This is a genomic window from Vibrio sp. SCSIO 43136, from assembly GCF_023716565.1.
GTDB lineage: Bacteria > Pseudomonadota > Gammaproteobacteria > Enterobacterales > Vibrionaceae > Vibrio.
Genome location: NZ_CP071848.1, coordinates 2,241,376 through 2,299,046, shown reverse-complemented (window position 1 = coordinate 2,299,046; position 57,671 = coordinate 2,241,376). Strand labels below are relative to the sequence as shown.

Sequence of the window (57,671 nt, the reverse complement as noted above, 5' to 3'; positions counted from 1 at the left end):
GGTCTTGATACCACAGTTTTTGCACCTGATACGTCGAGTCTGAACACGTAACTCAACAGGTACACCGAGTATCATTGCTTCCTTGAGAGTTCTCCACTGAGTGTCATGGACAGAGTCAGAAACTTGGCCACAGGAACAGTATGCGGCGGAGTCAGGAATTAAGGTAATAGAGATTAATGAGTCAGTTTTATTAGACTTTACGATCTGAAAGCCTTCCCAGAACGACGATAGGAAAGTATTATTCGGCATGAAAACGGTAGTTTGTGAAAGGTTGTGTTTGGCGATGTAACCTTACCACTAACTACCGTTTTTGTTTTCAGTTCCCGCTAATCTGCAATGAACCATAAAAAAACGCCACCATTTCTGGCAGCGTTTTGCTATTCGGTGAACTAAGTAAAATTACTTAGTTACACGAAGTACTGGAGTTTCGCCAACAGTTACCGCACCAGCAAGCTTGTTCAGCTCTTTGATTTCGTCCATGTTAGAGATAACAACAGGAGTTAGCGTAGATTTCGCTTTTTCTTCTAGAAGCGCTAGGTCGAACTCGATGATAGTGTCGCCAGCTTTCACTGTTTGACCTTCTTCAGCGATGCGCTTGAAGCCTTCACCTTTTAGTTCAACAGTATCGATACCGAAGTGAACGAATAGTTCAACACCGTCATCAGACTCGATAGAGAAAGCGTGGTTAGTTTCGAAGATCTTACCGATTGTACCGTTTACTGGAGCAACCATCTTGTCGCCCGCTGGTTTGATTGCGATACCGTCACCAACGATTTTCTCAGCGAAAACAACATCTGGCACATCTTCGATGTTTACGATTTCGCCAGATAGCGGTGCGATGATTTCGATTGCACCTGCATCAGCGCTGTCGTCCGATACTAGCTTCTTCAGTTTGTCAAACAGACCCATTGTGTCTTGCTCCTAAGGTTTATTTATTTTGTTGCCTTATAGTATACCAATCATTATCGATAGACGACGATTTTTTGCCGTCTATCATATTGGTTACTAATGCTAATTATGCTTTTGAAGCAATGAATTTCTCAACACACGCTTCGATCTCTGCCGCAGTAGCAAGAGAAAGAGCCTCTTCAGCCATTGCTTTTACTTCAGCGAAGTTAGAGTTACGAATTACTTTCTTCACTTTAGGGATAGAGATGCCGCTCATTGAGAACTCATCTAGGCCCATACCCAATAGTAGTAGAGTTGCACGCTCATCGCCTGCTAGCTCACCACACATACCAGTCCACTTGCCTTCAGCGTGTGATGCGTCGATCACTTGCTTGATTACAGTCAGTACCGCAGGTGAAAGCGGGTTGTATAGGTGAGAGATCATCTCGTTACCACGGTCAACGGCTAGGGTGTACTGAGTCAGGTCGTTGGTACCGATAGAGAAGAAAGAAACTTCTTTTGCTAGGTGGTGAGCAATTGCCGCTGCTGCTGGCGTTTCAACCATCACACCGATTTCGATGCTCTCGTCAAATGCATGGCCTTCAGCACGTAGCTCTGCTTTGTACTCTTCGATAGCTTTCTTCAGTTCACGGATCTCTTCAACAGAGATAATCATTGGGAACATGATGCGAAGCTTACCGTGTGCTGATGCACGCAAGATACCACGAAGCTGGTCACGCAGGATTTCACGACGGTCTAGGCTGATACGAACCGCACGCCAACCAAGGAATGGGTTCATCTCTTGAGGAAGATCCATGTATGGTAGATCTTTATCACCACCGATATCCATAGTACGGATAATCACAGACTCGCCGTTCATTGCTTCAGCAACTTCTTTGTACGCTTGGTACTGCTCGTCTTCAGTTGGTAGTGCGTCACGGTCCATGAAAAGGAACTCAGTGCGGTAAAGACCAACACCTTCACCACCGTTACGGATGATACCGTCACAGTCTTTAACGGTACCAATGTTGCCGCATACTTCTACGCGGTGGCCATCTTTAGTTTCAGCGTGAAGATCTTTTAGCTTAGCCAGCTCTTCTTTTTCCGCTTTGAATGCCGCTTTTACTGCTTTTGCTTCTTCAAGCTCAGCTTCTGATGGGTTAACAACAATTTTGTTGTTCATCGCATCAAGGATCAGCATGTCACCGTTGTGAACTTTCTTAGTGATATCGTTAGTACCAACGATCGCAGGAAGTTCTAGTGAGCGAGCCATGATAGAGGTGTGAGAAGTACGGCCACCGATGTCACAAGCAAAACCAAGCACATAGTCTAGGTTGATTTGCGCAGTTTCAGATGGTGTTAAGTCGTAAGCAACTAGGATAACTTCTTCATCGATGTCACTTAGTGAAACGATGTTAATGCCAAGCGCATTTTTCACGAAACGAGTACCGATATCACGGATATCAGTTGCGCGTTCTTTTAGGTATTCGTCATCTAGAGACTCAAGTGCAGTTGCTTGCTCTTCGATTACCGTGTGGATTGCGTTATCAGCAGAAAGCTTGTCACCTTTGATTAGTGCTAGGATCTCATCTTCTAGCTCTTCGTCTTCAAGAAGCATGATGTGACCTTCAAAGATCGCTTCTTTTTCTTCACCGAAAGTCTCAAGCGCCTTTTGCTTGATAGACTCTAGTTGCGCTGAAGATTTGTTACGTGCATCGTAGAAGCGCTGTACTTCCGCTTCAACCTGCTCGTCTGAAATAGTGTTAGTGTTTAGGACAATTTCATCTTCTTGAAGTAGTAGTGCTTTACCGATAGCAATACCTGGAGATGCTAGGATACCTGAAATCATAGCCTTACCTTAAATTGGTCAAAAAATAGAGTGTGTTACTTGATGCTAATTGCGTGCTAGCTTATATAGACCACTAAATCCAACAAAGCCATTTTGCTAGGCAAAATGGCTTTGATTGGAATACTTTATTAGTGTAGTTGATCCATAAGAGCAACTAGGTGGTCAACTGCTTGAGTCGCTTGAGGACCTTCCGCAGAAATAGTAACAACAGTACCTTTTACTAGACCAAGAGTTTGTAGTTTAAACAGGCTCTTTGCGCTTGCGCTTTTACCGTTAGAAGTAACAGTGATGTCAGCGTCGAAAGATTTCGCTTCTTTAACAAACTGAGCAGCTGGACGAGTGTGAAGACCGTTTTCAGCAGTGATTTCTACTTGCTTCTGATACATGTGATTATACCCCAATTGATTTATTTTTTAGTTGCCGTGTAATCGATAAGCTTAGTTACTTTCGTTAAGCATAGCTAGCGCCTGCTTAGGTAAGCAACTAGATGAGCTTGCTCAATCCCAGCGTTTTAGTATTACATACCAAATTTCAATGAAATTAAGTATGGGTGTCTCAGTGCTTAAGCACTTGCTTCTTTTTTTTGAAGCGGAAAATAAAACATTTGTGATATTACCAAAGCGGAAGGCGGGGTCAACAAAAAAGCCCCAAGAAGGGGCTTTTTTGATGTAAAAATTGATTTAAACACAGTTTTGTTACTAACTTATTGCGTGTTTTCTTTTTCTGTAAACAGACCAGCAAACAGCGCAGTACTTAGGTAACGCTCACCTGAACTTGGTAGTACAGTTACGATAGTTTTTCCTGCAAATTCAGGTAGTTCAGCGATTTTGTTTGCGGCAACAACGGCTGCACCTGAAGAGATACCAGCAAGGATACCTTCCTCTTCCATTAGGCGTCGTGCCATCTCAATCGCTTCTTCCGATGTTACAGTTTCGACGCGATCAATAAGTTCAACATCTAGGTTGCCTGGGATGAATCCAGCACCAATACCTTGGATTTTGTGAGGTGCTGGCTGAGGATCTTCACCATTAATTACTTGGGTAATGACCGGTGATTCCGCTGGCTCAACAGCAACAGTCGTGATTGCTTTACCTTTAGTGCCCTTAATGTAGCGGCTAGTACCTGTTAGCGTACCACCCGTACCTACGCCTGAGATAAATACGTCAACTTCACCATCGGTAGCATCCCAAATCTCAGGACCTGTAGTTTGCTCGTGAATAGCAGGGTTTGCTGGGTTGTTGAACTGCTGAAGCAATAGGTACTTGTCTGGGTTGCTCGCAACGATTTCTTCCGCTTTAGCGATTGCACCTTTCATACCTTTAGCCGCTTCCGTTAGCTCTAGGTTTGCACCTAGCGCTTTTAGCAACTTACGACGCTCAAGGCTCATAGACTCAGGCATGGTTAGCGTTAGCTTATAACCACGTGCAGCAGCAACAAATGCAAGTGCGATACCCGTGTTACCACTGGTTGGTTCAACTAGTTCTACACCAGGCTTTAGTGTGCCCGCTTTTTCAGCTTCCCAAACCATGTTGGCACCGATACGACACTTAACGCTGAAGCTTGGGTTACGTGCTTCAACTTTTGCCAGTACGTTACCTTTACTTACTCGGTTTAGACGAACTAGAGGGGTGTTGCCGATGGTTTGTGAATTATCTTCGTAGATCTTAGTCATTTTATGTTCCTTCATTCGATGTGCCGTAGCGCCGATTTCTTAGAAGCTAGCATAAAGTGATAAAAAAGAAGGGAAAAGGAACAAAAAGTTATAAGTTATGGGAGGGAGCGCAGATTATGTCCCCCTCCGTTTGCACAGATTAGACGTGCTTGTTTCGGTACTCTTCCACCCACATGGCGGTTGCACCACACACCGCGATTGGCATCACGACCAGATTGAGGAATGGAATGGTGGTAAATACCGCCACGAGAATACCAAAGCCATAACTTTTCGATTGTTGGCTCTTAAGATCCGTCTTCATATCTTGGAAAGAGACTTTGTGGTTATCAAATGGGTAGTCGCAGTATTGAATTGCCATCATCCATGCGGTAAATGCGAACCACAACACTGGACCTAGTGTTTGGCCAAGTGCCGGGATTAACAGCAAAATAAACAGCCCAAGTGCTTTCGGTAGGTAGTACATGAGTTTACGCCATTCACGAGCAAGAATTCTTGGGGTGTCTTTGACCAAGCTGATGGCGCTTTGGTCAGACAGTTTCTTGCCGGTCAATTTCGCTTCGACTTGTTCCGCCAAGATTCCATTGAAAGGTGCAGCGATGAAGTTTGCCAAGGTACTAAAGAAATAAGTAAATGTGGCTAGGATGGTGAGGACCAAAATTGGCCACAGAACATAAGATAGCCAAGAAAGCATGTCCGGCAGTTGACCCATCCAAGCATCAATCCAACCACCGAGTTGACTGAATAGGTAATAGAGGGCTCCGCCAATTAATACGATGTTGGTGATCAAAGGAAAAGCGACAAATCGTCTTAAACCTGGGGTAAACGCCAATTCGATGCCATAGAAAAAATAGCCAAAGCCACTGCGCTTTTTACGCTCTAAACTGTTTTGATGCATAACTTCAAATATCCATATGGGTTCTTGAGCTATTGTAACTAGTCACGCAAAGAAAGAAAGCGTGCTGAAAATCACGCCTTCTGACACTTTGATTGAATTTAAATCTTCAAAAAAGTCAGCAACTTTTGATACAGTAAAGGCAATATCTAATAAAATGTGATTGGTGGTGAAAAAATCATCAATTTGCTTTGAGAGTGAATAATGCAGGAATTGCGACTAGTACTCATCATCGTAGGCCTTTTGGCTATCGGTGCTTTACTGTTCCATGGTTTATGGACAAGCAAAAAAGAAGGTAAGGCCAAGTTCGGTAATAAGCCGATGGGCAAACTAGATGACTCCGATAGCGATGAGGACCTGAACCTTCGTGAAACCCGCGGGTTTGCGCCAGAAGATGATTACGAAATCATTCGCAAAGACCCTAAACCGAGTTCATTAAAAGAAAGTCGCGAAGCTGAGACCAGTTTTGATCCTCTGGTCGGTGATTTACCCGACGAGCACGATGATCCGATGCCTACGTTTAGTGCCATCGATGAAACTCCAGTCTCTGAGCCGCCATTTGCAAGCCAACAGGTACAAGAGTTAGAGACTGCAGAGCCAGAACCAAGCGTAGAGCTCGAAGAGGTGCCAGAGCCTGTCGCTGAAGCACCTCAAGAGCCAGAAATGGAAGTTATCGTATTGAATGTGCACTGCTCGGGCAGTGAGCCATTTGTTGGAACCAAGTTATTCGACAGTATGCAGCAAAATGGTCTTCTCTACGGTGAAATGGATATTTTCCACCGCCATGCCGACCTGTCAGGTACGGGTAAAGTGCTATTTAGTGTGGCGAACATGATGCAGCCAGGTACATTAAAGCACGATGACCCAGAGACCTTTACCACTAAAGGCATTTCATTCTTTATGACTTTGCCTTGCTTTGGTGAAGCGGAACAAAACTTTAAGCTAATGCTAAAAACGGCTCAGCAAATTGCTGATGACCTTGGCGGTCAGGTGATGGATGACAAACGAGTGTTTATCACCCCTGACAAAATCGATGCCTATAAAGAACAAGTAAGAAACTTTGTCCAGCGACAGAAGCAGAGCCAAGCCTCTGTGTAAAATTGGTCTATAGTTTTAACGCTCCCTGTTTCAACCTAGGGCTCCGTATTGGAGCCCTTTTGCTTATAAAGATTCCCTATGACACAAGAATTGAATTCCCACTACCAAGCACTTTGCCAGTCACTGCATTATCATGCTGCTCGATACTACGTTGATGATAGTCCGGAGATCCCGGATGCAGAATACGACCGCATGATGCGTGAACTTGAAGCCATAGAAGCTAAGCACCCTGAATGGATCAGTGTCGATTCCCCAAGTCAGCGGGTGGGTGGTGAGCCTTTAGATGGTTTTGAGCAAGTTCAGCATGAGATTGCGATGTTATCGCTGGATAACGCATTCAATGATGAAGAACTTGATGGTTTCTATCGCAGAGCACAAGAGCGAGCACCTCTGTCGTTTTCAAATGTTTTTAGCTGCGAGCCAAAGCTCGACGGTCTTGCCGTGAGTTTGATGTACGAAAACGGTGTATTAGTTAGGGCTGCAACCCGTGGTGATGGCACTACTGGTGAAAACATTACTGAAAACGTGCGCACGATTCGCTCGGTGCCTCTTAAGCTGCGTGGTGAAGGTTGGCCAGAGCGGTTAGAGGTTCGAGGCGAAGTATTCATGCTGAAAGCCGGTTTTGACAAGCTCAATGAACAGGCGCTTAAAAAAGGGTTAAAGCCATTTGCTAACCCGAGAAATGCGGCGGCAGGCAGTCTTCGTCAGCTGGATTCGAAAATTACAGCGACTCGTCCTTTGGCGTTTTATGCATACAGTGTTGGTGTCGTCGAAGGTTCAGAGCTTTCGAACAGTCATTATGATAGGTTCCTGCAGCTTAAAGCGTGGGGCTTACCTATGTGTCCTGAAACTAAGCAAGTTGAAGGGATTGAGCAGGTAAAAGCTTATTACGCTGACATCTTGCAAAAGCGTGATGAATTGCCGTATGAGATCGATGGGGTTGTATTCAAATTTGATGCGATTGAGCTGCAACAAGCACTAGGCTTTGTTGCTCGAGCTCCGCGTTGGGCGATTGCCTATAAATTTCCTGCTCAAGAGGAAATAACGGTATTGAACGATGTCGAGTTTCAAGTTGGACGTACTGGAGCTATAACTCCTGTAGCGAAACTGGAGCCAGTATTTGTGGGTGGTGTGACTGTGAGTAATGCCACATTACACAACGCCGATGAGATTGAGCGTCTCGGGGTTCGCATTGGTGACAGTGTTATTATCCGCCGCGCTGGCGATGTTATTCCGCAAGTGACCTCCGTAGTACTTGAGCGTCGTCCTGATGACGCCAAGGAAATTGTCTACCCAACCCAATGCCCAGTGTGTGACTCTGCTGTTGAGCGTGTTGAAGGTGAAGCGGTCAGCCGCTGCACTGGTGGACTTGTTTGCCAAGCGCAACGCAAAGAAGCCTTGAAGCATTTTGTATCGAGAAAAGCACTCGATGTGGATGGCCTTGGTGAGAAAGTGATTGAGCAGCTGGTTGACCGTGAAATGGTGGAAACACCTGCCGATTTATTCAAGCTCTCAGCTGGCGTTCTTACGGTGCTGGATAGAATGGGGCCAAAATCGGCACAAAATGTGGTTGCAGCGCTGGAGAAGTCAAAGCAAACGACCTTAGCTCGTTTCATATACTCTCTTGGGATCAGAGAAGTAGGGGAGGCAACAGCCGCAAACTTGGCATTGCACTTCAAAACATTACCGAATATCGCAGCAGCAACCAAAGAGCAATTATTGGAAGTGAGCGATGTCGGTGAGGTCGTGGCGAGCCACGTGATCGCTTTCTTCTCGCAACAAAGAAACACCGATATTGTGCAATCGTTACAAGATCTCGGTGTGCATTGGGTAGATGTAGAAGAGATTCCACAAGACCAGCCTCAGCCGCTTGCTGGCAAGGTGGTTGTGATCACGGGTAGCTTTTCTGAGCTTAACCGAAATGAAGCCAAAGCGGCGCTACAGGCGCTTGGTGCTAAGGTGACAGGAAGTGTGTCTAAGAAAACAGATATCTTGTTTGCTGGTGAAGCTGCAGGCTCTAAACTCACAAAAGCACAGGACCTTGGCGTAGAAGTTCAAGACGAACAGGCACTGAAAGCCATCTTAAGTCTGTAACGTAATTTAATGCTGACAAGCCGCTCGTATATCGAGCGGCTTTTTTTATGTGTGATAGTTTATTTCCTAAGAAAAATAAAAGAACTAAAAACTGGATTTATAGATTGAATGCTGCCTGCTTAGTTCCATTGTTCATTCAAATATTGCTGTGATTTAGATCTCCTATTTATTTTTGTTGATAAAATGTGAATTTTTTCTTCGGCACACTTCACAGACTTTGGTTTTGAATTTTTGTTAAGTCTTTGAATGAAAAGTGATTATAGGTTTTGTTGTTAAGTTTCGTTAATAACTTTGAGTTGCGTCACTAACTTGATGAAAATTTGCACTGACTCATATTTTTTTATACGAAAATTAAGTTCTGATTGATGTTTTTTGTTGCAAAGTTAGTCTTGGAGTTGTGGATACACACTGTGTATGCAGGAAAGAAATCGATTGCACCAAGAATAGATTTTTGCGGTGTTATCAAAAAATAGGAGAGTTATTCATCGCTTTCGGCGGCCAACTTTAGGTGGTGAATAAATAAAAACAGCTATATCCATTTTTAGGAGTTTTCCATGGACAAAATGTTTAAGGTGTCGGCGTTAACGGCAGCAATGATCGGTGCATTGACCTCTGGGTCGGTACTCGCATCAAGTGATGCTGTATCCCCTCAATATGTTGCTGATGTTTCAGAGTTCTTCTCTGAATCGACAATCAGCGGCAACGTAAACTACTTTATGCGTGCTCGTGACCGTGCTGGAAAAGATGCAAACGGTAATGATACGGATAAAGCGGCTAACCTAGATCATGGTTCGATCTTCGTTAACTTAGGCTTTAACTCTGGCTACATCAACGATGCGGTAGGTGCTGACGTCGTAATCTACTCAACTTGGGATATGTGGAATAACGCATCTTTCGAGCATGAGTTCAACTTCTTCGATTGTGATTCAGCATATCGTGCGGGTGATACTTGTAAGAGCTATGAAACTGATAACGGTGTTTCTTTTGCAAAAGCAGCAGCGAAGTTCAAGATTGGCGAAACTGCGAATGCGCAGATCGGTTACTTCCAGCCAACCGTTCCAAGTACTCTAGGTGTTAACTGGTCATTTGCTCCTGGTACTTACCGCGGTGCAGAAATTGGTGGAAAGGTAGCTGGTCTAGATTTAGGTTTCGTATTTGCTGACCAATACAAAGCTCCTTGGTTTAAAGAGACTTATAAGTTTGAGCAAGGTAAGTTCTGGGGTAGTGAAAGCAACAAAGAAGTTGGTTCAATCCTATCGGTAGGTGCTCGCTACGGTTTTGACAATGGTATGTCTTTAGACGTTGGTTACGGTGCTCTTACCGATGGTCCGCGTAAGAACTTCCACGTTAAGTTGAAAGATACTACGGCATCAGGTTTGTACTGGTCTCCACAACTTTACGTGGTTGACGATAGCTTCCAATTTGATTCTACGGCTTGGCAAGCAGCATTGTTAACAAGCTTTAGCTCTGGCCCATACTCATTCCGTATCGAAGGTACTTACACATCTGCAGATGCAGCGGATGATCGTAACTGGGGTGCGAAAGCCGTTGGTAACATGGCTTACCGCCTAACAGAGCAGTACGGTGGTTCAAACGGTGCATACGAAGTTTGGTGGAACAACCGCTCTGACTTCAACCATGATGGCGAATATGCTGGTTTCGTTTCTGCATCTCGTGACTTCAGTGATGTTGGTGCTCCTGGCTTTAGCGCTGGTCTTAGCGGTGCTATGGGTATGGGTGCAAAACACGAAGATTTCAAAGAGCTTAAAGAGTACGCATACAGCTTCTTCATGGGTTACGGTATCCAAGGCGGTCCTCTGAAAGGTGGCGCTGTTAGCTTCCACTACACTCAGTACTTCAACGACACAGATGCTGCTGATTGGGGTGCATACACTAACGCATTTAACGACGAAACTGACTTCAAATTGGCACTTACTCTGCCATTCAACGTTAAATAATCTAATCAGTTAATTTATCAAAGCCAAGGCGATTAGCCTTGGCTTTTCTTTTAGGGGGAAGCATGAAATCATATTCTATTTTGTTGGTAGTCCTATCGATTGCTTTGGTCGGTTGTACCGCTCAAGTTAAAAGTCCAGAGGAATTCTGGTTTGGGCAAGGCTATCGCTTTGGAAGTGCTGGCTATGACCAAGAAAACAGTTTTTTAGCAAACATCAAGGAGCGAGTACCTTTTGATCAGAAGTCTTATTTAGCGGGCTATAAAAAAGGGCTAAGTGAGTACTGCGATCCATTTGAAGCTTTCGCTAAAGGGCGACAAGGTACTTTGTATACTGGTCAATGCGATGGCCATGAGCAAGAGATCCAGATTAAAGCTGACTGGCAGCGGGGCTGGGATGCTTTTGTTGGGCAAGACTTCTTTCCATCTCGTTGAAGTTGAAACGAGCAAGATAAAATAACCTAGCTCGTTTCAAATTCGTCGAGCTTCTTAGCCTACAGTATTATTTTGCCGTTATACATTAGGCAGAGCTCTCTAGGAAGCTGTTCAATCTTGCCATTGAGCTCACAATTGATCCCAGCTCCAAATGCTTTTCCTGCATTGCCTTGGTAAGCATGGGAAACAGTGGTGAAAGATGCAAACGCAACCAAAATGCTTATGACTAGTACTTTCATCGTTAACTCCTCACTAGTATTGGATTAAGCCAAAGTGGCTTAATTTAGTTATGTTGTTATCAATAAAAAGATCAAAAATATTTTATACCATCAAATATTTTTTAGCTTTTATTTAGTGTTCAAAATATTCCACTAAGCTTTTGATCTTAACTTTTATCCTCTCTATATTTTGGGCTCTAAGCTCGACACAGGTGTAGATTGGTTTATATCGAACAAAAACTTAATCAACATAAGTTACTGTTAACGCAAACCTTGTTTTTTTGAAGGAGACACTAGCCGATGAATATTAGTGAAGTTTCGAAGCTAACCCAGCTATCGAATAAATCCATTCGGTTATACGAATCAAAAAGTCTTATTTCTGAGCCTGTTCGAGCCGAAAATGGGTATCGTCAATACACTTCACAACATGTTGAAGAGCTGCGGGTGATTGCAAGGGCTAGGCGAGTTGGGTTTACTTTGGATGAGTGCAGGTCACTGGTTCACTTATCGCAGGACCATGATCGAACCAGTGCTGAGGTAAAACGCAAAGCCGAGCAAAAACTTGTCGAAGTAAAAGCCAAAATCCAAGAGCTAGAGGTGATCAAGTCACAATTGGAGGAGTGGGTAAGTATGTGTCCGGGAAACAGTGACAGTGAATGCCCGATCATCGACAGCTTGTGTGGAAAATCGGGCAAGTCTTAGGTTGCAAAGTGACCTTGAGAGATCAACACCCTAATTGTTTTCTGCGGGTTCTATGGTAACTAGTATGCCATCGACGGCGGTTACTTTGACCAGTGTGCCAGCAGCAATCGCTTGGTCGGTTTGTGCTGACCAAGTGGTATCGCCTAAGCGAATTCGACAGCGGCCTACCTCAACGTCTTGCTCGAGACGAGTAGTTTGGCCGATCAGTTGCTTTTCTCGTTGATTCAAAGTCCCTTCTGACTCTGATTGGCGATCTTTTTTCGCTTGGTATCGCCACCAAAGCCAGGTGGTGAAAAGGGAGATGACGGCAAAGCTAATCCATTGCAACTCCCAACTAATGGGTAAGCCGAGTTTGACCAGACCAACCGTTATTGCTGATAAACCAATCCATAGCAAATAACCCGCAGCCCCGACTAGTTCGCCACCGAGCAATACTAAGCCCAAGGCAATCCAATGCCAGTGGTTCATTTGTTCCAATAGTTCAATCATTTATCACCTTGTTGATGCTTAAACATTTCAGCAATGCCCGCTACCGAGCCCATCAGGCCACTCGCTTCTAGTGGTAACATGATGATCTTACCGTTTTCTGCTTGGCCAATACTCTTTATCGCTTCAGTATAGCCTTGGGCGATGAAGTAATTTACCGCCTGCATATCGCCTTTCGAGATAGCATCAGATACCATTTGTGTTGCTTTCGCTTCGGCTTCTGCCGCACGTTCACGGGCTTCTGCGGCAAGTATGGCAGCCTGCTTTTCACCTTCCGCTTTCAAGATTTCGGATTGCTTTTGACCCTCAGCGCGTAAGATTTCCGCTTGGCGTACACCTTCGGCTTCAAGCACTTCGGCGCGTTTGTTACGCTCAGCTTTCATTTGTGCATTCATCGCAGCGGTTAGGTCGGCTGGTGGTTGCACGTCTTTGATTTCGATTCGAGTGACTTTAACACCCCAGGGGTTGGTTGCATCATCGACAATCGTCAGCAAGCGGGTATTGATTTGATCACGCTGGCTGAGCATCTCATCAAGCTCCATTGAGCCAAGCACTGTACGTATATTGGTTAAAGTTAAGTTGCGGATAGCGTGTTCAAGCGCATTGACTTCATACGCCGCTTTGGCCGCATCGATAACTTGAACAAAACACACCGCATCAATGGTGACATTGGCGTTGTCTTTAGAAATGACTTCTTGCGCCGGAATATCCAGCACACGTTCCATCATGTTCACCTTTTGACCGATGGTGTCGATAAAAGGCACGATGAGATTAAGGCCGGGCTTTAATGTGTGGGTGTAACGGCCAAATCGCTCGACCGTCCAGTTGTTACCTTGTGGCACTGTTTTGACGGCTGAAATGATGAATACGATGACAACGAGAAGAAAAATACCTATGACGATAAGTAGATCGAGTTCCATACTGACTATCCTATAAGATTTTGAATATTAGCTAAAAAAGCTGGATAAATTCGAGTCTAGCACAGCAATGCGAAGCAGAGGTTAAACGAAATTATGAAATGAGGTGAAAAGAACAAAAGTGCGACAGAACACTGCCGCACCCGAAAGAAGTAAGAGAGCTTGAATGGAATTAGTAGAGTAGCGAGTAGAGCTTTCTACGATATTGCCCCGCAAGCGCATTACCTTGGCCCAATGCAGACAAGATATCCATAAACGACTTTTTAATTTCCCCGTCCAGCGCATTAAGGTCTTTTGCTAGCAGCAACCAAAGCAACTCAAGCGCTTCTTCGTCTCTTGCAACTTGGTGGTATTGAAGTGCTAAGTCCTGAGCGATAGCAAGATCATTAGGGTTTTGCTGCCACTGTTGTTCCAACGCTTGAATTTCTGGGCTGTCAGCTGCTTGCTCGTGTAGTTCCAATTTGGCGACCAGACTTTTGTAGTAGTTATCTTGGTATTCTAGTGGTATTGCCGATAACTCTGCTTTCGCCGCTTCAAATTGGTTGGTCTCTAGCATGCAGTCCGCAAGCGCAAGCTTCACGTCTCCACGGTTCTTGAGCTCATCCGGAAGGCCAAGCAACTTAGCCAGTGCTATGTTGTGCTCACCTTGTTCCATTGCCGTAATCGCTTCTTTGAGATCTAGCTCCTCTTGGCTTGGCAAATGCTTGCCGAGCATCGCTTGGATAGCTTCGATCGTCTGTGGGCCACCCATACCATCGATAGCTTGACCGTTAGAAAACAGCGCAATCGTTGGTAGGGACTGCACGCCAAACTGCATGGCGATTTGCTGCTGAGCTTCACAATCGAGCAGGGCTAAGGTGAATGCACCTCGGTATTGTTCGGCCAAGGTTTTAAGCGAAGGGATCACTCCACTACTTTCTTGGATTGATGGAGCCCAGAAATGGATCAGTACTGGTTGAGTGGCTGAGCTCTCGATCACTTGTCGAAAGTTTTGCTCATTAATTTCTACAAATACTTCAGGTTGCATGGTGAAATCCAGTTGCGTTTATCTAACTGAATAAATAGGTATTCTAAACATAAAATTCAAGCCCAGAACGCAAAAACGCCCCAAAATAGGAGCGTTAATACGTGCAAGCAAAGGTGTCGATTAGACGAGTAGCAGTACAGTCAAGGTGACACCCAAGCTAATCCAATTAAGTTGGTTTAGCGTCATTGTTATCCTCAAATCCAAAGTTGGACGGGTTTAGTTGGGTGTGAGCTTGTTAATTTAATGGTTAATTATGACTCTTTGATGACAAGATCGAAGTTGATCGCAAAAAAATACAAAGATCATGTAACAAATTCAGGCGGCTTTGACTAAGATCTTGTCTAGCAATCGATGCGGTAAAATACGCTTCAGAACTGCAAAAACCTTGGTCGGCGTAGTGACTCGATAACGTAGCTTGGGCCGCTTAGACTCAATAGCATCAAGCAGTGGTGGCATGATTGCTGAGCTTGGTAAGGTAAATTGGTTACCTGAGGTTACTTTTTCTAAGCGGGTTATTTGTTGTACATAGTTGTCTTTATGCACGCTTCGCTCGGTATCTATCCATTGCATAAACTTTTTCAGCGCATTGGCGCGAAAATTGGATTCAATTGGCCCTGGTTGGATCAATACGACTTTGATTTTTGTGTCGAGTAACTCGAGTCGCAGTGTATCTGTCCAACCCTCTAAGGCGAATTTTGAGGCGTTATACGCACCTCGATATTTCATAGCAGCAAAACCCAGTACTGAGCTGTTTTGAATGATCCGACCATGCCCTTGAGCGCGCATGATAGGCAACACTTGTTTGACCAATTCATGCCAGCCAAAGAGGTTGGTTTCAAACTGCTCTCTTAATGCTTGAGTCGGAAGGTCTTCTAGAGCCCCTGCTTGACCATAGGCCCCGTTATTGAACAGTACATCAATTTTTCCGTGGCATAAGGCCAGGGTTTGTTCGACGGCATAGGTGATGCTTTGGCTATCGTTAAGGTCGAGTTGGATAGCACTGATACCAAGTGAGTCAAATTGTGCCAAATCCTCGTTCGAACGGCATGTCGCTATGACTTGATAACCAAGTTTGTGCAGTTCCACTGCGCAGGTGTAACCAATTCCCGTTGAGCAGCCGGTGATTAATACCGATCTAGCCATGAACACTCCCTAATAAATCTATAACCGTCAACCCATTAGGATAAGCGATTAATCTTTTGACTGTAATAGATTTTTCAGTGCAGGTTCGACACGAGAATAGTTAAAGGTAAACCCCAAGTCGGTGAGTCGCTTGGGCTTGGCTCGAATACTATCAAACAGTAGGCAAGCAGCTTCACCAAGCATAATAGAGATAACCCATTTAGGGGTCCAAAATAGATGGGGGCGTTTAAGGCTCTTGGCTAACGCCTGGCTGAATTCTTTGTTGGTGACTGGATGAGGGGCACAGAAGTTAAAATCGCCCTGTGCATGTTCAGTGTCGAGCAAAAACATGATGCCACGCACCATATCTTGCATATGAATCCAAGGCATATATTGCTTTCCGTCGCCAATTGGCCCACCAACACCTAGGCGGTATGGCGGGAGCATTTTGGCCAGTGCTCCTCCTGAAGGACCAAGTACCACTCCTGTTCTCAATATGCACACTCGAGTGGCCGATTGCGCTCGTTTGGCAATGGCTTCCCATTCGGCACACACATAGTGAGCAAAGTCGTCTTGATGGACGTGTAAACTCTCGTCAAAAGGGTGCTGCTGCTGATCGCCATAGTAGCCAACGGCAGATCCGCTGATAAAGATCGAGGGTGGTGTCGTGCTGGCATGGATTAAGGAAACCAGTTTTTCTGTTAACTTCCAGCGACTTTGGCAGATGATTTCTTTTTGGGAGTCGCTCCAGCGTTTGTCGGCGATAGGCTCGCCAGCGAGGTTAATGACCGCATCGATGTCATTGAGATCACCGAGTGAACTTAAATCGGAAATGTACTCGATATTGCCACAGTCAGCGTGGTTGAGTTGCTGCTTTGCCGCTTGTGTATCTCGCGACAATAAGACGATGTGGTTTCCCGCCAGATGTTTTACTAACTCTTTTCCTACAAAGCCCGTTCCACCGGTTAACAACACTCGCATTCGTATTCCCTTTTGACCTTAGATTAGTAGTTATACCTGTTCCATTCACGATCTGATCATTTATGCGTGGTATCAAAAATGGTCTCCTAGACGGTACTAGGTATAAGATTTTCTCCTTGCTACAGAAAATCTGTCCGACGCTTTGGTTGATCAATTAATCGGACTTTATCCCTAAATTATCTCGCCACTTGATAGCTAAGTTAAGAGCATATTTACGTTGCTCGCAAGTCTAAAATTGATATAAGTCAAAGAGTTGAAGTTCGTATTAAAAAGGTGTGACGAATCACGTCATTGCCTAGCGGCTTGTGCCATATTTAAGTAATCGCTAAATGAACTTTCTAAGTCATTGGGCAAAAATAAGAATTCGAATCAGATTCTTTTGCATACACAGGAGGTGCGATGCGGGCAGTGATAGCTTTGGTTCAAGCCATGCTAGGAAGTTTACGGGATCTATTACCAATCATTATTGTCATCGGCTTTTTTCAGTTGGTGGTGTTGCAGGAACCTTTACCCAATCTTTTTTCCATTTTAATCGGGTTGCTGCTGGTTGTATTAGGTCTCACATTTTTCATTTTTGGTTTAGAAATGGGCCTGTTTCCCATCGGTGAGTCGATGGCGCAAGATTTTGCTCGTAAGGGCAGTATTTTTTGGCTGATCGTATTTGCGTTCTGCTTAGGTTTTGGCACTACCATAGCTGAGCCAGCGTTGACGGCGGTGGCACAAGAAGCAGCGGAGGTAGCGGCAGAAGGTGGCGTGATTGAGCATCAAGAAGAGGCGATGGAAAGCTATGCTGATGGGCTGCGTTTGACGGTGGCGTTATCGGTGGGTTTTGCCATTGTAATTGGTGTGATCCGCATCCTTAAAGGGTGGCCTATCCACATAATGATCATTGGTGGATACATTGGCGTGGTGGTGTTAACAGGATTTGCCCCAGAGACCATTATCGGTATCGCTTATGACTCGGGAGGGGTCACAACCTCAACTATTACCGTTCCGTTAGTGACGGCGCTGGGGGTTGGTCTCGCATCCGCCATTAAAGGCAGAAACCCGATGTTGGACGGATTTGGACTCATTGCCTTTGCCTCTTTGCTTCCTATGATGTTTGTCATGGTGTACGGGATGGTGGTGTCATGATCAGTTTATCCATGTTTATAGACACCTTTTTGTCGACCATCCGTGACGTGATCCCTATTGCGTGCATCATTTTTGGTTTCCAGTTTGCTGTACTGCGCAAACCGATAGTGAACCTTGGCAAAGTGGTTTTAGGCTTCTTTTACGTGATACTTGGCTTGTCTTTATTCTTAATGGGGTTAGAGCTTGCTTTGTTCCCATTAGGGGAAACCATGGCCAGCCAACTAACTGAGCCAGATTTTATTGCTGAGTTTAAACTCAGTGTCGGAGAGAGTCTGAGCTGGATTGACTACTACTGGGTGTACATCTTTGCCTTTTTTATCGGCTTTAGTACCACAATTGCTGAACCTTCACTGATTGCTGTGGCGATCAAGGCCAATCAAGTCTCCGGCGGCAGTATCGGGGTCACTGGGCTACGGGTTGCGGTGGCACTGGGGGTTGCAGTTGGTATTTCTTTAGGTAGCTACCGTATCGTTGTGGGCGACCCTATTCACTATTACATCATCGTCGGCTATGTGCTGGTGGTCATTCAGACTTATTTTGCCCCTAAACTCATTATTCCACTGGCTTATGACTCTGGTGGCGTAACCACCTCTACAGTGACTGTACCTTTGGTTACGGCCCTTGGGTTGGGCCTTGCTTCTACGGTACCGGGTCGAAACCCAGTCATCGATGGTTTTGGTTTGATTGCCTTTGCCAGTCTTTTCCCGATTATTTCTGTTATGGGATACGCACAAATTACTCAGTGGCTGAGCCATCGCTCAGAATCTAAGGAGAACAAAAATGCGCTTTAAATTGATAATAGCCTTTGTCGAGGAGGCGAAAACCGAGCGAGTCCTCGATGCCGCGCGCTCTGCGGGAGCGACAGGGGCCACGGTGATTAACCACGCTCGAGGCGAAGGACTTAAGCAGAAACGGACTTTCCTAGGCTTAACTCTAGAAGTACAAAAGGATGTGTTGCTGTTTGTGGTTGAAGAGCATTTGGCGCGGCATATTTTGGAAACCATCTCTGACGTCGGGGAGTTTGATTCTGCTTCCGGCCAAGGGATAGCAGTACAAATTGATGTAGAAGATGCAGTGGGCGTTGCCCACCAAGTAGAAACCTTGACCAGCGTTGTAGAGGAAAAACTATGAGCATGCAGGACATTAAGCAAGTTCGAGATGTGATGGCAAATACTTATATTGTGATTGACGGACTCACCACAGTTCAAGAAGCGATTAACTTAGCGAAAAAACATGAAGTAAAAGCCTTACTGGTGGATAAGCGCTACGATGCTGACGAGTATGGCATCGTGTTAATGAATGATATTGCGAAGCAGGTGTTGGCGAAAAATCGCTCTCCAGAGCGTACCAATATTTATGAGATCATGACCAAGCCCGCCCTATGCGTCGCATCAGATATGAATGTGAAATATTGTGCGCGTTTGTTTGAGCGATTTGGTATTAGCCGGGCACCTGTGGTGGAACACGGCAAGGTGGTTGGCATGGTGAGTTACAACAACATCGTTATTAACGGTATGTCGACGGAGTATTAGCCCGATATTGGCTGGAACTTAAGGCGAAAAAAAGAGTAAACTTGGCACAAGTTTTAGATAGTGAGTAATGTTCGTGAAGCTTTTTTTCGCCTCAGATTTACATGGCTGCTTAGCAGCAACTGAAAAAGTGCTAGCGCTATTTGATGCCTCCGGCGCTGAGCATCTAATTTTATTGGGTGATGTTTTAAATCACGGCCCTCGTAATCCAGTACCAGAGCACTATAACCCGCCCGCAGTGGCGCAAGCGCTTAATGAGTATGCTCGTAAGATAATTGCAGTGCGCGGTAATTGCGACAGTGAAGTGGACCAGATGCTTCTGTCGTTTCCTATGATGATGGATTATTCGTGGGTACTGCTCGCCAATGGCCAGCGTATGTTTTTGACTCACGGCCATCTGTATAATAGTGACAAGCGCCCAGCGTTAAATGAGCGGGATATCATTGCTCATGGCCACAGCCACATCCCAGTCGCTGAGTTAGTGGGAGAGCAATTTATTTTCAATCCAGGTTCGGTGACGTTTCCTCGCAATGGTCACGCACCAAGCTACGGTTTACTTGATGATAAACAACTTCAAGTGATCACTCTTGATGGCGAAGTGATTTGCCAAACCTCTATCGATTAATGTCGATCTACGTGTCCAAGGTCTCTGTCTGGAAATAGAACATCCCGGACTCTCTGTTTGAGGATTTTTGCTTCTGGGAAGCCTTGGTCACGCTTTCGTTCCCAAATCAACTGCTTATCGCAATAGATTTCAAATCGTCCGCCCGTGTCTGGGTGTAAAGCAACGCTTTCCAAATCTTCACTAAAGGTATGCAGAAGTTCCTGGCTTAGCCAGCTTGCGCGTAGCATCCAGTTGCACTGTCGACAGTAGTAGATTTTGATGACACCTTTCGACATCTTATAGCGCTCCTATGATCAGTTTAAAACCTGAGGCAAACGTCAACACCTCAAAGGCGATTTTTATCCATGCGTTGGGCAATATACGAGTTAAATAAGCCCCGAGCCAACCTCCAGCAAAAGAGGCGATAAGCAAGATAGGTACCCACTGCCAATGGGGCTGTACCCCGGCTTCTATAATGGCAATTGCCCCCACACCGTTCCAAAACAGCCCAACACAAATCAGAGTCAAGGCCACTGCTTGTTTATAGCTAAAGCCAAACCAGCGAACTAAAAACAGTGTCACTACCAAACCAGAGCCTGCGGTTAATGAGCCATTAAATACGCCAAGTAGCGCTAGAACCATGCCACCAATTAGCCAGCCCGTAGGATCGCGGTGAATCGCACACTCTTCTTGGCCTAGGCTGGATTTAAAACGAGAATACAAGCCTAACAGTATGATCAAAGCGCCAAGGCTTAGCTCGCCCATTTTACCGGGCACGAGAACCACTAAATTCGCACCAATTACCACGCCTAGTGAGCCACAAATGACGAGGTAGCTACAAAGCTTAAAAGATAAAGTGCCAGCGCGCAGATGAGAAATAGCGGCGCCTAGCCCCATGGCAACGGTCGCTATCTTGTGGGTAGCTAACGCAATTGAAAATGGGAGGCCAAGGAAAATCAGTAGCGGAAATTGTAACAGGCCCGCGCCACCACCGGCGATGGAAGATAGGGTACTGGCGATAAGCGAACCGGCCAGTAAGAGAAATGAGTCAATCCAATCCATAGATAATAGTAAGGGAGCGTGATGCTCCCTTAAGTGATTCCGTTAGTGCGAGTACAAGACGTTTGAGCCATGGTCAAGGCTAGTCATGAGTAGAGTTTTTTCATTGATGATATCCACTCGTCGGCTTTGCTGCGCATCCATCTTAAAGATCTGAGTGATCACTTTAAGCTGCTTTTCAGAAAAGTCTTGTCTCTGGCTTGCTGAGATGTCTTTAAACTCACTTGGCTCAATCAACAAGTAGTTGTCACTTAGCTCCCAAGAGCCGTTCTCAGACACATTGATGATCGAAGAAACTTCCGATGATTCAGAATAAAGACTGATACGAGAAACACGCAGATAGTTGCCATTTGGCAAGTATTTTACGTTGGAATCAATTGTCGCTTTACGCAGTGGGCCGACTTCAATTTCAGCAGCAACATCCGCATTTGGCTCAGTGTAGATACGAGTGACCAACTTACTTTGCCACTCACGAGATGTCAGAATACGCTCGGTTTTTGCATCGTTGCCTAGGTAAATCCAACCACAAATCAAGATCGAAGCAGCAACAATCAGTAGTGGTAGTCGTTGGCTCAAATTATGGTTCATTGTTTACACACTCGGTTAAAGTCAGGTTGAATCGCAAGGAGTTTCATCGTGACATTTTCAGCCACTGAGTCAGGTGCGTGAATATAGTTAAGAACGATCTGTCCGTTTTGACCACCAGTGGCAATCACTTCGACAGGTGCACCGCCATCATCGTTGTTTTCTAGGTAAGCCTCAACACACTGAGTAATCGTCGGCAGCCACATGGTCATATCTGGGTGACTGATCGGTGTTTTAACCACCGTGGTCTCTACCGTAGTTATTGTATTGAACTGGGATTGAGACGGCTTGGTCACAAAGTAAGTCAAGGTAAACATCAACGCAGAGACAACAATAGCGACCGCCATGCCCATTTTTGAAAGCTTTGGAGACGCTTTTGGTTGCACAGCGATACGCTCTTCGATGGCAGGCTGTGGCGATGGAGCCTCTAGAGAAGCCGTCGCCATAGTGTCTGAGTTCGGAACGATAACGTCAGACTCTAGCTCTTCGTTTGGCTCTTCTGTGTCGCTGTTTGGCAATGAGCGCTCAACACTACTGATCAGTTGGTAGCCACGTTTTGGCACAGTTTTGACAAACTGTGGCGACTTGGTCGAGTCTTTAAGCATTTTACGTAACGTCGAGATCGCTTGAGTCAGGCTAGAGTCGTCGACTTGAAAGCCTTGATCACGCCATACGTATTCATGCAGCTGCTGGCGGGTGACAACTTCATTAGGGCGCTCTGCCAACATAAACAGAATGCGGCTTTCATTGCTGCCTAAGCGAATGATTTCATTCTCACTGTGCTGATCGACAAGAGAATTGCTGTTCGGATCAAAGATAAATCTCTGAGCAAGAATGAATTTGGTACCAATATTACTCATTATTGAATTGCGTCTTAACGGTTAAAGAGTCGAAATTCATACCAAAAAGGCTTACCTCTAATAAGGCTTTTAGCTTCTTTGATATTTTAGGGGCTATTAGGATAATCAAAAAATTGTCAAAAAACAGCGTTTTTATGCTTTTTGACCTTGAATTTACACTAATCGTCCATATTTAACTCTCATCTAAAGCATTGATCATTCATCTGGCAAGCTGCCAGATTGGATACTATCTGTTTGTAATTAAACCATTTGTTTTGATATTGGAGTCAAAATGAGCGATACCGTGACCACTAACAAAGAAACTCGTGGCTTTCAGTCAGAAGTAAAACAACTTCTTCACCTAATGATTCACTCTTTGTATTCAAACAAAGAGATTTTCCTACGAGAGCTTATCTCTAACGCCTCGGATGCGGCGGACAAACTACGTTTTCAAGCACTGTCTAACGCAGACCTATACCAAGGCGATGCGGATCTTGGTGTGAAGCTGTCTTTCAACGTAGATCAAAACACTTTAACCATTTCAGATAACGGCATCGGCATGAGCCGTGATGACGTGATTGAACACCTAGGCACCATTGCCAAATCAGGTACTGCGGACTTTTTCTCTAAGCTTTCAGACGATCAAAGCAAAGATTCGCAACTAATCGGTCAATTCGGTGTTGGCTTCTACTCTGCATTTATCGTGGCAGATGCGGTGACGGTTCGCACTCGTGCTGCGGGTGCAAATGCCGAGGATGCAGTGCAGTGGCATTCTCAAGGCGAAGGTGAGTACACCATCGAAAACATCACCAAAGAGAGCCGTGGTACTGACATCATCTTGCACATGCGTGAAGAAGGTAAAGAGTTCCTAAACGATTACCGCCTGCGTGATGTGATTGGCAAATATTCTGATCATATCGGTATCCCAGTTTCTATCTGGGCAATTGAGAAAGATGAAGAAGGTAACGACAAAGAAGGCAAGTGGGAGCAGATTAACAAGGCTCAAGCACTTTGGACTCGTAACAAGTCGGATATTACCAAAGAAGAGTACCAAGAGTTCTATAAACACGTATCCCACGATTTTGCAGACCCAATGACTTGGTCGCACAACCGTGTTGAAGGTAAGAACGACTACACCAGCTTGCTATACATTCCATCAAAAGCACCTTGGGATATGATGAACCGCGATCACCGTGCTGGGCTTAAGCTTTACGTACAGCGCGTGTTTATCATGGATGATGCTGAGCAGTTTATGCCAAGCTACCTGCGTTTCGTGCGTGGCCTGATAGATTCAAACGATCTGCCGCTAAACGTATCTCGCGAAATCTTGCAAGACAATAAAGTGACTCAGTCACTGCGCAGTGCTTGTACTAAGCGCGTGCTTGGCATGCTTGAGAAGACAGCGAAGAACGACCATGACAAGTACCTAGAGTTCTGGAAAGAGTTCGGTATGGTGCTAAAAGAAGGCCCTGCTGAAGATTTCGCAAATAAAGAAAAAGTTGCTGGTCTACTGCGTTTTGCTTCATCAGAAGTGGAAGGCAGCGAGCAGACAGTCTCTCTTGCCGATTACGTCTCTCGCATGAAGGAAGATCAAGACAAGATTTACTTCCTAACTGCAGACAGCTACGCCGCTGCGAAGAACAGCCCACACCTTGAGCAATTCAAAGCTAAAGGCATTGAAGTGGTACTGATGTATGACCGCATCGATGAGTGGTTAATGAACTACCTTACTGAGTTTGATGGTAAGCAATTCCAGTCAATCACTAAAGCTGGCCTTGATCTAAGTAAGTTTGAAGACGAAGCGGAAAAAGAGAAGCACAAAGAAACTGAGGAAGAGTTCAAATCAGTGGTTGAGCGCACTAAAACTTACCTTGGTGAGCGTGTTAAAGAAGTTCGCACCACGTTTAAGCTTGCAACAACACCTGCGGTAGTTGTAACTGACGACTTTGAAATGGGTACGCAGATGGCGAAACTGCTAGAAGCAGCAGGCCAAGCGGCACCTGAAGTGAAGTACATCTTCGAGATAAACCCAGAGCACGACCTTGTGAAGCGCATGGCAGATGAGCCAGACGAAGAGCAGTTTGGTCGTTGGGTAGAACTGCTTCTAGGCCAAGCCATGTTGGCGGAACGCGGCTCTTTAGAAGACCCAAGTCAATTTCTTGGTGCGGTAAATACACTTTTGACTAAAGCCTAATAGTGTTTATCAAACCCTTATAAGATGATTAAGCCAGCTTGGAGCACACTTCAAGCTGGCTTCTTTGCTCTGTTTCTTCCAAAAATGCCGCATATAGCACGGTAACGAATGGGATTTACACCAAAGGTCATCAATTTGTGACTGACTGTGGTATAGTCAGCGCCCTAAAAAGAAGCTATACCGACAACTACCCAATAGATGAAGGCATGATGCCTGAATCGGTAACGGTATAAATCAAGATACAAAGAGGATTTAACATGCGCATCATTCTTCTAGGTGCTCCTGGTGCAGGTAAAGGCACTCAAGCACAATTCATCATGGAAAAATATGGTATTCCACAGATTTCTACTGGTGATATGCTTCGTGCAGCAATCAAGGCAGGCACTGAGCTTGGTAAGCAAGCGAAAGCAGTAATCGATGCAGGTCAGCTGGTTTCTGATGACATTATTCTTGGTCTTATCAAAGAGCGTATCGCTCAAGACGATTGTGAGAAAGGTTTCCTACTAGATGGTTTCCCTCGCACTATCCCTCAAGCTGAAGGCCTAAAAGAGATGAACGTAGACGTAGACTACGTAATCGAATTTGATGTGGCTGACGATGTTATCGTTGAGCGTATGGCAGGCCGCCGCGCTCACCTAGCATCTGGTCGTACTTACCACGTAGTGTACAACCCGCCTAAAGTAGAAGGCAAAGATGACGTAACCGGTGAAGACCTAGTTGTTCGTGATGACGACAAAGAAGAGACAGTACGTGCTCGTCTAGGCGTTTACCACGATCAAACTGCGCCTCTAATTGAGTTCTACGGCAAAGCAGCTGAAGCGGGTCAAACTAAATACCTAAAATTTGACGGCACTAAGCAAGTTGCTGAAGTAAGTGCAGATATCGAGAAAGCTCTATCTTAATCTTTCCGATTGTTTGATATATTAAAAAGCGACCCTAGGGTCGTTTTTTTTATGCCTACGCCAAGGATTCTGCATGGATAACAATAAAAAAGGCGTGCTATTAGTCAATCTCGGCACTCCATCAGCGCCAACAGCAACTGCTGTTAAGGCTTTTCTTGCTCAATTTCTTCATGACAAGCGGGTGGTAGATACCACACGCTGGATTTGGTGCCCAGTGTTACACGGGATCATCTTGCCGATTCGTTCTCCAAAAGTGGCGAAATTATATCAATCGGTTTGGATGGAAGACGGCTCACCATTGATGGTCTACTCTCAGCGACAAGCCGCAGCGTTAAAAACTCAGTTGGGCATTCCGGTAGAACTGGGTATGACTTACGGCGAGCCATCGCTACACAATGGTGTTGAAGCGCTTCGTGCTCAGGGCTGTGAGGAGATCATTGTCCTGCCACTTTACCCACAATATTCCGGCACGACGACTGCGGCTGTGGCCGATGGGCTGAACAAGGTAATCAAGTCACTTAAAGTTGTGCCTAATTTAGTTTTCATCCGCGACTATCACGATCATACAGGTTATATCTCGGCGCTTGCGAACAGTGTTCGAGAGCACTGGCAACAGCACGGTCAAAGTGATTACTTGCTCTGCTCTTATCACGGGATCCCACAGCGCTACGCTGACGAAGGGGATATCTACCCGAAACATTGCGAGCAAACCACAAAGCTGCTTGCTCAAGAACTCGGGTTAGATGAGTCGAAAATAGGTATGGCTTATCAATCCCGATTTGGTCGCGAAGAGTGGTTGAAACCTTATACCGATAAAACTTTGCAAGGGTTGCCTGCCCGTGGCACTAAGTCGATTGATATTATCACTCCAGCGTTTTCTGCTGACTGTTTAGAGACATTAGAAGAGATCGCAGAAGAGAATAAAGAAGAGTTTTTGAATGCGGGTGGAGAGAGTTATCGCTATATCCCTTGTTTGAATGATCGTGAAGATCATATCGGGATGATGGCGGAGCTGGTTAAAGGGTACTTGTAAGCTAAGTCTTAGTCTTAACCTCTTCTCAAAAGCTTGATACAAAAAGAGCTGCCAATGGGCAGCTCTTCGTATATGTAGCTAAAAAATTGACTAAGCGGTTTGCTCTGTCAGTTCTTCAACTTTCTCATCTTCACCCACAATACGTTTGTCTTCCGCACCGTGCATCCACTCAATCAGTTTGTTTGAGCAAAGCAGCAAGATCACACCAGAAATTGTGGCGGTAATGGCAATGCCACCAAAGATCGCCATAGCGCCGAAATCTCCTACGTGTGAGCCAATGTAGCCCGCAACATAGTTAGCGATAGCATTGAAGCCAAACCAAGCACCCATCATCAAAGAGGCAAGGCGTAGCGGAGCAAGTTTGGTGATCATCGATAGGCCAATAGGTGAAAGACATAGTTCACCTAAAGTGTGGAAGAAGAACGCACCGACCAGCCAAAGCATGGAAGTTTTCACTGTGGTGTCGCCGCCTTGTTCCAATACAGCGCCGACCATACATAGGAAGCCAAGCGCTAGGAAGAACAGTGCCATGGCAAACTTCACCGGTGAGTTTGGTTCACGTTGACCCATCTTAACCCATAGCGCCGCTAGTAGCGGAGCAAGTGTAATAATAAAGAACGGGTTGAGTGACTGGAACCAAGCCGCAGGAACTTCAAAATCACCAATCATACGGTTGGTGTACTCTTGGGAATAGATGTTCATCAGGCCGCCAGCTTGTTCAAAGCCTGCCCAAAACACCACCACAAATAGCCCCATCACTAAGATAACCTTTAGGCGGTCTTTCTCTTCTTTAGTCAGTGGCGCTTTGGTTTTGTTTCCTTCCATTGCACGTTTGGCCGAGGGTTCAATACCGATGTTACCAAGTAGTGGTTTTGCGAGTAGCATTTGCAGCACAAGGCTAATCACCATACCGATACCCGCCAACAAAAAGCCTGCTTTCCAGCCGTAAACTGCAGCAACAGAGCCAGAGGCGATCCCTGACATCAGAGCGCCCAGGTTGATACCCATATAGAAAATGGTGAATGCACCATCACGGCGATTGTCGCCATTAGGGTATAGGTCACCCACCATGGTTGAGATATTTGGCTTAAACAGGCCATTACCTGTAATGAGGAAAGCAAGGCCTACGTAAAGCATCGAGATTTCGCTCAGCGGCATCATGCTATCAGGTACGGCAAGAATGAATTGGCCGATGGCCATCAGGAAACCGCCCACAAGCAAGGAGCGGCGTTGCCCCCAAAAATTGTCTGCGATCCAGCCACCAATCAGTGGCGTGATGTAAACCAAACCGGTGTAAATGCCATAAAGCTGAAGTGCATCTTGAGTTGTCCAGCCAAGACCACCATTAATGGTGGTATCGGTGAGGAAAAGTACCAAGATGGCACGCATAGCGTAATAAGAGAATCGCTCCCAAAGTTCTGTGCTGAACAGCAAGAACAGTCCTTTAGGGTGACCTAAAAAGTCAGTGTTAGAGTTTGTCATAGTATGATTTTTAATCTTGATTTGTTTTATCGTAAATCATGACATTACGGACAATTCAACTTCATGTTGAACTGTAAGGTGAGAGATACCTTGAGGTATGACCTAACCAAGTCTCTAGCCGAGGACGGCTTACTTCCTGAGTGACACTTGGTAAGCAATGTTTGATGTCGTGCAGTGTTTGCAACTGCACACTATACTCCTGAGAAAAGCCCATGAGCAAGTGGAATCACAGGTTGCATTATTGCATTTTCACCTTTTGATGAAAATGCTAGGATGTGGGAAAAAACAAGGTAGTTTATAACCATGAAAAGTTGGTATTTGTTGTACTGCAAACGAGGTGAACAGGCTAGGGCTAAGGCACATTTGGAGAACCAAGGTGTCGAGTGTTTTTACCCCGAAATCGAAGTTGAAAAAATCTTGCGTAAAAAGAAACAGTTGGTGAGAGAACCTCTGTTTCCAAGTTACATATTTGTTCGTTTTGACTATGAAGTGGGTCCGACATTCACGACGATTCGTTCAACACGAGGTGTCGTCGATTTTGTTCGTCTTGGTGCTCACCCTAAAGAAGTGGAAGGGGATTTGATTTATTCTCTACGCCAATTGGAGCAAAGCGAGCAAGAAGTGGTGCATTCAGAAACACCTAGGTCAGGTGAGAAAATTGAAGTACTCGAAGGTCAATTTGCGGGCATCACCGCTATTTACCAAGAGCCAGATGGTGACAAGCGCTCATTCCTACTGATTGAGCTGCTCAACAAACCCGTTAAAGTCAGTGTAGATAATTCAGATATACAGTTTTAACGAGTCTAAAGGTTACATTCCTTAGTATTCCAGATAGCAAAAGGGACACATAAAGTGTCCCTTTTCATTTTGAGGTAGGCGCTTAGTAAGCGTCGTTGTGAACCGCTTGAACGGCGCGACCTGATGGGTCAACACAGTTTTGGAATGACTCATCCCACTCAATAGCTTTTGCTGACGAACAAGCCACTGAAGGACCACCTGGGACACATTCTGCCGCAGACTCTAGTGGGAACAGCTCTTCAAAGATCTCACGGTAAGCGTAACCTTCTTTAGTTGTCGGCGTGTTGTAAGGGAAACGGAATTTCGCCGTCTCTAGCTGCTGATCAGTAACTTTTGCTTCTGCAACTTCTTTTAGCGTGTCAATCCAGCTGTAGCCAACACCATCTGAGAATTGTTCTTTCTGACGCCAAGCAATAGATTCAGGTAAGTAGTGCTCAAAACATTCGCGTAGGATGTGTTTTTCCATCTTACCGTTGCCACACATCTTATCTTCAGGGTTTAGACGCATTGCAACGTCGATGAACTCTTTATCAAGGAATGGAACTCGGCCTTCAACACCCCAAGCCGCAAGAGATTTGTTTGCACGAGCACAGTCAAACATGTTGAGTGCAAGCAGCTTACGAACTGTTTCTTCGTGGAACTCTTTTGCGTTAGGTGCTTTGTGGAAGTACAGGTAGCCGCCGAAGATTTCATCAGCACCCTCACCAGAAAGTACCATCTTGATGCCCATTGCTTTGATCTTACGACCCATTAGGTACATCGGGGTAGAAGCACGAATTGTCGTTACGTCATAGGTCTCGATGTGGTAGATAACATCACGAATTGCATCTAGACCTTCCTGAATGGTGTAAGTCATCTCGTGGTGAACAGTACCAATTTGATCCGCTACTTCACGAGCAGCCTTAAGATCTGGAGCTCCTTCTAGACCCACAGCGAACGAGTGAAGTTGTGGCCACCAAGCTTCGGTTTGGCTGTCGTCTTCAACACGCATTGCAGCAAAACGTTTAGCCACAGCTGACGTGATGGATGAATCTAGACCGCCAGAAAGTAGTACACCGTAAGGTACGTCAGTCATCAGCTGGCGTTTTACTGCGTCTTCTAGTGCTTGGGTTAGCTCTTCTTTGCTGGTGGTGTTGCCTTGTACTGCTGCATACTCGTTCCAGTCACGAACGTAATAGCGTTGTGGTTCTTCATCAGCACTGCCGTAAGAGCAACCAGGAGGGAACTCACTCACGGTGCGACACACAGGCACAAGTGCTTTCATTTCAGAGGCAACAAAGTAGTTACCGTGTTCATCGTAGCCTTGGTAAAGAGGGATGATGCCAATGTGGTCACGACCGACTAGGTACTCATCTTTCTCTTCATCGTATAGAACAAAGGCAAAGATACCGTTTAGCTCTTCAAGAAGGTCTGCGCCCATGTCTTGGTATAGCGCTAGAATAACTTCACAATCAGAGTCTGTTTGGAATTCGTATTTGCCTTCGTAACGAGCACGGATCTCTTTGTGGTTGTAGATCTCGCCGTTTACCGCCAGGATGAGCTTGCGGTCAGGGCTGTATAGTGGTTGTGCTCCGCTATTGAGGCCAACGATAGCCAAACGCTCGTGAGCAAGAATTGCTTTGTCAGACGCATAGATACCAGACCAGTCCGGGCCACGATGGCGCAGCTTTTTGGACATTTCTAATGCCACTGGTCGCAGCGCTGCTGCGTCACTTTTTATATCCAAAATGCCAAATACGGAACACATACACTACCTCTCGATTAAATCCATTTTTATTTTGATGTACTCAATCTGCCATTTTGATTAAAAAATGCAACAGCTAAGAATGAAATGAATAGCAAAAATAACGATTGAATAGAAAATATTTAATCAAATAGCTAAACTGATGAATAAAATCTAGGTTCGGGTAAAAATTAGACGCTTTTTTGTAGGGGAAAGGAAGATTTGTAAAAAATGGCCAGCAAAAAAGCTGGCCATAATAAGCGATTATCGGCTTTGGAAATTGGGATTAAGCTGCTCAACAACATGCCGAGCAAAACCACTTCCAGCCTCGTTGTAGATGTTAAACGCAGCATCAATACCCAGTTGGTTCAACTCGTCTAACTGATCGTTATACTCTGCAATGGCTGCGACTTGCCCCTTGAACTGCTTCTTTTGTAACTGTTCAAGTGCCAATTGATTCCCTAAATGGTGAGGCATCGCTAGGAGCACGAGCTTTACATTGGCCGTATCGAGGATTCGTTCCCAAAAGTCTGGGTCAGTTGCATCGCCTTCGATGACGTTACGCCCTTCACTCTGCTGACCTTTCGCCGCTTCTGCTTTGACTTCAACCCCGAGGCAGATTTTTCCATAGCGCATGACGAGCTCATCGTAAGCGCCAGTGCCGATACGGCCCATGCCCAATATCAACACTTGAGCGCTGCCAGGGTCAATCAACTGGTCTTTGCGGTTGAGCGATTCCGCTGCTGCTTCTTTGAGCCAACGTGACGTTCGACGGTAAATCGAGTGCGCCATGCGATTCAAAGGTGCAGCAACGATAAAGGAGATCGATACTGCAATGGCGATCGACACCAGAATATCTCCTTCAAGCCAGCCCATGGAGTAGGCAAGGCCACCGACAATGAGGCCAAATTCGCTGTAGTTAAATAGAGCCAACGAGGCGAGCAGTGAGGTACGAACGCGAAACTTAAATTGATGGATGATCAGGAAGTAAAGCAAGCCTTTAAGCGGCAGTAGTAGCATCAACAGCAGCGCCATCATAAAGCCAGACATCGAAGGTTGCTCAGCTAAGCCGATATTCAAGAAAAAGCAGACTAGGAATAACTCTTTTAGATTAAAAAGAGATTTCGATAGCTCCGATGCTTTTTTGTGGCCTGCGAGCAGCATACCGAGGATCAGAGCGCCTAGATCAGGTTTCATGCCCACTAATTCAAAAAGACCCGCACCGATGACCAGAGCAAAGAAAATGCCTGCTAGGACTAACATCTCGCCGTGGCCAACCATATCCAATAATTTGTAGAAAAGAGGGCGGATAAATGGCAAAGCAAATAGGGCAATGGCGTACCATTCTGGTAGCTTACCCGTTGAAGCTGTAAGGAAAATAACGGCGAAGATGTCCTGCATGACCAAGATACCAATGGCGAGTGTGCCATAGGTGGCGTTCATGTCGCCTTTCTCTTGTAAGCTCTTAACGGCAAATACTGTGCTTGAAAACGATAGGGCGAAGCCAAACAGCACCAGTTGTGACAATGCCATGTCAGCGAGCATACCAAGCCCAAGAGATTTTAGGCAGAACAGGGCTCCGGTAAAAATGGCTGTCGAAATAACGTTGTGAATGGTGGCGCCCGCCCAGATATCCTTAGACAGTAGAGTCTTGATATCAAGCTTCAAACCAATGGTGAATAGCAATAGGGTCACACCAAGGTCTGAGAGGGTGACTAAAGTGTCGTTGGACTCAAAGCCGTAAAAATTTAGGCCAAATCCTGCCAGCAAAAAGCCGACAAGTGGCGGGAGGTTGCATTTAAGTGCAACGAAGCCTGCCAAAAAGGCGACAGAGATCAGTATTAGTTCCATAAGTTGAGCTTGTTGTTTTTTGTATAATAAAAAGGGTCGCATATGCGACCCGTTTATTGAAGCGATTAAACTACTATTCTTCAAGTAATTTTTGTAACAGAACACCGTTAAGCATCGCACGTTTGATCATGGCGAATGCGCCCATGGCCGGTTGAGAGCCAAGCTCGGATGCCACAATCGGTAGCCCAGTATGGAAAGTAGTCAAAGACTGGCTTTCTACGTTGCGCTGTATAGCAGGAAATACGATTTCTTGCGCTGCGGTAATGTCGCCTGCAATCACGATTTTCTGCGGATTAAATAAGTTAATGGTAATCGCAATCGCTTTACCCAGCTGGTCGCCCACTTTAACTAAGCTTTGTTTTGCCAACTCATCACCATTTAACGCATGATGACACACATCTTGAATAGTGACATTTGACAAGCTAGCCAGGCTAGATTGGTGACCTTGCTTAAGACGAGAGTTAACTCGAGCCAAAATTGCAGGGTTTGATGCCACGGTTTCAAGACAGCCAAAGTTTCCACACTGACACTTATCTCCCAGCGGATCGATCTGGATATGACCGATCTCACCCACGTTACGGTTAAAGCCCAAAAAGACTTGCCCATTAACGATGATGCCTGAACCTGTACCGTTGTGAACGCTGACTAAGATTGAATCCTGGCAGTCTTGGCTAGCGCCAAAGTAGTGTTCAGCGAGCGCCATGCCTCGCACGTCGTTGCCAACAAAACACTCTACATTGAAAGCTTCACTGACCATTTCGCCTAATGCCAGCTTGTCGATGTCAGTATTTGGCATGTATTCCACCACGCCAGACTCTGGGTTCACAAGCCCTGGCAAAGAAACACCAATAGCGATCAGCTGGTCGATACTGTGTTTGCAGCTCTCGATGAATTTTTGCGTATGGATGATCAAACCATCAATGAGGTCATTTTGGTTAGTGTAGGTGAAATCCGTGTGTAAGTTGTGCAGTTCGCGGCCACCTAGATTGTAAAGGCTAAAGTAGAGACCGTGGCGCTCGATTCGAACGGCAACTGAGTGAAATGGATCAACTTCGGTGGTCAACGAGATAGCTCGACGACCACCGGTGGATGCTTGTTGAGCGACTTCTTTGATGAGGCCTCTCTCTAAAAGTTGGCGGGTAATTTTAGTCACACTGGCCGGAGCGAGTTGACTTACATCGGCGACCTGAATTCGGGAGATTGGTCCCTGCTGGTCGATTAAGCGGTATACCGCTGCACTGTTTAGTTGTTTGACTAAGTCTACGTTACCGATTTGTCCGCCATTCATGCTTAGTTTTGCTCGTATTTGCCGTTAACTACTGTCGCATGGACATTGAAGTCACGGTCAAATACAGCAAGGTTAGCCACCATGCCTTTTTTAACTAAGCCAAGCTTGTTGTCTACACCGATAGCACGGGCAGGGTACAAGGTAGCCATACGTAGAGCTTCGTCCAATGCGATACCAACGTGCTCAACTGTGTTCTGAACTGCTTCGATCATTGTCAGAGCTGAGCCGCCTAGTGTGCCGTTTTCATCAACACACTTTCCATCTCGGTAATATACTTTCTTGCCGACAAAAATAAAGTAATCCATCTCAGCACCTGCTGGAGCTGTGGCATCAGTCACTAAAACAAGCTTCTCACCCTTGATTTTATGGGCGATTCGGATGTTTGCGTAGTCAACATGGAAGCCGTCTGCAATCACACCTGCATAGACATCTGGCGTATCGTAAATTGCACCAACAACGCCTGGCTCACGACCCGCCATTGGCGTCATCGCATTAAATAGGTGTGTTGCAAAGCTAATACCTGCAGCAAAGCCTTTACGAGCTTCAGCATAAGTGGCGTTGGTGTGACCAATAGCGACTACGATGCCTGCATTTTTCAGCTTTTCGATATGTTCTGGGTTATTTTGCTCTGGAGCTAAAGTGACCTTAGTTACAACGTCGGCGTTGTCACAGATGAAATCGACCATGTCGCTGTCTGAGCGACGAATGTAATCAACGCTGTGAATACCTTTTTTCATTACGTTAAGGTATGGGCCTTCTAAATGCAGACCTAGTGATTGGTTACCCGTTTTCGATTGATACTCACGTGCCGCCACAATCGCATCACGCATATTTTCATCAGAAGAGGTGATAAGCGTTGGCAAGAAGCTGGTACAGCCAGACTTTAGGTTGGCTTGGTGCATAATCTCGATTGCATTTGGAGTAATGTCATCATTAAACATTACGCCGCCACAGCCATTCAGCTGTAGGTCAATAAAGCCTGGGCTGAGGTTTGCTCCTTGCAGATCCAGTTGCTCAATTGACGCATCAAGTTCTTCAATTGGGCAGACAGTATCGATGTGTTCACCGTTGATAACAACCGCATGATTAGTTAGCACGTCACTACCAGTGAAGACTTTACAGTTTGTTAGCGCATACATCGTTTTGTTCCTTACTCAAAAATCTTTGTTAGCTCCCGCAGCTTAGGTGCGAAAAATTAAAAATAGGGTCATAACACTCACTCCAGTTGTTTATTTTTTGCATAAACTTTAAGCAGGCTTTTTGCTTTCTTCGTCTACATTAATAATCACTAGTTTGGGCTATAAGCACTAGTTTTTATCGTTTCTTCTTTGGTGTCTGGAGTGAGCAAAAGTGCGATTGCTCCCTTGAATACCTTGAAAAAGCAGCTTTTAGTATCGTTTGGTGGCTATCACTGCTTTCAGCAAACGATAAATGACTGGTTTTACTTTCGATTAGAAATCGATCAGGTGTATGGGTTCACTTTATTGCTCAATTGCCATTTTTTCGAATTGTAAAATAAGTTTTATGATCTGGCTAGCAAAAACCCTGTTTTACCCCTAAATCTGGTGATTGTGATCACAAATGAAACGGTTTTAATTTGCGGGGCAAAATTAATGTCATAAACTGAACCTGACTAAATTGAATGACCGAATTAAGTGGTCAATTATAAGTCTAATATAAAATCCTATAGGGGGAACTAAAGGTGAACATTCTCGGATATGCACAGAAGCTAGGTAAAGCGCTTATGCTACCTATCGCAACGCTTCCAGTTGCGGCGCTTCTACTACGTTTAGGTCAAGGCGACCTGTTGGACATCCCTTTCATGGCGCAAGCTGGTGGGGCAATCTTCGGTAACCTGCCATTACTATTTGGTCTAGGTATCGCAATCGGTCTTGCAAAAGACGGTTCTGGTGCAGCAGGCCTAGCCGGTGCTGTGGCGTACTTTGTACTAACAGCAACAGCAACAACAATCGATGCTTCAGTTAACATGTCTTTCTTCGGCGGTATCTTCGCAGGTATCATCGCAGGTCACTGTTACAATGCATTCCATGCGACGCGTCTGCCTGAATGGCTAGCATTCTTCTCTGGTAAGCGACTTGTGCCTATCATGGCGGGTCTGTTTGCTCTTGTAGCAGGTGCGATCTCTGGTGTGGTTTGGCCTTCAATTCAAGGCGGCCTAGACGCACTAGCACACGCTGTATCAACATCTGGCGCAATCGGTCAATTTGTTTACGGTACTCTTAACCGTGCGCTTATCCCTGTTGGTCTGCACCACGTATTGAACTCTTACTTCTGGTTCGGTATGGGTACTTGTCAAGAGATCATCGTTGCTGGCGCAAGTGCCGCAGGTGAAGCTCTACCAGCAATCAAGCAACTTTGTGTTGACCCAGAACTAGCTAAAACTCTAGTCGCTGGTCAAGAGCACACGTTCAACTTTGCTAACTCTGTAACACCTGAAATCACTGCAACAGTTGAAAGCGTAACTGAAACTGTGAAATCTGGTGACCTACACCGCTTCTTCGGCGGCGATAAGAGCGCTGGTGTATTCATGAACGGCTTCTTCCCTGTAATGATGTTTGGTCTACCAGGTGCAGCGCTTGCAATGTACCTAGCAGCACCTGCTGAAAAACGTGGTCAAGTTGGTGGCGCTCTATTCTCAGTAGCATTCTGTTCATTCCTAACAGGTATCACTGAGCCGCTAGAATTCATGTTCGTATTCCTAGCTCCAGCACTATACGCTCTACACGCAGTGTTTACGGGTCTATCTCTAGTAGTAGCTAACATGTTTGGTACTCTGCACGGCTTCGGCTTCTCTGCAGGTCTAATCGACTTCCTACTAAACTTCGGTCTAGCAACTAAGCCAATGGTTCTACTACTGATTGGCCTAGCATTTGGTGCGCTATACTTCTTCACTTTCACATTCGCAATCCGCGCTTTCAACCTGAAGTCGCCAGGTCGTGAAGATGATGACGAAGAAACTACCGCTGCTGGCGATGAAGTTAAAGGTGACCTTGCTCGTCAATACCTAAAAGCACTAGGTGGCCATGACAACCTAACCACTATCGATGCTTGTATCACTCGTCTACGTCTAACACTGAAAGATCGCTCACTAGCTGATGAAGCAGTACTTAAGAAACTAGGTGCGAAAGGTGTGGTTAAACTAGGTGAGAACAACCTTCAAGTTATCCTTGGTCCACTAGCTGAAATCGTTGCAGGCGAAATGAAAGCTATCGGTCCAGGTGAAGACCTATCTGATGTGAAACTGCCTTAATCAAACTGATTAGTAGTTATCATTTGTAAATGCCTCCCTCTTGGGAGGCATTTTTCGTTGGTTTACACCTATATCGAGTAGAAAAACCTAAATAAGGGGCGATATTCAGTTGTGTCAGAGGGCAAATTTGTGGATCATTAGCCCTTATATATTCTGACAATACGAAACAATAGAGGTGTTTAGATGAGTGAAGCTGAAGCTCGTCCATCAAACTTTATTCGCCAAATCATTGATAAAGATTTGGCTGATGGCAAACATAGCAGCGTGCATACTCGATTCCCACCAGAGCCTAACGGCTACCTGCATATCGGTCACGCAAAATCCATCTGCTTAAACTTCGGTATTGCTCAGGACTATCAGGGTCAATGTAACTTACGTTTCGACGATACAAACCCTGAAAAAGAAGACATCGAATACGTTGAGTCAATTAAGAACGACGTGCAATGGCTAGGCTTCGAATGGAATGGTGAAGTGTGTTACTCATCTAACTACTTCGATAAGCTATACGGCTATGCAGTAGAACTAATTAACAAAGGCTTAGCGTACGTTGAAGAGCTAAGTCCTGAGCAGATCCGCGAATACCGTGGCACGCTAAATCAACCGGGCAAACATAGCCCATACCGTGACCGTTCGATTGAAGAGAACCTAGCATTATTTGAAAAGATGCGTGACGGTGGCTTTGAAGAAGGGACTGCGTGTCTGCGTGCGAAGATTGATATGTCTTCGTCGTTTATGGTACTGCGCGATCCTGTGCTTTACCGTGTGCGTTTTGCCACTCACCACCAGACTGGCGACAAGTGGTGCATTTATCCAATGTACGACTTCACGCACTGTATTTCGGATGCGCTAGAAGGCATTACACACTCGCTGTGTACACTTGAGTTCCAAGACAACCGTCGTCTATACGATTGGGTGCTAGATAACATCACTATTGACTGCCAACCTCGTCAGTACGAATTCAGCCGTCTAAACCTTGAATACACTGTGATGTCTAAGCGTAAGCTGAACCAACTTGTGACTGAAAATCTCGTCAATGGTTGGGATGATCCACGTATGCCAACCATCTCTGGCCTGCGTCGTCGTGGCTTTACTCCTGCCTCTATGCGTGAGTTCTGTAAGCGTATAGGTGTGACTAAGCAAGACAACATGATCGAGTTCGGTTCACTGGAGTCTTGCATTCGTGATGATCTCAACGAGAATGCACCACGTGCAATGGCGGTTCTTGACCCTGTGAAAGTGGTTATCGAGAACTTTGGTGATGAAGAGACCCTAACGGTGGCTAACCACCCGAACAAACCAGAAATGGGTACTCGTGAAATCCCGTTCACTCGTGAGCTTTACATTGAAGCGGAAGACTTCCGTGAAGAAGCCAATAAGAAGTACAAGCGTCTTGTACTAGGTAAAGAAGTACGTCTACGTGGTGCTTACGTGATCAAGGCTGAGCGCATCGAGAAAGATGAAGCTGGCAATGTAACTACCATCTACGCCACTTATGACGCTGACACGCTAGGTAAGAACCCAGCAGATGGTCGTAAAGTGAAAGGTGTTATCCACTGGGTATCTGCGGAGAAAGGTGTACCTGCGGAAGTTCGTTTATACGATCGTCTGTTCACTGTGCCAAACCCAGCGGCGGAAGATGACTTCAAAGCGGTGATTAACCCTGAGTCACTAACAGTGGCTAATGCGGTGGTTGAGCCATCACTAACAAAAGCCGTTGCTGAGCAAGGTTACCAGTTTGAGCGTACGGGTTACTTCTGTGCAGACAACAAAGACTCTTCAGCAGATAAGCTAGTGTTTAACCGCACAGTTGGTCTGCGTGATACTTGGGCGAAGATCGAAGCAAAGTAATCTTTAATACCAATCCAACTAATTATCTGAGCAGCCTAGCTAGTCCATATTTCCTCTAGCCGCGTCAGAAATCGTATCCCTAGTCCCAGCTAGGCATAAGATTTCTTCCTTGCTAGAGAAAATCTGTCCGTCGCTATGCAAGATCACATAATTAGTCGTATTGGTATAAGATTCTTAGTTAGATATGTACTCAAAAGGCTGCCAGAAGGCAGCCTTTTTTAATCTCTACTAGAGCCAATAAAAAAGGCTGGCCTTGGCCAACCTTTCAAATCACTATTAATCAGTGATTATTTTGCTTTATGAGCATCAGGGTTAGTTTTGCAATCACCCGTGGTGCATTTACCGTAAAGGTAAAGGCTGTGGTTAGTCAGCTCAATGTTGTATCTTGCCGCAATCTCTTTTTGACGCTCTTCAATGATGTCATCAGAGAACTCAATTACCGCACCACAGTCTAGGCAGACTAGGTGATCGTGGTGATGTTGGCTGGCCAGTTCAAATACCGACTTGCCACCTTCGAAATGGTGACGAGTGACAATGCCGGCATCATCAAATTGGTTAAGTACACGATAAACTGTCGCAAGGCCGATTTCTTCGCCAAGATCGATCAGTAGCTTGTACAGTTCTTCAGCACTGATGTGCTGGCAGTTGGGCTGTTGTAGAACTTCTAAAATTTTCAGGCGTGGTAGCGTGACTTTGAGTCCAGCATCTTTAAGTGCTTGGTTATTATCCGGCATATTGATTCCCGTGTGTTCTGCAAGCTAATACAGAAGTCGTAGTTGCTTTCCATTATAGGCGAGTCATTTCAAAGATTAAACCACGAAGTTCAAGAGGTTAATCAATCAGTACTTGTAAATTAGGTGTAAATCACGGATATTGTGGTCTTACCAGTTACAAAAATTTAACATTGGACGTTATGAACAGACAGCTTGCTAAAATTTACCAACCGAAATACGTTAGATTTGCCTTAAACTTATGGCCACCGTTTTGGGGGGCAGGCATTAAGATCTTGTCAATCAGCGAAGATTTTCGCCAGGTTAAGGTGCGTTTAAAGCTTAGGTGGTGGAACAAAAATGCCAACCGAACTCAGTTTGGCGGCAGCATGTTTTCAATGACAGATCCTATTTATGCATTGATGTTAATGGGGATCTTACGCGAACAGTATTTTGTGTGGGATAAACAGGCGAGCATCAACTTTATTGCACCGGGTGACACCGACTTATTCGCTGAGTTTGAAATCTCTCAAGGGCAGTTGGATGACATCTATCAACAAACGGAAGGTGGCGATAAGTGCTTTCCAGAGTTTATTACTCATGTGAAGAATGCACGCGGTGATGTTGTTGCAGAGCTTGAGCGTACTCTCTACGTACGTAAGAAGCCTAAGTACCGTGAAGTGCCAAGCGATAAGGCCGCATAAACGAAAAAGCCCTCAGTGAGTCACTGAGGGCTTTGAATTTACAACTAAATGAAATTTAGTCTTCTAGCTCTGCTAGGCACATCTCTTCATGGATTTGTTTTACCCAAGTATTTACGCGCTCTTCAGTAAGTTCAGGCTGGCGATCTTCATCGATACAAAGACCAACAAATTGAGAGTCGTCGCCTTCAACAAGCGCTTTAGACGCTTCAAACTCGTAGCCATCTGTTGAGGTGTAACCTAGGATAGTGCCGCCTTTTGCTTCAACGATGTCACGGATAGTGCCCATTGCATCACAGAAATACTCAGCGTAGTCTTCTTGGTCGCCACAACCGAAGATAGCAACTAGCTTAGTTGAGAAGTCGATCGCCTCAAGTTCAGGGAAGAAATCATCCCAATCACACTGTGCTTCACCGTAGTACCAAGTTGGGATACCTAGAAGTAGCAGGTCAAAGTTATCAACATCTTCTTTGCTGCTTTTTGCGATGTCTTGTACGTGAACTAGCTTTTTGCTTAGTTGCTTTTGAATCATCTTTGCAACGGCTTCAGTATTGCCTGTGTCGCTACCAAAGAAGAGTCCTACACTTGCCATAGAATAGATACCTATAAATAGAACAGGTTAAGTAGACCAAACCACCTAACCATAGAGTTGAACCAAATTGCTTAATCGGGCGTGATCAGTTTAAGCCACTGCCTTCCCAACTGAGTTGGATTAAGCCTTTTGCGATAAATCCTGCACAACCTAGAAACAGAACCAACCATACTATACGACGCCCAAATGGCGGCACATTCCCCTGCTTGAGCACGTCTTTGATTGCCATACCAATTAGGAAGAAAATCGAGGCAAAGAGTAAGTCTAAACCGATAGACTCGAGCAGTTGCATGTAGTCGTAAAGCATGACGTTCCTTGTTGTCAATTTTTGCTTGCGCGCACTATACCATTGTTAGCCAGTCCGAGCCAATTGCCAAAATAACACAATGGTAACTAGAACTTGTTATTGAACAAAACGACGGATCACACGCAGCACTTCTTGAGGCTTTTCTGCATGTAACCAATGGCCGGTGTTGGCGATAACATGAGCTTTGACTTGGGTAAATTGTTCAACGACGGCCTTTTGATGGGCGTCGGTCAGATAGTCAGAGTTTGCCCCTTTGATAAACAGGGTAGGGCAGGTCACTGGCTCAATTGGTTCCCAGCCTAGAATATTCCAATAGTTGGCTTTGAGACTCTCAACGTTAAAGCGCCACGCAAGATGGTTGTCATCTTTATATAGCGATTTGCCTAAGAACTGGCGTACACCGTCCATTTCGATGTGTTGAGCCATTAGCTTCATCGCATCGCTACGAGAGGTTGGTTTGCCTGCGATGACGGCCTCTAGCCCTGCAATAACGTTGTCATGGCGAGCCTGGGTGTAAGCCACTGGGGCCATGTCGAGTACCACTAGCTTGTGCACGTTATCGCCCATCAACGAGGCAAGTTTCATAGCTACCTTGCCACCCATAGAATGGCCGACCAGAGTAATGTTCTCTAGGCGTAAGTGCTGGATAAGTGCGAGCACATCGTTAGCCATCAATTCATAGTCATGTTGCTCAGATTGGAATGAAAGGCCGTGATTACGAAGGTCGACACTCAACACTTGATGATCTTGGCTAAGATCGCGAGCAAGGATCCCAAGGTTATCTAAGCTACCAAAGAGTCCGTGGAGCATGACTAGGGGTGTGCCCTCGCCTTGAAGCTTGTAATTAAGAAATGCTGACATTTTAAACGTTTATTAAGCAAAATTTTTCATTAGCGTAACATGAAAACGCCAGTTTCGATCTTTTGCAACGATCTATTGGACATAAGAGGTAAAACAAGGCAATTTAAGCGAAGAAAAATGAGTGACCCAATGGTCATCCGTTTTAAAGTTAGTATAATTCCATAAAGTTTAAAAACAGAGATTGTGAAAAAGCGAATGAAGACAATTGAGGTTGATGAGGATCTATACCGTTACATTGCCGGTCAAACCCAACATATTGGTGAGAGTGCGTCAGACATTTTAAGACGTTTACTTAACGTCAATGGTGACAACGCTGCACCGGTAGCCGCTGCAGTAGCTCCGGTGGTAGAAAAACCAGCTCAACAAGGCATTGTAGTAAGTAAGGATGCTGACAGCTCACAACCTGTCGATAGCGTAAAAGTGATGCGTTCACTACTTATCTCTGATGAAATGGCTGCCAAAGATAAAGCCATCGATCGTTTCCTACTGGTCCTTAGCACTCTGTACAGTGTCAATAAGACAAGCTTTGCAGAAGCCACTCAAGTTAAAGGCCGCACACGCGTTTACTTTGCAGAAGACCAAGAAACTCTGCTTGCGAGTGGGAAAACGACTAAGCCTCGTCAAATTCCAACCACACCATTTTGGGTAATCACGAACAATAACACCAACCGCAAACGTCAAATGGTGGACCAGTTGATGGAGCGGATGGGTTTCCAAAGTGAATTAATCGAAAAGGTGTGTAATTCGATTTAAACTTCACTCAATTCAAGCCTCATAATGACATTTTTGACAGTTATTATGAGGTTTTGTTTTTTGTGACCCATAAAAAATAAGGACATAAAATGGCGATTCATCCTAGAGCAGGGCAAAAAGCTCAGCAAGATGACCTACACAACATCCCAGCGTTAGTGGCTAACTACTTCCTTCTTCAGCCTCAAGCGGCAAACCCTGAACACAAAGTCCAGTTTGGTACTTCAGGTCACCGCGGTACGGCAGACAAAGTTTCTTTCAATGAACACCATATCTTAGCGATCGCACAAGCGGTAGCTGAAGTTCGAGCAGAAAAGGGTACGACAGGCCCGCTATTCGTGGGTAAAGACACTCACGCACTTTCTGAACCTGCATTTACCAGTGTTATTGAAGTTTTGATTGCCAATGGCGTAGAAGTGATTGTTCAAGAGAACAACGGTTTTACACCAACGCCAGGTATCTCTCATGCGATTTTGACTCATAACCTTGTCAATGATGCGAAAGCGGATGGCATTGTGATCACACCTTCGCATAACCCACCACAAGATGGCGGTATCAAGTACAACCCGACTCACGGTGGCCCAGCGGAAGGTGAGTTGACCCAAGCGATTGAAGATCGTGCCAATCAACTGATTGCTGAGGGCTTACAAGGGGTGAAGCGCATGCCTCTTGCGGATGCGAAAGCCTCTCCACTGCTTAAGCAAGTTGACCTAGTCAAGCCTTACATTGATGACCTTGTGAACGTTATCGACATCGAAGCGATCCAAAAAGCGGGTCTTAAGCTTGGTGTTGATCCACTCGGTGGCTCAGGTATTGATTACTGGCGTCAAATCCGTGATGCTTACGGCCTTGACCTTACCCTAGTGAGTGAAGCGGTTGACCCATCATTCCAATTCATGTCATTGGATAAAGATGGTGTGGTTCGCATGGACTGTTCTTCACCATACGCAATGGCAGGTTTGCTGGCGCTTAAAGACGACTATGATCTAGCGTTTGGTAATGACCCTGATTATGACCGCCACGGCATTGTGACACCAAAAGGTTTGATGAACCCAAACCATTTCCTAGCCGTTTGTATTGATTACTTATACCGCCACCGTGAAGGTTGGGGCCTCGACGTTGCCGTGGGTAAAACCTTGGTATCGAGTGCGCTGATCGACCGCGTTGTGGCTGATCTTGGTCGTGAGCTTTGCGAAGTGCCTGTTGGCTTCAAATGGTTTGTTGATGGCCTATACAATGGTCAGTTTGGTTTTGGCGGTGAAGAGAGTGCGGGAGCCTCTTTCCTTCGTAAAGATGGAACGCCTTGGTCAACGGACAAAGATGGCATCATCCTTTGTCTTCTTGCGGCAGAAATCACTGCGGTAACAGGTAAGAACCCACAAGAGTACTATGAAGCGCTAGCGGCAAAACACGGCGAATCTAAGTACAACCGTATCCAAGCGGTTGCAAATACTGAGCAGAAAAATGTGCTTAAGAAGCTATCTCCAGAAATGGTTTCGGCTGAGACACTAGCAGGTGACGCTATCACAGCTCGCTTGACTCACGCTCCAGGTAACGGCGCAGCCATCGGTGGTCTGAAAGTGACAACGGCAAACGGCTGGTTCGCAGCGCGTCCATCAGGGACTGAAGACATCTACAAAATCTACTGTGAAAGCTTTAAAGGTGAAGAGCACCTAAAAGCAATCGAAGAAGAAGCACAGCAGATTGTAAATCAAGTATTTGCGGAAGCTGGCTTGTAATTGTGCGATGTTAGAAAAGAAAAAGCGGCGTAATGCCGCTTTTTTTGATCTTTACGACAAGTGATTCGGCCAAGTGTCTGGCACTACAAACCAAAACTCACCATTTTCCGTCTGACAGTGGGTCACTCTTTGCTGTAGCTGGTACCTTTTGCCAAGCGGAATCGCCCCCATCGGCCACTCTACCTTTTCCATTGTATATAGAGTTTTCTCAACTTGTTCCAGTTGGTGATGAAAACACCAATACCCATCGATAGTCGCAGGATTGAGTCTGTGCTGAAGGCAGTGAGTAGGAACACTCTGACCTAGAAATGGATTGATATAGAGGCGACCTTGCATCAACAAATGACGACTAGCCACATCGAATTGAGCGTACTGCTGCTTAAATATCTCAGAGCCTGACATCATTAACTGGTGATTAATCATTTTGTCGAGCTTCAAATCGAGGCGGTCATTTGCGTTTGGTCCAAACCAGAGATCATCATGCAAAAGATAGAACTTAATTGCGACTTCCCAGTGTTCTATTTTCGCTTTATCTTGATTGCGTAAGATAAAGTCTATCGCCCCAAGGGTGCAGTTTCCCGAGAAAATCTGAAACTCATCGGCTAACAGTTGATAGCTAGGGTGACTCACAAATAGCTGGCGGCACATCTCCTGATAGATGAAACCAAAGCGCTGGTAGAGCGTTTCGTTGGTCTGTGAAAGCATAGTCATCGGTGAAAATGGTGCTTGGGGCTCAATAATAACGCCGTTGTCGGCCTGCGCTGCGTCAAAAAGACACGGCCGTTCAATAATCCAATCACTAAGTCGTTTTAAGGTTTCCACGTTAGCCTCTGAGTTTATATACTAGCTTCATCGATACGCCCCTAATGATGGACGACAGAATGAACAACTTACAGCTGGAAGCGCTGCTTAATCAAGAACTAAAACCCAACCTAATTAAAGACTACTGCCCAAATGGCCTTCAAGTCGAAGGTCGAAGTGAAGTAAAGAAAATCATCACTGGGGTAACGGCGTCTCAAGCGCTCATTGATACGGCGATTGAACACAAAGCAGATGCAATTTTGGTTCACCATGGCTACTTTTGGAAAGGTGAGTCAGAGCCAATCAAAGGCATGAAAGGGCGTCGTATTCGAGCGTTAATCCAAAATGACATTAACCTCTATGCCTACCACTTACCACTCGATATTCACCCGAAGATGGGCAATAACGCTCAGCTTGCTAAGCGTTTAGGTATCACAGTTGAAGGTGGGTTAGAAGGTCACGAACAGTCTGTTGCCCTGTTTGGTCGCTTAGAAAACCCATTAACTGCCGAAGAGCTTTGCTTGCGTATTGATGAACAATATCAGCGCACGCCGCTACATATTGCCAGTGAGTCAAATCAGAAGATCGAGACACTAGGTTGGTGTACAGGGGGCGGGCAAGACTTTATCGAGCTGGCGGCATCCCACGGGCTTGATGCGTTTATTTCCGGGGAGATCTCTGAGCGAACCACTTACACGGCACGTGAACAAGATATTCATTACTTCTCGGCAGGGCATCACGCAACTGAACGTGATGGGGTGAGAGTGTTAGGTGAGTGGCTCAAATTAGAGCATGGGTTCGATGTGGAATTTATCGACATTAACAACCCAGTTTAATCTGAACGAGCAATAAAAAAACGGCGCTGGATGCGCCGTTTTTTGTATCTAGTGCTTGAGATTATTCACGCACATGAAGTGGTTTAAAGTCACGCATAGCTGCACCAGTGTATAGCTGGCGTGGACGGCCGATACGGTTGAACGGATCACTGTGCATCTCGTTCCAGTGAGCGATCCAGCCAACAGTACGAGACATCGCAAAGATAACTGTAAACATTGATACTGGAATACCAATCGCTTTCAGGATGATACCTGAGTAGAAGTCTACGTTCGGGTAAAGTTTCTTCTCAACGAAGTATTCATCCGAGAGTGCGATGCGCTCAAGCTCCATTGCAACGTCAAGCAGTGGATCTTTGATGTTTAACTCAGTTAGAACTTCGTGGCAAGCTTCACGCATTACCGTTGCACGTGGGTCGTAGTTCTTATAAACGCGGTGACCAAAGCCCATTAGACGGAAAGGATCATCTTTGTCTTTCGCTTTCGCAACATACTCTTCGATGTTATCTACTGAACCGATCTCTTCTAGCATGCGCAGACAGGCTTCGTTAGCACCACCGTGTGCAGGGCCCCATAGAGACGCTATACCAGCTGCGATACATGCGAACGGGTTCGCACCTGAAGAACCAGCAAGGCGCACGGTAGAGGTAGATGCGTTCTGTTCGTGGTCTGCGTGAAGGGTAAAGATCTTATCCATCGCACGCGCTACTACAGGGTTAACTGTGTACTCTTCACATGGGTTAGCAAACATCATGTGCAAGAAGTTTTCAGCGTAGCTTAGATCGTTGCGTGGGTAGATAAATGGCTGGCCGATAGAGTATTTGTAACACATCGCCGCCAGAGTTGGCATTTTCGACAGTAGACGATACGCCGCGATATCACGGTGCGTTTCGTTGTTGATATCTAGTGAATCGTGGTAGAAGGCTGCAAGTGCGCCAACCACACCACACATGATCGCCATAGGGTGTGCGTCACGACGGAAGCCGTGGAAGAAACTAGCGATCTGCTCGTGAACCATAGTGTGTTTGGTCACGATTTCCTTGAATTTTTGGTACTCTTCGCGATTTGGGGCTTCGCCATTCAAAAGAATGTAACATACTTCCAGGTAATCAGCGTTGTTGGCTAGTTGGTCAATCGGGAAACCACGATGTAGCAACACGCCTTTAGCGCCGTCAATGTAAGTGATTTGGGATTCACAAGATGCAGTGGCAAGAAAACCAGGGTCAAAAGTGAAGTAACCATTTCCACCTAGTTTACGAACATCGATTACGTCAGGACCAACGGTACCTTGCATAATCGGCAGCTCGATCGGCGCTAGACCTTCAACATGAAGGGTCGCTTTCTTATCTGCCATAACACTCTCCTTTGTTTATTATTTATCCATCCAGGATATTTTTGTGTGTCATTTTTGTACTGGCTTACATAGCTAAAGTCAATTTTTCTGGCCTTTTGTGTGCACTTGTTTGAATTTTTAGTGCCTAAAAAGTTAAAAATCTGTTCTATGTAGCATAATTTGTTACCTTTATTGTATTAATATGTTACCGCCCGTATAGTGGCGCAGAAAATCCCGCTCAAACCCATTTAAATTCAAGGCTTGAACAAAAGAGGAGTATCAAACTTAACAATAGGGCTTTAACAAATCATTTACATTTGTAGCCCGAATATTGCCCAGGTTTGGTTAAATTAATGTTAAGTTTTGATGGGTTGGAAGTAGGATTGGTTTATAACAATAAATGCTCAAAGGAGCTGAGTGAGCAAGCCCGTGAAAGAAAGAAAGTCAAGACCAGTAAATTTAGATTTACAGACCATTCGCTTTCCTATCACTGCTATAGCGTCGATCCTGCACCGAGTTGCAGGTGTGATTACTTTTGTAGCAATAGGAATCCTGTTATGGCTATTGTCATTATCCCTATCTTCCCCAATAGGTTTTAAACAAGCAGCAGACATTGTCGACGGCTTCTTTGTAACCTTCATTCTGTGGGGGATTTTGACTGCGCTAGCCTACCATATCGTCGGTGGCCTTCGTCACTTAGCAATGGATATGGGGTATTTTGAAGAACTTGAGTCTGGTGCGCAAAGTGCGAAAGTATCATTTGCTATCACCGCAGTTCTATCACTGTTGGCGGGGGTATTGGTATGGTAAAGCATGTTTCTTCATTTGGACGCAACGGCGTTCATGATTTTATCCTTATTCGCGCATCAGCGATCATCCTAACTCTCTACACCGTATATATCGTTGGCTTCTGTGCGTTCAACGACATTAGCTACCTATCTTGGACAGGCTTTTTCCAAAATACCTTTACTAAAGTGTTCACCATGGTGGCTTTGGTATCGATTTTGATTCACGCCTGGATTGGCCTATGGCAGGTACTGACCGACTACATTAAACCGACCATGCTGCGTGGTGCACTGCAATTGGCAGTGGTTGTCGTTCTTATCGGCTATTTCTTCTCTGGTCTATTTGTGTTGTGGGGTGCTTAAGTGACTATTCCTGTTCGTGAATTCGATGCCGTCGTAATCGGCGCTGGTGGCGCTGGTATGCGCGCTGCTCTTCAAATCTCAGAGCAAGGCTTAAGCTGTGCTCTGCTATCTAAAGTATTTCCAACTCGTTCGCACACGGTATCTGCTCAAGGCGGTATTACAGTGGCGCTCGGTAACTCGCATAAAGATAACTGGCAATGGCACATGTACGATACCGTAAAAGGGTCGGACTACATTGGCGATCAAAATGCAATCGAATACATGTGTAAAACTGGCCCTGAGTCGGTAATTGAACTTGAGAAAATGGGTCTTCCTTTCTCGCGCTTTGAAGATGGTTCAATCTACCAGCGTCCATTTGGTGGTCAGTCTAAAGAGTTTGGTGGCGAGCAGGCAGCTCGTACTGCGGCAGCGGCTGACCGTACGGGTCACGCACTGCTTCATACGCTTTACCAGCAGAACATCAAACACAAAACCATGATCTTCTCTGAGTGGTATGCACTGGACTTGGTGAAGAACCAAGACGGCGCAATCATGGGTTGTACTGCACTTTGCATGGAAACGGGTGAGATTTGTTACTTCAAATCTAAAGCAACCGTACTTGCAACTGGCGGTGCTGGCCGTATCTACGCATCGACGACCAATGCGCACATTAACACCGGTGACGGTGTTGGTATGGCTCTACGTGCTGGTGTACCAATGCAAGACATGGAAATGTGGCAGTTCCACCCAACAGGTATCGCAGGCGCAGGTGTGCTTGTGACTGAAGGTTGTCGTGGTGAAGGTGGTTACCTACTCAACAAGGATGGCGAACGCTTTATGGAGCGTTATGCACCAAACGCTAAAGACCTTGCAGGTCGTGACGTTGTTGCTCGCTCAATGATGATTGAAATCCGTGAAGGTCGTGGATGTGATGGACCTTGGGGCCCGCACATTAAGCTGAAACTTGACCACCTTGGTAAAGACGTACTTGAATCACGTCTACCAGGCATCTGTGAGCTTTCTCGCACCTTTGCCCACGTTGACCCAGTGAAAGAGCCAATCCCAGTTATCCCGACCTGTCACTACATGATGGGTGGTGTTCCAACTCAGGTTTCTGGTCAAGCACTGACGCAAACTGCCTCAGGCGAGGATGTTGAAGTTCAAGGCCTATTCGCTTGTGGTGAAATCGCATCAGTATCGGTACACGGTGCTAACCGCTTAGGCGGCAACTCGCTGCTTGACTTAGTGGTGTTTGGTCGTGCGACAGGTCTACATCTTGGTGAGACACTGGCGGCGCAAGCAGAAGCTCGCCCAGCAACTGAGTCAGACATCGAAGCGTCTCTAGCGCGTACAATGCGTTGGGAAAATAGTACTGGTGGTGAAGACCCAGTTCAGATCCGTAAAGACCTACAAACTTGTATGCAAAACAGCTTCTCGGTATTCCGTGAAGGTGAAGCAATGGCAACAGGGCTTGAAGAGCTTAAGGTTATTCGCGAGCGTCTGAAAGATGCGCACTTGGCGGATAAGTCTAGCGAGTTCAACACACAACGTGTTGAGTGTCTAGAGCTAGACAACCTGATGGAAACAGCATTTGCGACCGCAGTGGCTGCAAACTACCGTACTGAAAGCCGCGGTGCACACGCTCGCTTTGACTTCCCAGAGCGTGATGATGCGAACTGGCTATGCCACTCGATTTACAACCCGGAAACGGAAGCGATGACTAAGCGTGACGTCAACATGACACCTGTGCATCGTGAAGCGTTCCCACCGAAAATTCGTACTTACTAAGGGAGGAATAGACAATGAACTTGAAATTCTCTCTGTATCGCTACAACCCAGATGTAGACAAAAAGCCTTACATGAAGGACTACACGCTGGAAGTAGAAGAAGGCTCGGACATGATGGTATTGGATGCCTTGATCTTGCTGAAAGAGCAAGATCCTAGCATCTCTTTCCGTCGCTCATGTCGTGAGGGCGTATGTGGCTCTGATGGTCTAAACATGAACGGTAAAAATGGCCTCGCCTGTATTACCTCTTTGTCTGACCTAATGACCCAAGACACCATTGTTATTCGGCCACTGCCAGGCCTTCCTGTTGTGCGTGATCTTATCGTAGACATGACTCAGTTCTACGATAACTACGCCAAAGTGAAGCCTTACCTGATCAGTGACGGTGACTTGCCTCCAGCGCGTGAGAACCTACAGATGCCAGAAGACCGTGCTCATTTGGACGGTTTGTACGAATGTATCATGTGTGCGTGTTGTACCACTTCATGCCCATCTTTCTGGTGGAACCCGGACAAATTTATTGGTCCTGCAGGCCTACTAGCAGCTTACCGATGGCTAATTGATAGCCGTGATAGTGCAACAGATGAACGTTTATCTGATCTTGACGATGCATTTAGCGTTTTTCGTTGCCATGGCATCATGAATTGTGTAAGTGTTTGTCCTAAAGGACTAAATCCGACCAAAGCGATTGGACACATCAAGTCGATGTTGATTAATCGCTCGGTATAAGTGCTCTAAGAATTGCTGGCCCACCCCGGCCAGCATAAACAATGCCCAGCGGATGACTGGGCGGTAATGATAAAAATAACTGGTTAAGGGAAAATATGCACAACGGCGTGATGAAGGCATGGCTCGAGTCTTCACACTTGGCTGGTGCCAATGCAACTTACGTAGAAGACCTCTACGAACTGTATCTTAGTGACCCCGATCAGGTAAGTGAGGAGTGGAAACGAGTATTTGATGGACTGCCGCGCTACGCAGAAGACGTAGTGGATCAGCCACACTCTCGTGTCCGTGATTACTTCCGTCGATTAGCGAAAGAGACAAAGCATTACAATGTCCAAGTTAGTGATCCTGATGTCGATGCGAAACAGGTAAAAGTATTACAGCTTATCAATGCGTACCGATTCCGAGGCCACCAGGCAGCGAATCTAGACCCGCTTGGTTTGTGGAAACGCAAACCCGTGGAAGAGCTGGACCCAGCATTCCACACCCTCACCGAAGATGACCTTGAAGAGACCTTCAACGTAGGTTCTTTTGCTATTGGTCAAGAGACCATGGTGCTAAAAGATCTTCACCAAGCCCTCAAGAAGACTTACTGTGGTTCGATTGGTGCAGAATATATGCACATGACCAACACAGAACAAAAACGTTGGATCCAGCAACGTATTGAATCTGTTGTCGGTCAACCAAGCTTCGGTGACGACGAAAAACTGAATTTCCTTGATGAGCTAACCGCAGCAGAAGGCCTTGAGCGCTATCTTGGTGCTAAGTTCCCTGGAGCGAAACGCTTCTCTCTTGAAGGTGGCGATGCACTCATTCCATTAACCAAAGAGCTAATTCGCCATGCTGGTAAGAGCGGTATGCGTGAAGTTGTGATTGGTATGGCTCACCGTGGCCGTCTCAACATGCTGGTTAACGTTCTAGGTAAGCGTCCACAAGATTTGTTTGACGAGTTTGCTGGTAAGCATGACGAAACATGGGGTACGGGTGATGTTAAGTACCACCAAGGTTTCTCGGCAGACTTTGCAACACCAGGTGGTGATGTTCACCTAGTGCTTGCGTTTAACCCATCGCATCTAGAAATCGTAAACCCAGTAGTCATAGGCTCAGTGCGTGCTCGTCAAGATCGTCTTGAAGACAGCGACGGCAGCATGGTACTTCCAATCACTATTCACGGCGACTCTGCAATCGCAGGTCAAGGTGTGGTGCAAGAGACGTTTAACATGTCTCAAGCACGTGGTTTCCATGTCGGTGGTACGGTTCGCATCGTAGTGAATAACCAAGTAGGCTTCACCACGTCAAACCCTCGTGATACTCGCTCGACCATGTACTGTACTGATATCGCTAAGATGGTACAGGCACCGATCTTCCACGTTAATGCCGATGATCCAGAAGCGGTTGCATTCGTCACTCGTATTGCTCTTGATTACCGCAACACTTTCAAACGTGACGTAGTGATTGATCTGGTTTGTTACCGACGCCATGGTCACAATGAAGCCGATGAGCCAAATGCAACTCAGCCGTTGATGTACCAAAAGATCAAGAAGCACCCAACCCCACGTAAGCTATATGCTGACGTGCTTATCGATCGTGGTGAGCTCGATATTGAGGTCGCAACTCAATACATCAATGAATATCGTGATGCGCTTGATCACGGTGAAGTGGTGGTTAAAGAGTGGCGCCCAATGGCGATGCATTCTGTTGACTGGTCTCCATATCTTGGCCATGACTGGGATTGTGATTGGGATAGTCAATACGACAAAGAACGTTTGGTTCAATTGGGCTCACGTTTATGTCAATTCCCAGAAAGCCATAAGCTGCAAAGCCGTGTAGCCAAGCTATACAACGATCGAACTGCCATGATGAATGGTGAAAAAGCGTTGGATTGGGGCATGGCGGAAACACTGGCTTATGCGACATTGCTAGACGATAGCAAGCGCATTCGTATCTCAGGTCAGGATTCTGGACGTGGTACTTTCTTCCACCGTCACTCCGTACTGCATAACCAAGAGGATGCGAGCACTTACGTTCCTCTGGCGAACATTCATGACAAACAAGGGCCGTTTGAAGTATACGACTCAGTATTGTCAGAAGAGGCAGTGCTAGCGTTTGAATACGGTTATGCCACAGCAGAGCCAAGCGGTTTGACCATCTGGGAAGCTCAGTTTGGTGATTTCGCCAACGGAGCGCAGGTGGTGATCGACCAGTTCATCTCGTCTGGTGAGCAAAAATGGGCACGTATGTGTGGTATTACCATGCTGCTACCTCACGGCTATGAAGGCCAAGGCCCAGAGCACTCATCAGCACGTCTAGAGCGTTACCTACAGCTTTGTGCAGAACAAAACATGCAGGTTGTTGTTCCTTCAACACCAGCTCAGGTTTACCACATGTTACGTCGTCAGGTTGTGCGTCCTATGCGTCGACCTCTGATTGTCATGTCGCCTAAATCATTGCTACGCCACCCACTGTGTACCTCTTCGTTAGAAGAGTTAGCAGAAGGCACCTTCCAACCAGCAATTCCAGAAGTTGATGCTCTGGACCCTGCAAAAGTGAAGCGCGTCGTGTTCTGTTCAGGCAAAGTCTACTTTGACTTGCTAGAGCAGCGCCGCAGCAATGAAATCGAAGACATAGCAATCGTACGTATCGAACAGCTTTACCCGTTCCCGTTGGAAGACGTTAAAGCAGCAATCGCACCTTATGTAAATGCGAAACAATTTGCATGGTGTCAGGAAGAGCCTCAAAACCAAGGTGCTTGGTATTCAAGCCAGCACAACTTCCGAGCTGCCATTCCACAGGGTGCGAGTTTGGTTTACACAGGTCGCGCCGCATCGGCTTCACCTGCTGTAGGTTACATGTCGGTACACTTGAAACAACAAAAAGCGCTGGTCAATGACGCGCTGACACTAGATTAAGAACTAGAACTTAAAGGACGAGATAAACATGACAATTGAAATTCTGGTTCCAGATTTACCTGAATCCGTTGCTGATGCGACAGTAGCGACATGGCACAAGCAGCCAGGCGAAGCAGTAGCACGCGATGAAGTCCTCGTTGATATCGAAACAGACAAGGTAGTGCTGGAAGTTCCTGCACCGGAAGACGGTGTGTTAGAAGCGATCATCGAAGAAGAAGGTGCGACCGTACTTGGTAAGCAGCTTATCGCTAAACTAAAACCAGGTGCCGTTGCTGGTGAGCCAACCGTCGATACGACAGGTAGCACGGAAGCGTCTCCTGATAAGCGCCATACCGCATCGCTAGAGGAAGAGAGCAACGATGCTCTTAGCCCTGCGGTTCGCCGTTTGCTGGCCGAGCACAGCTTGAAAGCAAGCGACGTTAAGGGCACTGGTGTTGGCGGTCGTATCACTCGTGAAGACATTGAAGCGCACCTAGCGGCAGCGAAAGCTGCGCCTGCAGCAACAGAAGCACCACAAGTTGAGGCGCCAGCCGCAGCTCGTAGCCAAAAACGTGTGCCTATGACCCGTCTGCGTAAGCGTGTTGCTGAGCGTTTGCTTGAAGCGAAGAACAGCACAGCAATGCTGACGACGTTTAATGAAGTGAACATGAAACCAATCATGGATCTTCGTAAGCAGTACAAAGACCTGTTCGAAGAGAAGCACGGTATTCGTCTAGGCTTCATGTCTTTCTACGTGAAAGCTGTGACTGAAGCGCTAAAACGCTACCCAGAAGTGAATGCTTCGATTGACGGCGATGACATCGTTTACCACAACTACTTTGATATCAGCATGGCAGTGTCTACGCCACGTGGCCTAGTAACGCCAGTGCTTAAAGACTCAGATAGCTTGAGCCTTGCTGAAATCGAAAAAGGCATTAAAGAGCTCGCACTTAAAGGCCGTGACGGCAAACTCACGGTTGAAGAGTTGACTGGTGGTAACTTCACCATCACCAACGGCGGCGTGTTTGGCTCACTAATGTCGACCCCTATCATCAACCCACCACAAGCAGCAATCTTGGGAATGCATAAGATCCAAGAGCGCCCAATGGCGGTGGATGGCAAAGTTGAGATCTTGCCAATGATGTACCTCGCACTGTCTTATGACCACCGTTTGATTGATGGTCGTGAGTCAGTTGGTTTCTTGGTGACTATCAAGGAACTGTTAGAAGACCCAGCACGTCTGCTATTAGACGTGTAATGGAACCACGGGCTAGCACGTATGTGTTGGCCCGTTATTTCAAGTAAAGCTCAACACCCCTACAAACCGTGGTGGATTAATAACTGTTCACAATGTTCTTTTGCGACCTATTGAATTGTTATATAAAGTGATTCACCCGATGGAAATAATAAATCCCTTTAGGGATAAACAAATGGAATAGCACAATGAATTTGCATGAATATCAAGCCAAGCAGCTGTTCGCTGAATTCGGTTTGCCAGTACCAGAAGGTTACGCTTGTGACACCCCTCAAGAAGCTTTTGAAGCCGCAGGGCGCATTTCTACCGCTAAAAAAGTGGTGAAGTGTCAGGTACACGCTGGTGGCCGTGGTAAAGCGGGCGGTGTAGAACTACACGACACTAAAGACGGTGTTAAAGAGTTTGCTCAAAAGTGGCTTGGCAAAAACTTAGTTACGTATCAAACAGATGCAAATGGTCAGCCGGTAACTAAGATCCTTGTTGAAGAAGCATCTAACATTGCCAATGAATTATACCTAGGTGCGGTTGTTGACCGTGCCACTCGCAAAATCGTTTTCATGGCGTCTACCGAAGGTGGCGTAGAAATCGAAAAAGTTGCAGAAGAGACACCAGAGCTTATCCACAAAGCGGCTATCGATCCGCTAGTGGGTCCACAAGCATACCAAGGTCGAGAGCTTGCATTTAAGCTGGGCCTTGAAGGCGATCAAATCAAACAGTTCGTTAAGATCTTCCTAGGTCTTGGCACTATGTTCTCTCAATACGACCTAGCGCTTCTAGAAATTAACCCACTGGTTATTACTGGCGAAGGCAACCTGCTATGTCTGGATGGCAAGATCAACATTGACTCTAACGCAATGTACCGTCAGCCAAAACTGCGTGAAATGCACGATCCTTCACAGGAAGACGAGCGCGAAGCACACGCAGCACAGTGGGAGCTAAACTACGTTGCACTTGATGGCAACGTTGGCTGTATGGTCAATGGTGCGGGCTTAGCAATGGGTACGATGGACATCGTTAACCTGCACGGTGGCAAGCCAGCTAACTTCCTAGATGTTGGTGGCGGCGCAACCAAAGAGCGTGTAGCTGAAGCATTTAAGATCATCCTTTCTGATTCTAATGTGAAAGCCGTTCTAGTAAACATCTTCGGTGGTATCGTACGCTGTGACATGATCGCAGAAGGTATCATCGGTGCGGTGAAAGAAGTGGGTGTTGAAGTCCCAGTCGTTGTGCGCCTTGAAGGTACTAACGCAGACCTAGGTCGCGAAGTACTGGCTAATTCTGACGTTGATATCATTGCAGCTGAGTCGCTAACAGATGCTGCTCTTAAAGTTGTTGCTGCTGCGGAGGGCAAATAATGTCTGTTCTAATTAACAAAGAAACCAAAGTTATTTGTCAGGGCTTTACCGGTGGTCAAGGTACTTTCCACTCAGAGCAAGCGATCGCATATGGCACACAAATGGTTGGCGGTGTATCGCCAGGTAAAGGCGGTCAAACTCACCTAGGTTTGCCGGTTTTTAACACCGTTCGTGAAGCCGTAGAAGCTACTGGCGCAACGGCGACGGTTATTTACGTACCAGCACCATTCTGTAAAGACGCTATCTTAGAAGCGATCGACGCAGGTATCGAGCTTATCGTAACTATCACTGAAGGTATCCCGACAACGGATATGATCGACGTGAAAGTGAAGCTAGAAGAGACTGGCGCTCGTATGATTGGTCCTAACTGTCCAGGTGTTATCACTCCTGATGAGTGTAAGATCGGCATCATGCCTGGTCACATCCACAAGAAAGGTAAAGTGGGCATCGTTTCACGTTCTGGTACGCTGACTTATGAAGCAGTTAAGCAAACCACAGACGAAGGTTTTGGCCAATCAACTTGTGTTGGTATCGGTGGTGACCCAATTCCGGGTTCAAACTTCATTGATATTTTGAAATTGTTCCAAGAAGACCCTGAGACAGAAGCGATCGTAATGATCGGTGAGATCGGTGGTACTGCGGAAGAAGAAGCGGCTGCGTTCATTAAAGAGAACGTCACTAAGCCAGTAGTTTCTTACATTGCTGGTGTTACTGCGCCTCCAGGCAAACGTATGGGTCACGCTGGTGCAATTATCTCTGGTGGTAAAGGCACAGCAGAAGACAAGTTTGCAGCGCTTGAAGCGGCAGGCGTTAAGACAGTGAAATCTCTAGCAGAGATTGGTAAAGGTCTTCGCGAAGTGACTGGCTGGTAAGCTATTAACACTGAGTAAACAAAAACCGATGCAAATGCATCGGTTTTTTTATATCCGACTTAAGCCTTTGCGGGTTTGAACTGAGCAAGCAAGAAAACGGTGGCAGCGCTTAGCACCACAGAAGGTCCAGCCGGTGTATCGAAGTTCCACGAGAAGTAGAGCCCAGACCATACCGACAGCACGCCGATGATTGCCGCAAGCACAGCCATTTGCTCAGGAGAGCGGGCAAAACGTCTTGCCGCAGCGGACGGGATAAGCATCAGTGATGTAATTAGAAGCGCACCAACAAACTTCATACCTACCGCAATGACAACGCCTACCAGTAACATTAAAACCAGTCGCATTAAATCAGTATTGATGCCTTCAATACTCGCGAGCTCTTCGTTAACACTGCTTGAAAGTAGCGGACGCCAAAAGAAAATGAGCGCTGCCAGTACAAACAGGCATCCAGCAGAAATAAAGATCAAATCATCTGGAGATACAGCAAGCAAGTCGCCAAATAGATACGCCATCAAGTCGATACGAACATCGTCAAAAAAACTGATAGACACCAAGCCAA

56 protein-coding genes (2 of these 56 only partly in view) are annotated in these 57,671 nt (G+C 45.9%); 28 read left to right on the top strand and 28 right to left on the bottom strand.

Going from position 1 to position 57,671, the window contains the following annotated elements; genetic code table 11:
• From J4N39_RS10825 to cysZ, 6 genes are all read right to left on the bottom strand, one after another.
• Window positions 1-249: the start of an ISL3 family transposase gene (locus J4N39_RS10825; protein ID WP_252019102.1), read on the bottom strand. It extends 945 nt beyond the left edge of the window; 249 of the gene's 1,194 nt are visible here — the first part of the coding sequence; it begins with the start codon at window positions 247-249; its stop codon lies off the left edge, out of view.
• A 150-nt stretch (window positions 250-399) separates the two neighbouring features.
• Window positions 400-909, bottom strand: coding sequence for a PTS glucose transporter subunit IIA (gene crr, locus J4N39_RS10820; RefSeq protein WP_252019100.1), 510 nt, complete (start codon window positions 907-909; stop codon window positions 400-402).
• A gap of 106 nt (window positions 910-1,015) precedes the next feature.
• Window positions 1,016-2,737, bottom strand: coding sequence for a phosphoenolpyruvate-protein phosphotransferase PtsI (ptsI, locus tag J4N39_RS10815; protein ID WP_252019097.1), 1,722 nt, complete (start codon window positions 2,735-2,737; stop codon window positions 1,016-1,018).
• A 128-nt stretch (window positions 2,738-2,865) separates the two neighbouring features.
• The gene (locus J4N39_RS10810) at window positions 2,866-3,123 is read right to left on the bottom strand and encodes an HPr family phosphocarrier protein (RefSeq protein ID WP_252019095.1); all 258 of its coding nucleotides are present in this window, start codon (window positions 3,121-3,123) and stop codon (window positions 2,866-2,868) included.
• A gap of 317 nt (window positions 3,124-3,440) precedes the next feature.
• Window positions 3,441-4,409, bottom strand: a complete 969-nt coding sequence (gene cysK / locus J4N39_RS10805) for a cysteine synthase A (RefSeq protein ID WP_252019092.1) — start codon at window positions 4,407-4,409, stop codon at window positions 3,441-3,443.
• Between the two features lie 139 nt (window positions 4,410-4,548).
• The gene (cysZ, locus tag J4N39_RS10800; protein WP_252019090.1) at window positions 4,549-5,304 is read right to left on the bottom strand and encodes a sulfate transporter CysZ; all 756 of its coding nucleotides are present in this window, start codon (window positions 5,302-5,304) and stop codon (window positions 4,549-4,551) included.
• A 201-nt stretch (window positions 5,305-5,505) separates the two neighbouring features.
• Between cysZ and zipA the strand changes: the two genes are divergently transcribed.
• The 4 genes from zipA to J4N39_RS10780 all read left to right on the top strand — a co-directional run bounded on the left by zipA (window position 5,506) and on the right by J4N39_RS10780 (window position 10,882).
• Window positions 5,506-6,399 (top strand): cell division protein ZipA, encoded by an 894-nt coding sequence (zipA, locus tag J4N39_RS10795; protein WP_252019088.1) that lies wholly within the window; start codon window positions 5,506-5,508, stop codon window positions 6,397-6,399.
• A gap of 78 nt (window positions 6,400-6,477) precedes the next feature.
• Entirely contained in the window at window positions 6,478-8,493 is a 2,016-nt protein-coding gene (ligA, locus tag J4N39_RS10790) for an NAD-dependent DNA ligase LigA (RefSeq protein WP_252019086.1), read from the top strand.
• A gap of 554 nt (window positions 8,494-9,047) precedes the next feature.
• A complete protein-coding gene (locus J4N39_RS10785) occupies window positions 9,048-10,451 on the top strand; it encodes an OprD family outer membrane porin (protein ID WP_252019084.1) in 1,404 nt (467 codons plus the stop codon).
• A gap of 62 nt (window positions 10,452-10,513) precedes the next feature.
• Window positions 10,514-10,882, top strand: a complete 369-nt coding sequence (locus J4N39_RS10780) for a DUF2799 domain-containing protein (RefSeq protein ID WP_252019082.1) — start codon at window positions 10,514-10,516, stop codon at window positions 10,880-10,882.
• A gap of 59 nt (window positions 10,883-10,941) precedes the next feature.
• Here the strand turns inward: J4N39_RS10780 and J4N39_RS10775 are convergent, their stop codons facing one another.
• Window positions 10,942-11,121 carry a hypothetical protein gene (locus tag J4N39_RS10775; protein ID WP_252019079.1) on the bottom strand — a complete coding sequence of 60 codons (180 nt, stop codon included), beginning with the start codon at window positions 11,119-11,121 and terminating at the stop codon, window positions 10,942-10,944.
• A gap of 279 nt (window positions 11,122-11,400) precedes the next feature.
• On the opposite strand from J4N39_RS10775, the gene cueR reads away from it, so the two are divergent.
• Window positions 11,401-11,802 carry a Cu(I)-responsive transcriptional regulator gene (gene cueR, locus J4N39_RS10770; protein WP_252019077.1) on the top strand — a complete coding sequence of 134 codons (402 nt, stop codon included), beginning with the start codon at window positions 11,401-11,403 and terminating at the stop codon, window positions 11,800-11,802.
• 30 nt (window positions 11,803-11,832) lie between these two features.
• Here cueR and J4N39_RS10765 read toward each other — a convergent pair whose 3' ends face one another.
• The 5 genes from J4N39_RS10765 to J4N39_RS10745 form a co-directional block, all read right to left on the bottom strand.
• Window positions 11,833-12,291 carry an NfeD family protein gene (locus tag J4N39_RS10765; protein ID WP_252019075.1) on the bottom strand — a complete coding sequence of 153 codons (459 nt, stop codon included), beginning with the start codon at window positions 12,289-12,291 and terminating at the stop codon, window positions 11,833-11,835.
• Complete coding sequence (locus tag J4N39_RS10760; RefSeq protein ID WP_252019073.1) at window positions 12,288-13,208, bottom strand: SPFH domain-containing protein; 921 nt, start codon at window positions 13,206-13,208, stop codon at window positions 12,288-12,290. Before J4N39_RS10760 ends, J4N39_RS10765 begins: the two co-directional genes overlap by 4 nt.
• A 169-nt stretch (window positions 13,209-13,377) precedes the next feature.
• Complete coding sequence (locus J4N39_RS10755; RefSeq protein ID WP_252019071.1) at window positions 13,378-14,232, bottom strand: co-chaperone YbbN; 855 nt, start codon at window positions 14,230-14,232, stop codon at window positions 13,378-13,380.
• A 315-nt stretch (window positions 14,233-14,547) separates the two neighbouring features.
• A complete protein-coding gene (locus tag J4N39_RS10750) occupies window positions 14,548-15,375 on the bottom strand; it encodes an SDR family oxidoreductase (protein ID WP_252019069.1) in 828 nt (275 codons plus the stop codon).
• Window positions 15,376-15,423: 48 nt separating this feature from the next.
• Window positions 15,424-16,335, bottom strand: coding sequence for a TIGR01777 family oxidoreductase (locus J4N39_RS10745; RefSeq protein ID WP_252019067.1), 912 nt, complete (start codon window positions 16,333-16,335; stop codon window positions 15,424-15,426).
• A 399-nt stretch (window positions 16,336-16,734) separates the two neighbouring features.
• On the opposite strand from J4N39_RS10745, the gene J4N39_RS10740 reads away from it, so the two are divergent.
• The 5 genes from J4N39_RS10740 to yfcE all read left to right on the top strand — a co-directional run bounded on the left by J4N39_RS10740 (window position 16,735) and on the right by yfcE (window position 19,623).
• Window positions 16,735-17,469 carry a DUF1538 domain-containing protein gene (locus J4N39_RS10740; protein WP_252019065.1) on the top strand — a complete coding sequence of 245 codons (735 nt, stop codon included), beginning with the start codon at window positions 16,735-16,737 and terminating at the stop codon, window positions 17,467-17,469.
• Window positions 17,466-18,260, top strand: coding sequence for a DUF1538 domain-containing protein (locus tag J4N39_RS10735; RefSeq protein WP_252019063.1), 795 nt, complete (start codon window positions 17,466-17,468; stop codon window positions 18,258-18,260). Before J4N39_RS10740 ends, J4N39_RS10735 begins: the two co-directional genes overlap by 4 nt.
• Complete coding sequence (locus J4N39_RS10730; protein ID WP_252019061.1) at window positions 18,250-18,600, top strand: P-II family nitrogen regulator; 351 nt, start codon at window positions 18,250-18,252, stop codon at window positions 18,598-18,600. The genes J4N39_RS10735 and J4N39_RS10730 overlap by 11 nt, the downstream gene beginning before the upstream one ends.
• Window positions 18,597-19,001, top strand: a complete 405-nt coding sequence (locus J4N39_RS10725) for a CBS domain-containing protein (protein WP_252019059.1) — start codon at window positions 18,597-18,599, stop codon at window positions 18,999-19,001. The genes J4N39_RS10730 and J4N39_RS10725 overlap by 4 nt, the downstream gene beginning before the upstream one ends.
• 73 nt (window positions 19,002-19,074) lie before the next feature.
• Window positions 19,075-19,623, top strand: a complete 549-nt coding sequence (yfcE, locus tag J4N39_RS10720) for a phosphodiesterase (RefSeq protein WP_252019056.1) — start codon at window positions 19,075-19,077, stop codon at window positions 19,621-19,623.
• Here the strand turns inward: yfcE and J4N39_RS10715 are convergent.
• From J4N39_RS10715 to J4N39_RS10700, 4 genes are read right to left on the bottom strand one after another with little or no spacing between them, the layout of a single operon-like run.
• On the bottom strand, window positions 19,620-19,898 hold the full coding sequence (locus tag J4N39_RS10715; RefSeq protein WP_252019054.1) for an Rdx family protein: 279 nt from the start codon (window positions 19,896-19,898) through the stop codon (window positions 19,620-19,622). The genes yfcE and J4N39_RS10715 overlap by 4 nt on opposite strands.
• A 1-nt stretch (window position 19,899) precedes the next feature.
• A complete protein-coding gene (locus J4N39_RS10710; RefSeq protein ID WP_252019052.1) occupies window positions 19,900-20,664 on the bottom strand; it encodes a sulfite exporter TauE/SafE family protein in 765 nt (254 codons plus the stop codon).
• Window positions 20,665-20,706: 42 nt separating this feature from the next.
• Entirely contained in the window at window positions 20,707-21,249 is a 543-nt protein-coding gene (locus J4N39_RS10705; RefSeq protein ID WP_252019050.1) for a regulatory protein ToxS, read from the bottom strand.
• Window positions 21,246-22,106 (bottom strand): winged helix-turn-helix domain-containing protein, encoded by an 861-nt coding sequence (locus J4N39_RS10700; RefSeq protein ID WP_252019048.1) that lies wholly within the window; start codon window positions 22,104-22,106, stop codon window positions 21,246-21,248. The genes J4N39_RS10705 and J4N39_RS10700 overlap by 4 nt, the downstream gene beginning before the upstream one ends.
• A 271-nt stretch (window positions 22,107-22,377) precedes the next feature.
• On the opposite strand from J4N39_RS10700, the gene htpG reads away from it, so the two are divergent.
• The 3 genes from htpG to hemH all read left to right on the top strand — a co-directional run bounded on the left by htpG (window position 22,378) and on the right by hemH (window position 26,214).
• Entirely contained in the window at window positions 22,378-24,279 is a 1,902-nt protein-coding gene (gene htpG, locus J4N39_RS10695; RefSeq protein WP_252019046.1) for a molecular chaperone HtpG, read from the top strand.
• A gap of 257 nt (window positions 24,280-24,536) precedes the next feature.
• Window positions 24,537-25,181, top strand: coding sequence for an adenylate kinase (gene adk / locus J4N39_RS10690; RefSeq protein ID WP_252019044.1), 645 nt, complete (start codon window positions 24,537-24,539; stop codon window positions 25,179-25,181).
• Between the two features lie 73 nt (window positions 25,182-25,254).
• Entirely contained in the window at window positions 25,255-26,214 is a 960-nt protein-coding gene (hemH, locus tag J4N39_RS10685; protein WP_252019042.1) for a ferrochelatase, read from the top strand.
• A gap of 90 nt (window positions 26,215-26,304) precedes the next feature.
• Here the strand turns inward: hemH and J4N39_RS10680 are convergent, their stop codons facing one another.
• Window positions 26,305-27,696: a peptide MFS transporter gene (locus J4N39_RS10680; RefSeq protein ID WP_252019040.1), complete on the bottom strand. Its 1,392-nt coding sequence runs from the start codon at window positions 27,694-27,696 to the stop codon at window positions 26,305-26,307.
• 303 nt (window positions 27,697-27,999) lie between these two features.
• Here J4N39_RS10680 and rfaH point away from each other — a divergent pair, with 303 nt between their 5' ends.
• Complete coding sequence (gene rfaH, locus J4N39_RS10675) at window positions 28,000-28,494, top strand: transcription/translation regulatory transformer protein RfaH (protein WP_252019038.1); 495 nt, start codon at window positions 28,000-28,002, stop codon at window positions 28,492-28,494.
• Window positions 28,495-28,576: 82 nt separating this feature from the next.
• On the opposite strand, the gene asnB is transcribed toward rfaH, so the two are convergent.
• The 4 genes from asnB to nagA form a co-directional block, all read right to left on the bottom strand.
• Complete coding sequence (gene asnB / locus J4N39_RS10670; protein WP_252019035.1) at window positions 28,577-30,241, bottom strand: asparagine synthase B; 1,665 nt, start codon at window positions 30,239-30,241, stop codon at window positions 28,577-28,579.
• 240 nt (window positions 30,242-30,481) lie between these two features.
• Window positions 30,482-32,068: a cation:proton antiporter domain-containing protein gene (locus tag J4N39_RS10665; protein WP_252019033.1), complete on the bottom strand. Its 1,587-nt coding sequence runs from the start codon at window positions 32,066-32,068 to the stop codon at window positions 30,482-30,484.
• A gap of 73 nt (window positions 32,069-32,141) precedes the next feature.
• Complete coding sequence (nagC, locus tag J4N39_RS10660) at window positions 32,142-33,356, bottom strand: DNA-binding transcriptional regulator NagC (protein WP_252019031.1); 1,215 nt, start codon at window positions 33,354-33,356, stop codon at window positions 32,142-32,144.
• Window positions 33,357-33,358: 2 nt separating this feature from the next.
• Window positions 33,359-34,495 (bottom strand): N-acetylglucosamine-6-phosphate deacetylase, encoded by a 1,137-nt coding sequence (gene nagA / locus J4N39_RS10655; protein WP_252019029.1) that lies wholly within the window; start codon window positions 34,493-34,495, stop codon window positions 33,359-33,361.
• A 563-nt stretch (window positions 34,496-35,058) separates the two neighbouring features.
• Between nagA and nagE the strand changes: the two genes are divergently transcribed.
• The gene (gene nagE, locus J4N39_RS10650; RefSeq protein ID WP_252019027.1) at window positions 35,059-36,627 is read left to right on the top strand and encodes an N-acetylglucosamine-specific PTS transporter subunit IIBC; all 1,569 of its coding nucleotides are present in this window, start codon (window positions 35,059-35,061) and stop codon (window positions 36,625-36,627) included.
• A 183-nt stretch (window positions 36,628-36,810) separates the two neighbouring features.
• Window positions 36,811-38,475 (top strand): glutamine--tRNA ligase, encoded by a 1,665-nt coding sequence (glnS, locus tag J4N39_RS10645; protein WP_252019025.1) that lies wholly within the window; start codon window positions 36,811-36,813, stop codon window positions 38,473-38,475.
• Window positions 38,476-38,762: 287 nt separating this feature from the next.
• Here glnS and fcrX read toward each other — a convergent pair whose 3' ends face one another.
• Complete coding sequence (gene fcrX, locus J4N39_RS10640; protein WP_252019022.1) at window positions 38,763-39,209, bottom strand: ferric iron uptake transcriptional regulator FcrX; 447 nt, start codon at window positions 39,207-39,209, stop codon at window positions 38,763-38,765.
• Between the two features lie 179 nt (window positions 39,210-39,388).
• Between fcrX and J4N39_RS10635 the strand changes: the two genes are divergently transcribed.
• On the top strand, window positions 39,389-39,889 hold the full coding sequence (locus tag J4N39_RS10635) for a DUF4442 domain-containing protein (RefSeq protein WP_252019020.1): 501 nt from the start codon (window positions 39,389-39,391) through the stop codon (window positions 39,887-39,889).
• 55 nt (window positions 39,890-39,944) lie between these two features.
• On the opposite strand, the gene fldA is transcribed toward J4N39_RS10635, so the two are convergent.
• From fldA to J4N39_RS10620, 3 genes are all read right to left on the bottom strand, one after another.
• Window positions 39,945-40,478, bottom strand: coding sequence for a flavodoxin FldA (gene fldA, locus J4N39_RS10630; protein ID WP_252019018.1), 534 nt, complete (start codon window positions 40,476-40,478; stop codon window positions 39,945-39,947).
• Window positions 40,479-40,563: 85 nt separating this feature from the next.
• Window positions 40,564-40,785 (bottom strand): DUF2788 domain-containing protein, encoded by a 222-nt coding sequence (locus tag J4N39_RS10625; protein WP_252019015.1) that lies wholly within the window; start codon window positions 40,783-40,785, stop codon window positions 40,564-40,566.
• Between the two features lie 96 nt (window positions 40,786-40,881).
• Window positions 40,882-41,646: an alpha/beta fold hydrolase gene (locus J4N39_RS10620; RefSeq protein ID WP_252019013.1), complete on the bottom strand. Its 765-nt coding sequence runs from the start codon at window positions 41,644-41,646 to the stop codon at window positions 40,882-40,884.
• Between the two features lie 195 nt (window positions 41,647-41,841).
• Between J4N39_RS10620 and seqA the strand changes: the two genes are divergently transcribed.
• Window positions 41,842-42,399 carry a replication initiation negative regulator SeqA gene (gene seqA / locus J4N39_RS10615; RefSeq protein ID WP_252019011.1) on the top strand — a complete coding sequence of 186 codons (558 nt, stop codon included), beginning with the start codon at window positions 41,842-41,844 and terminating at the stop codon, window positions 42,397-42,399.
• Between the two features lie 89 nt (window positions 42,400-42,488).
• Entirely contained in the window at window positions 42,489-44,135 is a 1,647-nt protein-coding gene (gene pgm / locus J4N39_RS10610) for a phosphoglucomutase (alpha-D-glucose-1,6-bisphosphate-dependent) (RefSeq protein ID WP_252019009.1), read from the top strand.
• 51 nt (window positions 44,136-44,186) lie between these two features.
• Here pgm and J4N39_RS10605 read toward each other — a convergent pair whose 3' ends face one another.
• Window positions 44,187-44,957 carry a DUF1853 family protein gene (locus J4N39_RS10605; protein ID WP_252019007.1) on the bottom strand — a complete coding sequence of 257 codons (771 nt, stop codon included), beginning with the start codon at window positions 44,955-44,957 and terminating at the stop codon, window positions 44,187-44,189.
• Window positions 44,958-45,016: 59 nt separating this feature from the next.
• Between J4N39_RS10605 and J4N39_RS10600 the strand changes: the two genes are divergently transcribed.
• Entirely contained in the window at window positions 45,017-45,772 is a 756-nt protein-coding gene (locus tag J4N39_RS10600) for a Nif3-like dinuclear metal center hexameric protein (RefSeq protein WP_252019005.1), read from the top strand.
• 61 nt (window positions 45,773-45,833) lie between these two features.
• On the opposite strand, the gene J4N39_RS10595 is transcribed toward J4N39_RS10600, so the two are convergent.
• The gene (locus J4N39_RS10595; RefSeq protein ID WP_252019002.1) at window positions 45,834-47,123 is read right to left on the bottom strand and encodes a citrate synthase; all 1,290 of its coding nucleotides are present in this window, start codon (window positions 47,121-47,123) and stop codon (window positions 45,834-45,836) included.
• Between the two features lie 396 nt (window positions 47,124-47,519).
• Here J4N39_RS10595 and sdhC point away from each other — a divergent pair, with 396 nt between their 5' ends.
• From sdhC to sucD, 8 genes are all read left to right on the top strand, one after another.
• Window positions 47,520-47,912 (top strand): succinate dehydrogenase cytochrome b556 subunit, encoded by a 393-nt coding sequence (sdhC, locus tag J4N39_RS10590; protein ID WP_252019000.1) that lies wholly within the window; start codon window positions 47,520-47,522, stop codon window positions 47,910-47,912.
• The gene (gene sdhD / locus J4N39_RS10585) at window positions 47,906-48,250 is read left to right on the top strand and encodes a succinate dehydrogenase, hydrophobic membrane anchor protein (RefSeq protein ID WP_252018998.1); all 345 of its coding nucleotides are present in this window, start codon (window positions 47,906-47,908) and stop codon (window positions 48,248-48,250) included. The genes sdhC and sdhD overlap by 7 nt, the downstream gene beginning before the upstream one ends.
• The gene (gene sdhA, locus J4N39_RS10580; protein WP_252018996.1) at window positions 48,251-50,017 is read left to right on the top strand and encodes a succinate dehydrogenase flavoprotein subunit; all 1,767 of its coding nucleotides are present in this window, start codon (window positions 48,251-48,253) and stop codon (window positions 50,015-50,017) included.
• 14 nt (window positions 50,018-50,031) lie between these two features.
• Window positions 50,032-50,745: a succinate dehydrogenase iron-sulfur subunit gene (locus J4N39_RS10575; protein WP_252018994.1), complete on the top strand. Its 714-nt coding sequence runs from the start codon at window positions 50,032-50,034 to the stop codon at window positions 50,743-50,745.
• A 95-nt stretch (window positions 50,746-50,840) separates the two neighbouring features.
• Window positions 50,841-53,651, top strand: coding sequence for a 2-oxoglutarate dehydrogenase E1 component (gene sucA, locus J4N39_RS10570; RefSeq protein ID WP_252018992.1), 2,811 nt, complete (start codon window positions 50,841-50,843; stop codon window positions 53,649-53,651).
• Between the two features lie 28 nt (window positions 53,652-53,679).
• Window positions 53,680-54,888 (top strand): 2-oxoglutarate dehydrogenase complex dihydrolipoyllysine-residue succinyltransferase, encoded by a 1,209-nt coding sequence (gene odhB, locus J4N39_RS10565; protein ID WP_252018981.1) that lies wholly within the window; start codon window positions 53,680-53,682, stop codon window positions 54,886-54,888.
• Between the two features lie 185 nt (window positions 54,889-55,073).
• The gene (gene sucC / locus J4N39_RS10560; protein ID WP_252018979.1) at window positions 55,074-56,240 is read left to right on the top strand and encodes an ADP-forming succinate--CoA ligase subunit beta; all 1,167 of its coding nucleotides are present in this window, start codon (window positions 55,074-55,076) and stop codon (window positions 56,238-56,240) included.
• Window positions 56,240-57,112 (top strand): succinate--CoA ligase subunit alpha, encoded by an 873-nt coding sequence (gene sucD, locus J4N39_RS10555; protein WP_252018976.1) that lies wholly within the window; start codon window positions 56,240-56,242, stop codon window positions 57,110-57,112. Before sucC ends, sucD begins: the two co-directional genes overlap by 1 nt.
• A 59-nt stretch (window positions 57,113-57,171) precedes the next feature.
• On the opposite strand, the gene znuB is transcribed toward sucD, so the two are convergent.
• Window positions 57,172-57,671, bottom strand: partial view of a zinc ABC transporter permease subunit ZnuB gene (gene znuB / locus J4N39_RS10550; RefSeq protein WP_252018974.1) — the 3' portion only. 286 nt of this gene lie beyond the right edge of the window; only the last 500 of its 786 coding nucleotides appear in the window; the start codon falls outside the window, past its right edge; it ends in the stop codon at window positions 57,172-57,174.

Coding starts and splice junctions, on each gene's coding strand:
- cysZ (WP_252019090.1), bottom strand. CDS start 5,304: ATGCATCAAAACAGTTTAGAGCGTAAAAAGCGCAGTGGCTTTGGCTAT.
- J4N39_RS10705 (WP_252019050.1), bottom strand. CDS start 21,249: ATGAACCATAATTTGAGCCAACGACTACCACTACTGATTGTTGCTGCT.
- J4N39_RS10625 (WP_252019015.1), bottom strand. CDS start 40,785: ATGCTTTACGACTACATGCAACTGCTCGAGTCTATCGGTTTAGACTTA.
- fldA (WP_252019018.1), bottom strand. CDS start 40,478: ATGGCAAGTGTAGGACTCTTCTTTGGTAGCGACACAGGCAATACTGAA.
- J4N39_RS10740 (WP_252019065.1), top strand. CDS start 16,735: ATGCGGGCAGTGATAGCTTTGGTTCAAGCCATGCTAGGAAGTTTACGG.
- J4N39_RS10810 (WP_252019095.1), bottom strand. CDS start 3,123: ATGTATCAGAAGCAAGTAGAAATCACTGCTGAAAACGGTCTTCACACT.
- J4N39_RS10780 (WP_252019082.1), top strand. CDS start 10,514: ATGAAATCATATTCTATTTTGTTGGTAGTCCTATCGATTGCTTTGGTC.
- odhB (WP_252018981.1), top strand. CDS start 53,680: ATGACAATTGAAATTCTGGTTCCAGATTTACCTGAATCCGTTGCTGAT.
- J4N39_RS10785 (WP_252019084.1), top strand. CDS start 9,048: ATGGACAAAATGTTTAAGGTGTCGGCGTTAACGGCAGCAATGATCGGT.
- rfaH (WP_252019038.1), top strand. CDS start 28,000: ATGAAAAGTTGGTATTTGTTGTACTGCAAACGAGGTGAACAGGCTAGG.
- J4N39_RS10700 (WP_252019048.1), bottom strand. CDS start 22,106: ATGAGTAATATTGGTACCAAATTCATTCTTGCTCAGAGATTTATCTTT.
- asnB (WP_252019035.1), bottom strand. CDS start 30,241: ATGTGTTCCGTATTTGGCATTTTGGATATAAAAAGTGACGCAGCAGCG.
- sucC (WP_252018979.1), top strand. CDS start 55,074: ATGAATTTGCATGAATATCAAGCCAAGCAGCTGTTCGCTGAATTCGGT.
- J4N39_RS10725 (WP_252019059.1), top strand. CDS start 18,597: ATGAGCATGCAGGACATTAAGCAAGTTCGAGATGTGATGGCAAATACT.
- hemH (WP_252019042.1), top strand. CDS start 25,255: ATGGATAACAATAAAAAAGGCGTGCTATTAGTCAATCTCGGCACTCCA.
- J4N39_RS10635 (WP_252019020.1), top strand. CDS start 39,389: ATGAACAGACAGCTTGCTAAAATTTACCAACCGAAATACGTTAGATTT.
- J4N39_RS10765 (WP_252019075.1), bottom strand. CDS start 12,291: ATGATTGAACTATTGGAACAAATGAACCACTGGCATTGGATTGCCTTG.
- J4N39_RS10730 (WP_252019061.1), top strand. CDS start 18,250: ATGCGCTTTAAATTGATAATAGCCTTTGTCGAGGAGGCGAAAACCGAG.
- sucA (WP_252018992.1), top strand. CDS start 50,841: ATGCACAACGGCGTGATGAAGGCATGGCTCGAGTCTTCACACTTGGCT.
- J4N39_RS10595 (WP_252019002.1), bottom strand. CDS start 47,123: ATGGCAGATAAGAAAGCGACCCTTCATGTTGAAGGTCTAGCGCCGATC.
- ligA (WP_252019086.1), top strand. CDS start 6,478: ATGACACAAGAATTGAATTCCCACTACCAAGCACTTTGCCAGTCACTG.
- J4N39_RS10680 (WP_252019040.1), bottom strand. CDS start 27,696: ATGACAAACTCTAACACTGACTTTTTAGGTCACCCTAAAGGACTGTTC.
- J4N39_RS10745 (WP_252019067.1), bottom strand. CDS start 16,335: ATGCGAGTGTTGTTAACCGGTGGAACGGGCTTTGTAGGAAAAGAGTTA.
- J4N39_RS10575 (WP_252018994.1), top strand. CDS start 50,032: ATGAACTTGAAATTCTCTCTGTATCGCTACAACCCAGATGTAGACAAA.
- J4N39_RS10750 (WP_252019069.1), bottom strand. CDS start 15,375: ATGGCTAGATCGGTATTAATCACCGGCTGCTCAACGGGAATTGGTTAC.
- adk (WP_252019044.1), top strand. CDS start 24,537: ATGCGCATCATTCTTCTAGGTGCTCCTGGTGCAGGTAAAGGCACTCAA.
- nagA (WP_252019029.1), bottom strand. CDS start 34,495: ATGTATGCGCTAACAAACTGTAAAGTCTTCACTGGTAGTGACGTGCTA.
- cysK (WP_252019092.1), bottom strand. CDS start 4,409: ATGACTAAGATCTACGAAGATAATTCACAAACCATCGGCAACACCCCT.
- zipA (WP_252019088.1), top strand. CDS start 5,506: ATGCAGGAATTGCGACTAGTACTCATCATCGTAGGCCTTTTGGCTATC.
- J4N39_RS10665 (WP_252019033.1), bottom strand. CDS start 32,068: ATGGAACTAATACTGATCTCTGTCGCCTTTTTGGCAGGCTTCGTTGCA.
- cueR (WP_252019077.1), top strand. CDS start 11,401: ATGAATATTAGTGAAGTTTCGAAGCTAACCCAGCTATCGAATAAATCC.
- seqA (WP_252019011.1), top strand. CDS start 41,842: ATGAAGACAATTGAGGTTGATGAGGATCTATACCGTTACATTGCCGGT.
- htpG (WP_252019046.1), top strand. CDS start 22,378: ATGAGCGATACCGTGACCACTAACAAAGAAACTCGTGGCTTTCAGTCA.
- J4N39_RS10600 (WP_252019005.1), top strand. CDS start 45,017: ATGAACAACTTACAGCTGGAAGCGCTGCTTAATCAAGAACTAAAACCC.
- crr (WP_252019100.1), bottom strand. CDS start 909: ATGGGTCTGTTTGACAAACTGAAGAAGCTAGTATCGGACGACAGCGCT.
- fcrX (WP_252019022.1), bottom strand. CDS start 39,209: ATGCCGGATAATAACCAAGCACTTAAAGATGCTGGACTCAAAGTCACG.
- J4N39_RS10710 (WP_252019052.1), bottom strand. CDS start 20,664: ATGGATTGGATTGACTCATTTCTCTTACTGGCCGGTTCGCTTATCGCC.
- J4N39_RS10715 (WP_252019054.1), bottom strand. CDS start 19,898: ATGTCGAAAGGTGTCATCAAAATCTACTACTGTCGACAGTGCAACTGG.
- J4N39_RS10775 (WP_252019079.1), bottom strand. CDS start 11,121: ATGAAAGTACTAGTCATAAGCATTTTGGTTGCGTTTGCATCTTTCACC.
- pgm (WP_252019009.1), top strand. CDS start 42,489: ATGGCGATTCATCCTAGAGCAGGGCAAAAAGCTCAGCAAGATGACCTA.
- J4N39_RS10755 (WP_252019071.1), bottom strand. CDS start 14,232: ATGCAACCTGAAGTATTTGTAGAAATTAATGAGCAAAACTTTCGACAA.
- nagC (WP_252019031.1), bottom strand. CDS start 33,356: ATGAATGGCGGACAAATCGGTAACGTAGACTTAGTCAAACAACTAAAC.
- sucD (WP_252018976.1), top strand. CDS start 56,240: ATGTCTGTTCTAATTAACAAAGAAACCAAAGTTATTTGTCAGGGCTTT.
- ptsI (WP_252019097.1), bottom strand. CDS start 2,737: ATGATTTCAGGTATCCTAGCATCTCCAGGTATTGCTATCGGTAAAGCA.
- J4N39_RS10735 (WP_252019063.1), top strand. CDS start 17,466: ATGATCAGTTTATCCATGTTTATAGACACCTTTTTGTCGACCATCCGT.
- sdhD (WP_252018998.1), top strand. CDS start 47,906: ATGGTAAAGCATGTTTCTTCATTTGGACGCAACGGCGTTCATGATTTT.
- glnS (WP_252019025.1), top strand. CDS start 36,811: ATGAGTGAAGCTGAAGCTCGTCCATCAAACTTTATTCGCCAAATCATT.
- J4N39_RS10760 (WP_252019073.1), bottom strand. CDS start 13,208: ATGGAACTCGATCTACTTATCGTCATAGGTATTTTTCTTCTCGTTGTC.
- J4N39_RS10620 (WP_252019013.1), bottom strand. CDS start 41,646: ATGTCAGCATTTCTTAATTACAAGCTTCAAGGCGAGGGCACACCCCTA.